General features: G+C 70.8%; 46 protein-coding genes and 1 pseudogene. 23 read left to right on the forward strand and 24 right to left on the reverse strand.

The genetic code is table 11. The features are described 5' to 3' along the window. Positions 1 to 363: 363 nt before the first annotated feature. A pseudogene (locus ACLZN2_RS45245) lies at positions 364 to 654 on the forward strand (PIN domain-containing protein); the annotation flags it as partial. An 11-nt stretch (positions 655 to 665) separates the two neighbouring features. On the opposite strand, the gene ACLZN2_RS45250 reads toward ACLZN2_RS45245, so the two are convergent. After that, a complete protein-coding gene (locus ACLZN2_RS45250) occupies positions 666 to 1,208 on the reverse strand; it encodes a DUF4232 domain-containing protein (RefSeq protein WP_416985764.1) in 543 nt (180 codons plus the stop codon). A gap of 279 nt (positions 1,209 to 1,487) precedes the next feature. Between ACLZN2_RS45250 and ACLZN2_RS45255 the strand changes: the two genes are divergently transcribed. Further along, positions 1,488 to 4,781, forward strand: a complete 3,294-nt coding sequence (locus tag ACLZN2_RS45255) for a family 78 glycoside hydrolase catalytic domain (protein WP_416985766.1) — start codon at positions 1,488 to 1,490, stop codon at positions 4,779 to 4,781. Between the two features lie 112 nt (positions 4,782 to 4,893). Here ACLZN2_RS45255 and ACLZN2_RS45260 read toward each other — a convergent pair whose 3' ends face one another. Then, on the reverse strand, positions 4,894 to 8,079 hold the full coding sequence (locus ACLZN2_RS45260; RefSeq protein WP_416985768.1) for a family 78 glycoside hydrolase catalytic domain: 3,186 nt from the start codon (positions 8,077 to 8,079) through the stop codon (positions 4,894 to 4,896). Positions 8,080 to 8,309: 230 nt separating this feature from the next. Further along, positions 8,310 to 9,566 (reverse strand): helix-turn-helix domain-containing protein, encoded by a 1,257-nt coding sequence (locus ACLZN2_RS45265; RefSeq protein ID WP_416985770.1) that lies wholly within the window; start codon positions 9,564 to 9,566, stop codon positions 8,310 to 8,312. Between the two features lie 158 nt (positions 9,567 to 9,724). Here ACLZN2_RS45265 and ACLZN2_RS45270 point away from each other — a divergent pair, with 158 nt between their 5' ends. From ACLZN2_RS45270 to ACLZN2_RS45280, 3 genes are all read left to right on the forward strand, one after another. Continuing rightward, the gene (locus ACLZN2_RS45270; protein ID WP_416985772.1) at positions 9,725 to 11,221 is read left to right on the forward strand and encodes a class I adenylate-forming enzyme family protein; all 1,497 of its coding nucleotides are present in this window, start codon (positions 9,725 to 9,727) and stop codon (positions 11,219 to 11,221) included. Positions 11,222 to 11,345: 124 nt separating this feature from the next. Beyond that, positions 11,346 to 13,109, forward strand: coding sequence for a DUF3556 domain-containing protein (locus ACLZN2_RS45275; protein ID WP_416985774.1), 1,764 nt, complete (start codon positions 11,346 to 11,348; stop codon positions 13,107 to 13,109). Further along, positions 13,106 to 14,533 carry a phytoene desaturase family protein gene (locus ACLZN2_RS45280; RefSeq protein WP_416985776.1) on the forward strand — a complete coding sequence of 476 codons (1,428 nt, stop codon included), beginning with the start codon at positions 13,106 to 13,108 and terminating at the stop codon, positions 14,531 to 14,533. Before ACLZN2_RS45275 ends, ACLZN2_RS45280 begins: the two co-directional genes overlap by 4 nt. 31 nt (positions 14,534 to 14,564) lie before the next feature. On the opposite strand, the gene ACLZN2_RS45285 is transcribed toward ACLZN2_RS45280, so the two are convergent. Beyond that, positions 14,565 to 14,924 (reverse strand): CAP domain-containing protein, encoded by a 360-nt coding sequence (locus ACLZN2_RS45285; protein WP_416985777.1) that lies wholly within the window; start codon positions 14,922 to 14,924, stop codon positions 14,565 to 14,567. A 7-nt stretch (positions 14,925 to 14,931) separates the two neighbouring features. Between ACLZN2_RS45285 and ACLZN2_RS45290 the strand changes: the two genes are divergently transcribed. Both ACLZN2_RS45290 and ACLZN2_RS45295 read left to right on the forward strand, forming a co-directional pair. After that, on the forward strand, positions 14,932 to 15,420 hold the full coding sequence (locus ACLZN2_RS45290) for a hypothetical protein (RefSeq protein ID WP_416985779.1): 489 nt from the start codon (positions 14,932 to 14,934) through the stop codon (positions 15,418 to 15,420). A 393-nt stretch (positions 15,421 to 15,813) separates the two neighbouring features. Further along, the gene (locus ACLZN2_RS45295) at positions 15,814 to 17,154 is read left to right on the forward strand and encodes a cellulose binding domain-containing protein (protein WP_416985780.1); all 1,341 of its coding nucleotides are present in this window, start codon (positions 15,814 to 15,816) and stop codon (positions 17,152 to 17,154) included. Positions 17,155 to 17,169: 15 nt separating this feature from the next. Here ACLZN2_RS45295 and ACLZN2_RS45300 read toward each other — a convergent pair whose 3' ends face one another. After that, positions 17,170 to 18,381, reverse strand: a complete 1,212-nt coding sequence (locus ACLZN2_RS45300) for a hypothetical protein (protein WP_416985782.1) — start codon at positions 18,379 to 18,381, stop codon at positions 17,170 to 17,172. Positions 18,382 to 18,932: 551 nt separating this feature from the next. On the opposite strand from ACLZN2_RS45300, the gene ACLZN2_RS45305 reads away from it, so the two are divergent. Beyond that, positions 18,933 to 20,117, forward strand: a complete 1,185-nt coding sequence (locus tag ACLZN2_RS45305; RefSeq protein WP_416985783.1) for a type III polyketide synthase — start codon at positions 18,933 to 18,935, stop codon at positions 20,115 to 20,117. Between the two features lie 333 nt (positions 20,118 to 20,450). Here the strand turns inward: ACLZN2_RS45305 and ACLZN2_RS45310 are convergent, their stop codons facing one another. Next, entirely contained in the window at positions 20,451 to 22,607 is a 2,157-nt protein-coding gene (locus tag ACLZN2_RS45310) for a SpoIIE family protein phosphatase (RefSeq protein WP_416985785.1), read from the reverse strand. 514 nt (positions 22,608 to 23,121) lie between these two features. Here ACLZN2_RS45310 and ACLZN2_RS45315 point away from each other — a divergent pair. After that, positions 23,122 to 23,514 (forward strand): XRE family transcriptional regulator, encoded by a 393-nt coding sequence (locus ACLZN2_RS45315; RefSeq protein WP_416985787.1) that lies wholly within the window; start codon positions 23,122 to 23,124, stop codon positions 23,512 to 23,514. A gap of 97 nt (positions 23,515 to 23,611) precedes the next feature. Here the strand turns inward: ACLZN2_RS45315 and ACLZN2_RS45320 are convergent, their stop codons facing one another. The 3 genes from ACLZN2_RS45320 to ACLZN2_RS45330 form a co-directional block, all read right to left on the reverse strand. Continuing rightward, positions 23,612 to 24,301 (reverse strand): DUF2637 domain-containing protein, encoded by a 690-nt coding sequence (locus tag ACLZN2_RS45320; protein ID WP_416985788.1) that lies wholly within the window; start codon positions 24,299 to 24,301, stop codon positions 23,612 to 23,614. A gap of 353 nt (positions 24,302 to 24,654) precedes the next feature. Then, a complete protein-coding gene (locus ACLZN2_RS45325; RefSeq protein ID WP_416985790.1) occupies positions 24,655 to 25,395 on the reverse strand; it encodes a polysaccharide deacetylase family protein in 741 nt (246 codons plus the stop codon). 154 nt (positions 25,396 to 25,549) lie between these two features. Then, positions 25,550 to 26,323, reverse strand: coding sequence for a DUF4232 domain-containing protein (locus tag ACLZN2_RS45330; protein WP_416985792.1), 774 nt, complete (start codon positions 26,321 to 26,323; stop codon positions 25,550 to 25,552). A 211-nt stretch (positions 26,324 to 26,534) separates the two neighbouring features. On the opposite strand from ACLZN2_RS45330, the gene ACLZN2_RS45335 reads away from it, so the two are divergent. Beyond that, on the forward strand, positions 26,535 to 27,848 hold the full coding sequence (locus tag ACLZN2_RS45335) for a helix-turn-helix domain-containing protein (protein ID WP_416985794.1): 1,314 nt from the start codon (positions 26,535 to 26,537) through the stop codon (positions 27,846 to 27,848). A 27-nt stretch (positions 27,849 to 27,875) separates the two neighbouring features. Here ACLZN2_RS45335 and ACLZN2_RS45340 read toward each other — a convergent pair whose 3' ends face one another. Then, entirely contained in the window at positions 27,876 to 28,754 is an 879-nt protein-coding gene (locus tag ACLZN2_RS45340; protein ID WP_416985796.1) for a polysaccharide deacetylase family protein, read from the reverse strand. A 172-nt stretch (positions 28,755 to 28,926) separates the two neighbouring features. On the opposite strand from ACLZN2_RS45340, the gene ACLZN2_RS45345 reads away from it, so the two are divergent. Next, entirely contained in the window at positions 28,927 to 29,769 is an 843-nt protein-coding gene (locus ACLZN2_RS45345; RefSeq protein WP_416985797.1) for a DUF2182 domain-containing protein, read from the forward strand. A gap of 117 nt (positions 29,770 to 29,886) precedes the next feature. Continuing rightward, a complete protein-coding gene (locus ACLZN2_RS45350) occupies positions 29,887 to 30,540 on the forward strand; it encodes a DUF1326 domain-containing protein (RefSeq protein ID WP_416985799.1) in 654 nt (217 codons plus the stop codon). Positions 30,541 to 30,577: 37 nt separating this feature from the next. Here the strand turns inward: ACLZN2_RS45350 and ACLZN2_RS45355 are convergent, their stop codons facing one another. After that, a complete protein-coding gene (locus tag ACLZN2_RS45355; protein WP_416985801.1) occupies positions 30,578 to 31,381 on the reverse strand; it encodes an SDR family oxidoreductase in 804 nt (267 codons plus the stop codon). 212 nt (positions 31,382 to 31,593) lie between these two features. Between ACLZN2_RS45355 and ACLZN2_RS45360 the strand changes: the two genes are divergently transcribed. Continuing rightward, positions 31,594 to 32,454, forward strand: coding sequence for a helix-turn-helix transcriptional regulator (locus ACLZN2_RS45360; RefSeq protein WP_416985802.1), 861 nt, complete (start codon positions 31,594 to 31,596; stop codon positions 32,452 to 32,454). Between the two features lie 84 nt (positions 32,455 to 32,538). After that, complete coding sequence (locus tag ACLZN2_RS45365; protein WP_416985804.1) at positions 32,539 to 32,859, forward strand: GYD domain-containing protein; 321 nt, start codon at positions 32,539 to 32,541, stop codon at positions 32,857 to 32,859. Positions 32,860 to 32,874: 15 nt separating this feature from the next. Here ACLZN2_RS45365 and ACLZN2_RS45370 read toward each other — a convergent pair whose 3' ends face one another. After that, the gene (locus tag ACLZN2_RS45370) at positions 32,875 to 33,660 is read right to left on the reverse strand and encodes an inositol monophosphatase family protein (RefSeq protein ID WP_416985806.1); all 786 of its coding nucleotides are present in this window, start codon (positions 33,658 to 33,660) and stop codon (positions 32,875 to 32,877) included. A gap of 189 nt (positions 33,661 to 33,849) precedes the next feature. Between ACLZN2_RS45370 and ACLZN2_RS45375 the strand changes: the two genes are divergently transcribed. Then, entirely contained in the window at positions 33,850 to 34,773 is a 924-nt protein-coding gene (locus ACLZN2_RS45375; protein ID WP_416985807.1) for a peptidoglycan-binding protein, read from the forward strand. A gap of 65 nt (positions 34,774 to 34,838) precedes the next feature. Here ACLZN2_RS45375 and ACLZN2_RS45380 read toward each other — a convergent pair whose 3' ends face one another. Next, entirely contained in the window at positions 34,839 to 35,639 is an 801-nt protein-coding gene (locus ACLZN2_RS45380) for an SGNH/GDSL hydrolase family protein (RefSeq protein WP_416985809.1), read from the reverse strand. Between the two features lie 459 nt (positions 35,640 to 36,098). Here ACLZN2_RS45380 and ACLZN2_RS45385 point away from each other — a divergent pair, with 459 nt between their 5' ends. After that, on the forward strand, positions 36,099 to 38,087 hold the full coding sequence (locus tag ACLZN2_RS45385; protein ID WP_416985810.1) for a BTAD domain-containing putative transcriptional regulator: 1,989 nt from the start codon (positions 36,099 to 36,101) through the stop codon (positions 38,085 to 38,087). A gap of 63 nt (positions 38,088 to 38,150) precedes the next feature. Then, positions 38,151 to 38,891 (forward strand): hypothetical protein, encoded by a 741-nt coding sequence (locus ACLZN2_RS45390; protein WP_416985812.1) that lies wholly within the window; start codon positions 38,151 to 38,153, stop codon positions 38,889 to 38,891. A gap of 13 nt (positions 38,892 to 38,904) precedes the next feature. Here the strand turns inward: ACLZN2_RS45390 and ACLZN2_RS45395 are convergent, their stop codons facing one another. Continuing rightward, positions 38,905 to 39,576, reverse strand: a complete 672-nt coding sequence (locus ACLZN2_RS45395) for a response regulator (RefSeq protein WP_416985814.1) — start codon at positions 39,574 to 39,576, stop codon at positions 38,905 to 38,907. Beyond that, positions 39,573 to 40,853, reverse strand: coding sequence for a sensor histidine kinase (locus ACLZN2_RS45400; RefSeq protein WP_416985816.1), 1,281 nt, complete (start codon positions 40,851 to 40,853; stop codon positions 39,573 to 39,575). The genes ACLZN2_RS45395 and ACLZN2_RS45400 overlap by 4 nt, the downstream gene beginning before the upstream one ends. A 296-nt stretch (positions 40,854 to 41,149) precedes the next feature. Here ACLZN2_RS45400 and ACLZN2_RS45405 point away from each other — a divergent pair, with 296 nt between their 5' ends. Together ACLZN2_RS45405 and ACLZN2_RS45410 are read left to right on the forward strand one after the other, a co-directional pair. Next, positions 41,150 to 41,785, forward strand: a complete 636-nt coding sequence (locus tag ACLZN2_RS45405; RefSeq protein ID WP_416985817.1) for a VanZ family protein — start codon at positions 41,150 to 41,152, stop codon at positions 41,783 to 41,785. Positions 41,786 to 41,822: 37 nt separating this feature from the next. Beyond that, on the forward strand, positions 41,823 to 45,170 hold the full coding sequence (locus ACLZN2_RS45410; RefSeq protein ID WP_416985819.1) for a S8 family peptidase: 3,348 nt from the start codon (positions 41,823 to 41,825) through the stop codon (positions 45,168 to 45,170). A gap of 59 nt (positions 45,171 to 45,229) precedes the next feature. Here ACLZN2_RS45410 and ACLZN2_RS45415 read toward each other — a convergent pair whose 3' ends face one another. From ACLZN2_RS45415 to ACLZN2_RS45435, 5 genes are all read right to left on the reverse strand, one after another. After that, on the reverse strand, positions 45,230 to 45,673 hold the full coding sequence (locus tag ACLZN2_RS45415; protein WP_416985821.1) for an iron chaperone: 444 nt from the start codon (positions 45,671 to 45,673) through the stop codon (positions 45,230 to 45,232). Continuing rightward, complete coding sequence (locus ACLZN2_RS45420) at positions 45,670 to 45,939, reverse strand: hypothetical protein (RefSeq protein ID WP_416985822.1); 270 nt, start codon at positions 45,937 to 45,939, stop codon at positions 45,670 to 45,672. Before ACLZN2_RS45420 ends, ACLZN2_RS45415 begins: the two co-directional genes overlap by 4 nt. A gap of 28 nt (positions 45,940 to 45,967) precedes the next feature. Beyond that, on the reverse strand, positions 45,968 to 46,378 hold the full coding sequence (locus ACLZN2_RS45425) for a VOC family protein (RefSeq protein WP_416985823.1): 411 nt from the start codon (positions 46,376 to 46,378) through the stop codon (positions 45,968 to 45,970). A gap of 172 nt (positions 46,379 to 46,550) precedes the next feature. Further along, on the reverse strand, positions 46,551 to 46,943 hold the full coding sequence (locus tag ACLZN2_RS45430) for a winged helix-turn-helix transcriptional regulator (RefSeq protein ID WP_416985825.1): 393 nt from the start codon (positions 46,941 to 46,943) through the stop codon (positions 46,551 to 46,553). A 9-nt stretch (positions 46,944 to 46,952) separates the two neighbouring features. Beyond that, positions 46,953 to 47,591: a TetR/AcrR family transcriptional regulator gene (locus tag ACLZN2_RS45435; protein WP_416985826.1), complete on the reverse strand. Its 639-nt coding sequence runs from the start codon at positions 47,589 to 47,591 to the stop codon at positions 46,953 to 46,955. 112 nt (positions 47,592 to 47,703) lie between these two features. On the opposite strand from ACLZN2_RS45435, the gene ACLZN2_RS45440 reads away from it, so the two are divergent. Beyond that, positions 47,704 to 48,837, forward strand: a complete 1,134-nt coding sequence (locus tag ACLZN2_RS45440; protein ID WP_416985828.1) for an FAD-dependent oxidoreductase — start codon at positions 47,704 to 47,706, stop codon at positions 48,835 to 48,837. Between the two features lie 19 nt (positions 48,838 to 48,856). On the opposite strand, the gene ACLZN2_RS45445 is transcribed toward ACLZN2_RS45440, so the two are convergent. Beyond that, complete coding sequence (locus ACLZN2_RS45445; protein WP_416985830.1) at positions 48,857 to 49,474, reverse strand: phosphoribosylanthranilate isomerase; 618 nt, start codon at positions 49,472 to 49,474, stop codon at positions 48,857 to 48,859. Between the two features lie 205 nt (positions 49,475 to 49,679). Here ACLZN2_RS45445 and ACLZN2_RS45450 point away from each other — a divergent pair, with 205 nt between their 5' ends. Next, complete coding sequence (locus ACLZN2_RS45450) at positions 49,680 to 50,093, forward strand: VOC family protein (protein ID WP_416985832.1); 414 nt, start codon at positions 49,680 to 49,682, stop codon at positions 50,091 to 50,093. Positions 50,094 to 50,155: 62 nt separating this feature from the next. Next, positions 50,156 to 50,704: a GNAT family N-acetyltransferase gene (locus ACLZN2_RS45455; RefSeq protein WP_416985834.1), complete on the forward strand. Its 549-nt coding sequence runs from the start codon at positions 50,156 to 50,158 to the stop codon at positions 50,702 to 50,704. Positions 50,705 to 50,751: 47 nt separating this feature from the next. On the opposite strand, the gene ACLZN2_RS45460 is transcribed toward ACLZN2_RS45455, so the two are convergent. Continuing rightward, entirely contained in the window at positions 50,752 to 51,114 is a 363-nt protein-coding gene (locus tag ACLZN2_RS45460; protein ID WP_416985836.1) for a hypothetical protein, read from the reverse strand. Between the two features lie 189 nt (positions 51,115 to 51,303). On the opposite strand from ACLZN2_RS45460, the gene ACLZN2_RS45465 reads away from it, so the two are divergent. After that, positions 51,304 to 52,437, forward strand: a complete 1,134-nt coding sequence (locus tag ACLZN2_RS45465) for a helix-turn-helix domain-containing protein (protein WP_416985838.1) — start codon at positions 51,304 to 51,306, stop codon at positions 52,435 to 52,437. A 30-nt stretch (positions 52,438 to 52,467) separates the two neighbouring features. On the opposite strand, the gene ACLZN2_RS45470 is transcribed toward ACLZN2_RS45465, so the two are convergent. Continuing rightward, positions 52,468 to 52,659 carry a hypothetical protein gene (locus tag ACLZN2_RS45470; protein ID WP_416985839.1) on the reverse strand — a complete coding sequence of 64 codons (192 nt, stop codon included), beginning with the start codon at positions 52,657 to 52,659 and terminating at the stop codon, positions 52,468 to 52,470. Between the two features lie 35 nt (positions 52,660 to 52,694). Then, a complete protein-coding gene (locus tag ACLZN2_RS45475; protein WP_416985840.1) occupies positions 52,695 to 53,717 on the reverse strand; it encodes a GNAT family N-acetyltransferase in 1,023 nt (340 codons plus the stop codon). Between the last annotated feature and the right edge of the window lie 429 nt (positions 53,718 to 54,146).

The raw sequence follows: 54,146 nt of genomic DNA on the forward strand, positions 1-54,146 counted from the left end.
AGCGGCAGTCTCCGGCTCACCCGCCCCCCTTCCCTCACCCGTGGTGCTGTCATCCGATCAACGACACACCCCCGGAAAGGTCACGCATTCGATCTGCGCACGCACACACGACACCCATCCCGGACGCGCGACATGACGCGGACGGATGACACATCACTACGGATCCCTAAGAAAACACGTGAGCCTCTATCAGGACGTCGCGACCGGGACCCTCGTCGTCGTCGCGGTCGGCATAGACAAGGTCCTGCGCAGAGGCGGCACACGCTGAGGTGTAATCGGTGGCACCGTTGCCCGCCTGCGGGCGTCGGCGGAAGAGGGCGCCTTCGACCTCGACCTCTTCGAGGACAAGGGGAACTACCGCCGGTGAACGCCGAGCAGTACGGATGGGGCCAGGCGGCAGCAGCCGGACTCATCGCCGCCTGCCCCATCACCGAGCTGGAGTTCTTCCACAGCGCGCGTTCGGCCGCCGACCGCGTGCAAGGCATCGAAGACATGCGCCTGCTCTTCGGCCGGGTGCCGGTTGACGACCGTGCCTGACGGGTCCAGGAGGTCCTCACCCAGCGCGGACGGCACCGCAGCGCCGGGGCCGTCGACCTCGTGGTGGCCGCCACGGCCGAGTCGCGGGGACTGACGTTGCTGCACCGCGACCGGGACTGTCCGGTCGGTTACAGCCCGATCGGGTTGAGGTACGTACCCGGGCGGGTGGCGCCGTCCTGCTTGAGGATCTGGCCGCCGAACGGCCACTTCAGGGTGAAGTGCTTCGTCTCGTTCGGCGGGGTGACCAGGAACTTCGCCGGAACGAACTTCTCCTTCTTCGGCGTGGACTTCGCCACCGGGAGCAGGGTGATGCTGAAGTCCACCGTGTCGCCCTGCTCCAGGACCATCTTCTCGCCCTTCTTGGAGGAGCGCGCCAGTGACCAGGTGCCGTCGGTCTTCTGAGCGCCGATCATGTCGACACCGGCGAAGCCGGACAGGGTGCAGGTGCGCTTGCTCTTGTTGGTGAACCAGATGTACGCCTGCGTCTGCTTCTTGGCCCGCCCCATCTCCGGCTTCGCGTCGTCCCCCATGGCGAAGCCGGCCTTCAGGTCGGCGGTGTGGCAGCGGGTCGGCGCGGCCTTGGCGGGGGCGGCCGAGGCCGGGATGGCGGCAGCGGCAGTACCGGCGACGACGACGGCCGCAAGGGCCACGGCGGTCAGCTTGCTGTTCATGAAGTGTCGGGTTCCCCTCGCATACGAATCGGCGCGCGAGGTCGGGTGCGCGCCTGCACCCCTGAGGATGCGCAATGCCCGGGGGAGGTTCGGTGTGCCGGAGAACCTTTTGGATCAGGATTCCACCTCGCTCCGATCCCGTCACTCACCCGAATCACCCCTGTCACAAACCTTGTTGGGGCGGATCCGCGTACGTAGCATGCTCCGGCAAGAGAGCTTTTGAATCGTTTCAAGCGCTGACGGACATCGAGACATCGAGACATCGAGCGAGGAACGCGCATGAGCCAGAGCTGGAACCGAAGACTCTTCCTCAAGAGCACGACGGCGGGTGTGGGCGCCGGGGTCGCCGCGTTCTCCGCCGGACCGGCGGCGGCGGCCGACACGCCGGCGCGGGATCCGGAGGGCGACCGCGCCGGAGGAGCACTCCGCATCGAGCGCACGACCGTCGAGTACGCCGAGCGAGTCCTCGGCACCGGTGTCGAACGCCCCCGCCTCAGCTGGGAGTTGTCCGCTCCGGGGCGGGGCGCCAGGCAGAGCGCGTACCAGGTCCAGGTGGCCCTCGCCCCCGTGAGGTTCGCGGCCGAGCCGGTCTGGGACTCGGGGAAGGTGGCGTCCGACCGCAGCGTGGGCGTCCCCTACGGGGGACCCGAACTGCACCCCCGTACCCGCTACCACTGGCGGGTCCGGGTCTGGGACGGCGCCGGGCGGCCGTCCCGTTGGAGCGCGGTCCGGTGGTGGGAGACAACGTTGTCCGACGGCGACTGGCAGGCCCGCTGGATCGGCGCCGATCCGGCTCCGCAGCCGCCCTCCCTCTCCGGCGCCTCGTGGATCTGGTCGCCGGGTGCCACCGCCTCCGACGCCCCGGTGGGGCCGTGCTGGTTCCGGGCGGAGCTGCCTCTGCCCGGCGGCACGCGAGTGCGACGGGCCACGGTGGTCGCCACCGCCGACGACGACTTCACCCTCCATCTCGACGGCCGGGAGGTGCTGAACGCGCCGGAGCAGCAGGACGGCTGGCGCACCGGCCACGCGGCCGACGTCACCACGGCAACCGAGGAAGCCCGCGCCGCCGGCCGCCCGGTGGTGCTCGCCGCCCGCGCCACCAACCGCCCCGGCGCCTCCGTCAACCCCGGCGGCCTGTTGGTCCGGCTGGTCGTCGAGACGGAGGACGGCGGCCGGCAGGAGCTGGTCACCGGCTCCGGCTGGCGTGTTGCCGTGACCGAGCCCCAAGAAGGCTGGCAGCGCCCGGAGTTCGACGACGCGGCGTGGTCCGGAGCCGCCGTACTCGCCCCGTACGGGCAGGGACCCTGGGGCAGCGGGGTGAGCGTCGCCGTACCGGAGCAGCCCGCGCCACTCCTGCGCCGCGCCTTCACCGTACGGAAGCGGATCTCCCGGGCCCGCCTCCACATCAGCGGACTCGCCTACTACGAGGCCGAGATCAACGGCCGCCGGGTCGGCCGGCAGGTCCTCGACCCCGGCTTCACGGACTACGACGAGACCGTGCTGTACGCCGTCCATGACGTGACGGAGCTGCTGCGGCGCGGTGAGAACGCGATCGGCGTCACCCTCGGCCGCGGCTTCTTCGGCATGACCACCCCCAACGTCTGGAACTGGCACCGCCCGCCGTGGCACGGCGAGCCCCGTCTGCTGGCCCAGCTGGAGATCGACCACCCGGACGGCTCCCGCACCACCGTCGCCTCGGACGGCGAGTGGCGGATCACCGAGGGGCCGACCCTGTCCAACTCCCTCTACGCGGGCGAGACGTACGACGCGCGCCGGGCCCCGCACGGCTGGTCCCGCCCCGGCTTCGACGACAGCGCCTGGCGGACCGCGGGCGAGCAGCAGGCCCCCGGCGGCACGCTCAGGGCGCAGCCGCACGACCCGATCGAGATCATCGAGACCGTACGGCCCACGGAGATCTCCGAACTCCGCCCCGGGGTCTACGTGGTGGACATGGGCCGCACCATGGCGGGCTGGACCCGCCTCACCGTCCGCGGCGCCGAGTCGGGCACGCTCGTCCGCCTCGTGCACGGCGAGAAGCTGAAGGCCGACGGGAGTGTGCAGGCCGAGACCGGCCATGTCCCGGGGCGTTTCCAGACCGACGAATACCTCTGCGCGGGCGGCGGCGCGGACGAGACATGGGAGCCGAAGTTCTCGTACAAGGGCTTCCGTTACGTGGAGGTCCACGGCCTGCCCGCGCGCCCCGCCCCGGAGCAGGTGCTGGGGCGGCTGGTGCACACCCGCGTCGAGGAGGTCAGCTCGTTCGGCTGCTCGGAGCCGTTCTACGAGTGGCTGGACGGCGCCATGCGCCGCACGGTCCTCAACAACCTGCACGGCATCCCGACCGACACCCCCATGTACGAGAAGAACGGCTGGACCGGCGACGCCCAGCTCGGCACGCCCGTGATGGCGTACGCCTTCGGGGCGCACCGCTTCCTGTCCAAGTGGCTGGGCGATCTCGCCGACAGCCAGACCGGCGCGGGGCAGCTGCCGGTGATCGTCCCCAGCGGCGGCTGGGGTTACCAGGAGCTGGGCCCCTCCCCCGAGTGGACGACCGTCTACCCGTTCGTCGTCCGCGAGATGTACCGGACGTACGGGGACGAACGCGTCGCCCGCGAGCACTTCGCGGCGCTGACCCGGTACCTGGACTGGGAGCTGGCCAGGCTGCGGGACGGGCTGGCGGTGACGGCGCTCGGCGACTGGGTGGCGCCCGGCTACGAGATACCCCCGGAGGACACCCGGCTGACCGCGACCGCGTACCTCTACCGCGCCCTGCTGCACACGGCCGAACTGGGTGAACTGCTCGGTGACGGGGAGGGCGACGGCGACGTCGTGAAGCGGTACCGGGAGGCGGGCGAGAAGCTGAAGACCGCGTTCAACGAGGCGTTCCTCGGCCCGGAGGGCCACTACCGCACGGCGAAGGACCCCGGCTACCGGCAGAGCTCCAACGCGATCCCGCTGGCCTTCGGCATGGTGCCGCCCGGCGCCCGCGCCTCCGTCGTCGACAGCCTGGTCGCGGACATCGAGGCGCGCGGCAACCATCTCAACACCGGCTGCCTGGGCACGAGTGTGCTGCTGAAGGTGCTGTGCGCCCACGGCCACCCGGACGTCGCCCACGCCGTCGCGACCCAGCGCACCTATCCGAGCTGGGGATACTGGCAGGACAACGGCGCCGACACCATGTGGGAGATGTGGCCGCTGGACTCCCGCTCCCGCGACCACTACTTCCTGGGCACGGTCGCGCAGTGGCTGTACGAGAACGTGGCCGGCCTGCGCCCCGGGGACGCCGGCTACCGCACCTTCTCGGTCCGCCCCGACGCCCGTACGGGGGTCAGCTGGGCCCGTACGTCGATCCGTACGGTGCGGGGCGAGGCCGCCGTGTCCTGGTCGCGTCTCGACCGGGAACTGCGGCTGTCGGTGCGGGTGCCGGTGGGCTCCACGGCCGAGGTGCACGTGCCGGCGCGGACGCGTGCGCAGGTGGCCGCGCCGAAGGGTGCGGAGTTCCTGCGCGGCGATTCCGAGTTCGTCGTCTTCCGCGTCGGGCACGGCACGTGGGCCTTCACCGGCCCGGCGTGACCGAACCAGCGTGACCGGCCCGACGGTGTCGTTCGACTGCTGCACCGTCGTGGCTGGTCGCGCCCACGCGGCGGAGCCGCATATCGATACGGCCCCGCGCCCCTTCAGGGCGCTACAGCGTGACCGTCGTCGTACCCGAGCCGATCGGGCCGATGCGCAGCACTGTGCCGGTCAGGTCGGTGAACGAGGTCGGCTTGGCGGTGCCGCCGTCTTCCGGGGTGGCGGCGGTCACCCGGTAGGCCGTCGGGTCGGCGTCGCCGATCTCCAGTTCCAGGACGGCGCGGGTGTTGGGCGGCAGGGTCACCTTCAGAGAGTGGGCGTCGGCGGAGCGGCGGACGGAGACCGCGACCGGGCCGCGCAGGGACGGGACCGTGCCGTCGACCTCGGTGAGGGCGCCGGTCCTGGGCCGGATCCGGAACGTGGCCGCGCCCGCCTGCGTGACCTGCACGCCCAGCACATGCCTGGCCACGGCGTTGGCGGGGGCGGAGGCCCACGCGTGGGAGAGAGTCATGTTGGACTTCAGCGACGGATCCCAGGCCTCGGTGACGATGGTGGCCTTGAGGTCGTCCAGCATGTGCAGCCAGGAGTTGGTGGCCTTCGAGGTGAGCAGGGCGAGGGCGGCGTCGGACCGGCCGAGCCGGAAGAGCGCGTCGAGGAGGAACTGCGCCCCGTACACGCTCACCTTCACTCCGCCCGCGGCGAGCGTGTCACCGAGCCTGGCCAGTACGGCGTCGTCCAGGGCGTCGGCGACGCCGAGCGCCACCGGGAAGGCGGTGGCGTGCTGGGCGCTGTGGGTGGTGCCGGCGCCGTCGCGGAACGCGCCCGCCGAGCTGTCGAGCAGGGTGTCGCGCATGGCGGCGGAGAGGGTGTCGGCCCGGTCGCGCAGAGACGTGGCGTCGTCGGTCTTCCCCAGCGCGGTGGCGCACTTGGCGAGGGCGTCGAAGGCCGCGTACTGGAAGGCGTTCACCACGGTGTTGACGGCGGTGAAGACGTAGCCGTCACGGCTGGCGGCCGGCCAGTCCACCAGGTCGCCGAGGTTCTGGCTGGTGGAGCCGGGCGACTTGTGGACGAGGCCGTCGGAGCCGAGGTAGGAGGTGAGGTTCTTGGCGACGAGCAGGTCGTAGTCCTTGGCGAGCTGCCGGTCGTCTCCGGTGGCGAGGTAGTCCTCCCAGGCGGATATCGCGCACATCAGCCGGTACTCGGTGGGCCAGGTGCCCTGGCGTACCAGGTAGTCGTTGGACCAGCGGGCGAGCGCGTAGGAGCGCTGGACGCCGTACTCGGAGAGCTGGTTGATCAGGGCGTCGCCCTCGTAGGGGCCGCGCTCGCGGGTCGGGGTGTCGGTGTAGAGGTCGCCGCGGGTGGCTTCGATGGAGTAGCGGCACAGTTCCCAGACCCGGTCCAGGTCGGGGTCGGAGCTGCGGAAGGAGGTCTGGGAGTCGTCCCAGTCCAGCTTCCAGGCGCGGCCGGTGACGGTCGCCTCGGACAGGTCCAGGGAGGTGCGCAGCTCCGCCCAGCGGAAGCCGCGGTAGCCCCAGTGTTCGAAGCGCTGGGCGCCGTCGCGCAGGGTCCACACCTCGCGGTAGGTGTTGGTGGCGCGCAGCTGGTACTTGACGGTGCCGTCGGCGTTCAGTTCCTCGCCGAGGCGCACCTCGACGGTGTCGCCCGCGCTTCCGGTGACCTCCAGCGCCAGCCCGCCGACGATCTCCCGGCCCAGGTCCACCAGCCAGCGGCCGTCGGCCACCTTGGTGACCTTGGCCGGGGTGATGTCGTGCAGCCGTACCGGCTCGATCGGGGCGGGGACGAGGCCGTCGATGGCGGCGCGGGCGGCGGGTGCGGACCAGTCGCTGTCGTCGAAGCCGGGCCCGGTCCAGCCGACGGGCTCCTGGCGCAGATCCCAGTACTCCTGGGGAACGACGTAGTAGCTGCTGCCCGCGCTGCCCTTGGCCGGCAGCAGACCGGCCTGGCGGCGGGCCTTCCAGTCGCTGCCGGAGCCGATGGTGGCCCGGCTGCCGTCGGCGTACGTGACCTCCAGTTGCGCCAGGAACTTCTGTTGCGAGGTGGTGTGGCAGAGCGCGGCCAGCGCGTTGGCCCTGCCCGGGCGGAGCGTGTCGGTGATGTCGAAGGCCTGGTACGCCACTCCGCTGCCGGAGCGCACCGAGGCGTGGCCGACCTGGCTGCCGTTGCTCCACACCTTGGCCACGTACTGCCGGGCGGGCGTGGCGGAGGTGGCCGCGACGTAGAGCACGGCGGCGGCGATGTCCTTGCCGGCCAGGTCGTACTCGTGGCGGAGCAGGGCCCAGGTGTCGTCGGCGCCGTAGGAGGAGAGCGAGGAGGCGCCGGTCGGGAAGGTGAGCACGCCGTTCGCCACGGTGCCGGTGGAGAAGGTGCCCTTGTCGGAGGCGAAGTCGTCCTGCAGCAGGACCGTGCCGTCGGCGACGGTGAAGCGGACGCTGTCGTACGTCTGTGATTCGGTGGAGCCGTTGCGCAGGCCGACGTTGCCCGAGGTGTAGCGGGTGTGGGTGGTCGTGTCGACGGCGGTGCCGTTGACGGTGGTGGTGAAGGTGGAGCCGGACATGGTGACCGCGAAGTCCACCCACTCACCGGTGTTGACCGGGAAGGGCAGCGTGACCTCGCCGAGGACGGTGTAGGTCCCGTTCACGCACACGTGCTTGCGCAGCACCGCGGCGGTGCTGCCGGCGCGCAGCTGCCACATGTAGTTGTTGGCGGTGTTGGTGGCACGGAACCACAGTCCGGCGGCCACGGTGGTGATCTTCAGCCGGGTGGCGAAGGTGCCGTCGGTCATGACCGGCCCTGCCTGGACCCAGATGGGCTCGGCCTCCCACTCGTCCTCCACCGAGGTGGCCAGCAGCACCGGCTCCGACCAGGACGACCGCCCGCCCTTGTCCGGCCAGCTGCTGACCCGCCACCAGTAGGCGGTACGGGGCTTCAGCGCCGGTCCGTCGTAGGTCACGGCGGTGGACGCGGCGGAGTCCACCTTGCCGCTGTCCCAGAGCAACTGGTCGTCGTCGAACCCGTCGGGGGTGGCGGCGAGCTGCAGCTTGTACGCGCGCTGGACGGTGCCCGCGCCGAAGTCGGGGACCTGCCAGCTGAACCGCGGCTGCTTCCCGGCGGTGGTGCACAGCCCCTTAGGCAGCAGGTCGGTCCGCATCCCGGTCGGCGCGGGAGGCGCGCCCTCGCCCTGCACGGCGGCGACCGCGCGAGGACCGGTGAGGACGACGGAGGCGGCCACGGCGCCCCCCAGCTGAAGGAGTCTACGGCGCGACAGCGGTCTGGGCATGGGGCACCCTCGGGAGTGAAAGGTTTCAGTCAGAGTGCCCGGAGGCTAGAGGCAGGCGAAGAAAGCGGTCAACAGATGGGACGGAATTGACCAGAGTAATCTTGAAACGATTTAATCGCCCCCTTCGCACCTTGATGGGACCATGAACCCCAAGCCCTTCCCGAACATGGGGAGTTGATCCCGCCGACCACCCCCACCCGGGCCCTTGGGGCTTCCTCGCGCCGGTCTCATCACCTGACCCGGCGAGGTGGTGCGTCCGTTTCTCCGAGCCCGAGTTGTGCGCAGGCCAGCAGGGCCACCTCGGTGTCCAGGCGGTTGACGGTGAGGGGGTGGCCGAGGATCTCCTCGGCCTTGCGCACGCGGTAGTGCACGGTGTTCTTGTGGACGTGCATGCGGGCGGCGGCGTCGGTGAAACTGCCCTGTGCGTCGAGGAACACCTGCACGGTCCTGCGCAGGCGGGCCGTGGCGTCGTCGTCGCGCATGAGGTCCCCCAGGACGCGTCCGGCCCAGGCTCTGACATCGGCGAGGTGATCGACGAGGAGGCCGGCGAGCGCCACCTGTGAGTGGAGGACGAGGGCACGGTCGGGGTCGGCTCCGGTGTCGGCGACCGTGCGGGCCCGCTGCGCGTCCCGGAAGCTCTGCCGGAAGCCATCGAGTCCGGGCGACGGGTCGCCGACAGCGATCCGCAGGGCCGGGTGTCTGCGGAGTTCGCCGTCGATACGGGGGATGTCGAGGGTCGGTCCGGCGGTGGCCGAGATCCAGGCCCAGCACGTCCTCTCGTCCGCCGAGACCGTCAGGGGAACCTTGCCGGTGGCCGCGGACAGCATGGCCGTACCGGCGCGCAGGGACGCGTCCGGGTCGGGGGTTCCGGGCCGCGTCCAGATGATCGCGGCGAGGTGCCATCCGCGCAGGGACGTCGACAGCATCTTCTCGGCCGACGCGAGGTCGAGCCCGTCGGTGTCCAGCACGGCGCGGACCCGGGCGGCGCGGGCCGCGTCGGAACGGGCGTCCCACCGTCTGCGCTCGTCCTCGTAGATGTCGATGATGCCCTCGATGACCTGGTCGATGTACCGGTTCATCAGGAGCGCGATCCGGCTTGTCGCCGTCAGGGCCTCCTCGGTGGGCAGGTCGAGACCGCGCAGGGCGGTCACGGCCCGCTGCACGAACATGTGCTCGCCGAGTCGGTAGGCGCGCAGCAGTGCCTCCAGCGACAGGCCGTGCTGGGCGAAGCGGCGGGCGTATTCGGCCGCGGCCGGCGGGACGGTGATGTCGTCGGGGGAGATGTTCAGCGCCAGCATGTCGAGCATCGCGGCCAGGTTCGACGCGGTGCTGGCCACCATCAGCCGTCGTACGGCGTCGTCGTGGCGGAACTCGGGGATGACGTCGACGAACATCGAGGTCATCTCGGTCGTGAGGTTTTCGAGATCGGCCCGGGTCCTCTTGGCGACGTCCCGCACGATCACGTCGACGTTGACGTTGACGCTCATGGCCGGACCGTACCCGAGAGCCCGGCGTCCCGCCTTTGTGACGGCGGCACAAAACGGCCGGTGCGGGCTGGGACGCAGGCCCATGGTCGGCCGCGTGCCCCCTTGCCTACCTTTTCAGCCATCGCTTCGTCACAGCGCGACTCAATGGTGAGGAAATCGTGCAGCACATCGCCGAATTGCCGGACGTCCGGGCCGGTCGGAATCCCACCGGACCCTGTATCGCGGATGAACGGGAACAGCTGGACAATGACGCTTTTCTCAAGCGTGTCCGGTTCTCGGCGGACGTGCTCCGCGCTCACGGAACAGGCGCAGGCGACGTGGTCGCGGTCATTTTGCCGAACCGCCTGGAACTTGTCGTCATCCTTTTCGCGGCATGGCGGCTGGGTGCCGCGGTCACGCCGGTGAATCCGGGGCTCACCGAAACCGAGGCCCGCCATCAGATCGAGGATTCCGGGGCGAAGGTGGTGATCACCGACGGTGTCCACAGCGCCCTGGGCACGCTCGACGTGGCCACCGTGCTGAACCCGGCCGGTGTCCGTGACGCCGGCGTCACGGACACCGTCTCCCCCGTTTCCGTCTCTCTCGCTTCCGACGCCCTCGCCTCCGACGCCCTCGCGCTGATCATCTACACGAGCGGCACCACCGGGCGCCCGAAGGGCGTCATGCTCGACCACGCCAACATCGCCGCGATGTGCCGGATGATCATCGACGGTCTCGGGATGGACGAGAGCGATCACAGTCTGCTGGTCCTCCCCCTCTTCCACGTCAACGGGATCGTGGTGAGCGTGCTGTCGCCGCTGCTGGCGGGCGGGCGGACGACGATCGCCGGCCGGTTCGGCGCGTCGACGTTCTTCGCCTCGGTCGAGCGGGCCCGGCCGACCTACTTCTCGGCGGTACCGGCGATCTACGCCCTGCTGGTGTCACTGCCCGAGGAGGTGCGTCCGGACACCTCGTCGCTGCGCCGGGCGATCTGCGGTGCCGCGCCGATGCCCACCGAGCTGATCGCCCGGTTCGAGGACCGGTACGGCATACCGGTCGTCGAGGGCTACGGACTGTCCGAGGGCACCTGCGCCTCGACGCTGAACCCGCCCGCCGGCCCGCGCAGGCCCGGAACGGTCGGGCTCCCGCTGCCGGGTCAGACCGTCGCCGTGATGGACGCCGAGGGCAATCTCCTCGACGACGGTTCGGCGGGCGAGGTGGTCGTCCGCGGCCCGAACGTCATGCGCGGCTACCTCGGACTGCCGGACGAGACGGCCCGGACGGTCGTCGACGGCTGGCTGCACACCGGCGACGTCGGGCGCTTCGACGCGGACGGTTATCTCGTCCTGGTCGACCGGATCAAGGACATGATCATCCGGGGTGGGGAGAACCTCTACCCCAAGGAGATCGAGAACGTCCTCCACACCCACCCGGCGGTGCTGGAGGCGGCCGTGGTCGGCGCGCCCGACCCGGTGCTCGGTGAGGTGCCCGTCGCGTACGTCACGCTGCTGCCCGGCGCGGTGGCCACGGCCGAAGAGCTCGTCGAGCACTGCCGCGGCTCGCTGGCCCGCGTCAAGGTACCGGTGTCGGTCCTCGTCACCGAATCACTGCCGAGGAATCCGGTGGGGAAGATCGACAAACCGCGTCTGCGATCGTTCGGCGTGACGCCGACGTGACGCCGTAAGGCCATCCGGAAATTCCCTCGATCCCCACACGCCACCCGGCTGATTTCACATGAGTTCCGGGTGCGGATCAGTACGCCCAAAACCGGCCGGAACCGGTGCACGAAAGGCGAGAACCATGGGATTCAAAACAGGTGACTTCCCACCGGTCGACCAGGAGACGTTCCTGGAGAAGCCGCTCATGGAACGCGTGAGAACGCTGGCCCTGCACTGGGTGGAGTACGGATTCGGCACGCCGAAGATGATTCCGGCGACGTATGTCGTCAAGGTGCTCTTCCTGTACGTCCTCGCCGGGACGGCCCTGGCGACCTGGACCTCGCAGGCCGGCCCGTTCTGGGACGTCGCGGGCTGGTGGGACCAGCCGGCCGTCTATCAGAAGCTCGTGCTGTGGACGGTCCTCCTGGAGGCACTGGGCGTGGCCGGGTCCTGGGGTCCCATCGCGGGCAAGTTCAAGCCGATGACCGGCGGCGTCCTGTTCTGGGCCCGTCCCGGCACCATCCGGCTGCGACCCTGGAAGCGGGTGCCGTTCACCGGCGGCGACCGCCGTACGGCCCTGGACGTGGCGCTCTACCTGGCCTTCCTGGCGTCCTTGCTCACGGCGGTCGTGGTGCCCACGACAGGGCTGGTGAGCCCGGCGCTGCTGGTCGCGCCGATCGTTCTGTACGTCGTGTGCGGTCTGCGGGACAAGACGCTCTTCCTGGCCGCCCGGGGCGAGCAGTACCTGCCCGCGCTGGTGTTCTTCGCCGTCCTGCCGCTCACCGACATGATCATCGCGGCGAAGCTGCTGATCGTGGTGGTGTGGGTCGGCGCCGGAGTGTCCAAGTTCGGGCCGCACTTCACGAACGTGGTCGCGCCGATGCTCTCCAACAGCCCCTGCGTCCCGTCGAGGCGGATCAAGCGGCTGCACTACCGGGACTTCCCCCGGGACATCCGCCCGTCGAAGGCCGCGAGCCTCATGGCGCACGTCGGCGGCACGGCCGTGGAGATCGTCACCCCGCTGGTGCTGCTGTTCTCGACGAACCACTGGCTCACCCTCACCGCGGTGGCGCTGATGGTCGTCTTCCACTTCTTCATCGTCTCGACGTTCCCGCTGGCGGTGCCGCTGGAGTGGAACATCCTGTTCGCGTACCTGTCCGTCTTCCTGTTCCTCGGCCACCCCGCCCAGGACGGCTACGGCGTCGGCGACATGTCCTCGCCATGGCTGGCCGCGGGAATCACCGCCGCGCTGGTGTTCTTCCCCGTCCTCGGCAACCTGCGCCCCGACCTGGTGTCGTTCCTGCCCTCGATGCGGCAGTACGCGGGCAACTGGGCCTCCGCCCTGTGGGCCTTCGCACCGGGCGCGGAGGAGAAACTCAACTCCCTGCCGCACCGCCCGACGAGGAACCAGGTCGACCAGCTCCAGGCGATGGGCTACCCGCCGGCGGTCGCCGAGATCACCATGCAGCAGACGATCGCGTGGCGGTCGATGCACAGCCAGGGCCGCGGCCTGTTCTCGGTGCTGCTGAAGAACCTGCCCGATCTGGACCGGCGCACCGTGCGGGAGGCGGAGTTCGGCTGCAACTCACTGATCGGGTTCAACTTCGGCGACGGCCACCTGCACGACCTCGACCTCATCAACGCCGTACAGTCCCGGATCGGGTTCGCCCCCGGCGAGTGGATCACCGTCTGGGTGGAGTCGCAGCCCATCCACTGCGGAGTCCAGCACTACCAGGTCATCGACGCCGCGCTCGGTGTGATCGAGCGCGGCACCTGGAAGGTCGCCGACGCGGTCGCGGAGCAGCCGTGGCTGCCGAACGGCCCGATCCCGCTCGACGTCACCTGGACCCGCGCGCAGTCGTCCCCGGCACCGGCTCCGGCCGCCGTGGAAGACTTGACGGCGTGAGCACCGCGATCGTGGTCGGCGCAGGCCCCAACGGCCTGGCCGCCGCCATCGCCCTCGCCAGGGAGGGCGTGGCGGTCACGGTCCTCGAGGCGGCCGACGAGATCGGCGGCGGGACCCGGTCCGGCGAGGCGATCCTGCCCGGACTGCTGCACGACCACTGCTCGGCCGTGCACCCCATGGCCGTCGGCTCGTCGTTTCTGCGCGGGCTCGGTCTGGACCGGTACGGGCTGACCTGGCGGCTGCCCGAGATCGACTGCGTCCACCCGCTCGACGGCGGCACGGCCGGGGTGCTGCACCGCTCGGTCACCCGGACCGCCGCGGGCCTGGGCGCCGACGGCCGACGCTGGCGCCTGCTGTTCGACGGCCCGTCATCGTCGTACGACACCTTCGGCGACGACATCCTCGGCCCGCTGCTGCGCGTCCCCCGGCATCCCGTGCGCCTCGCCCGGTTCGGCATCCCCGCGCTGGCCCCCGCGTCGCTCCTGGCGCGGACGTTCGCGACCGAGGAGGCGCGAGCACTGTTCGGCGGGGCGGCGGCACACGCCTTCCAGCCCCTGCACCGGCCGCTCAGCGCCAGCATCGGGCTCGGCATCCTGACCGCCGGGCACCGGTACGGCTGGGCCGTCGCCGAGGGCGGGTCCCGGCGTATCACCGACGCGATGGCGGCGCTGCTGCTCGACCTCGGCGGGAAGATCGAGACCGGGGTCCGGGTGCGGTCGGCCGCGGACCTACCGCCCGCGGACGTGACGCTCTGGGACGTGGCGCCCACCGCGCTGGCCGACATCCTGGGCGACAGGCTGCCGCCCCGGGTCGCGCGGGCCTACCGGCGGTTCCGGCACGGCCCGGGGGCGTTCAAGGTCGACTTCGCCGTCGAGGGGGGCGTCCCCTGGACCGCCGAAGCGGCACGGCGGGCGGGGACGGTGCACGTCGGCGGCACCTTCGCCGAGGTCGCCGCGACCGAGCGCGAGATCCACGCCGGACGCATGCCCGAGCGGCCGTTCGTGCTGGTCGGACAGCAGTATCTGGCCGACCCGCAGCGGTCCGTCGGCACCGTGCACCCGGTGTGGACGTACGCCCATGTCCCGCATGGCTACCCCGGCGACGCCACGGAGGCGATCACCGCCCAGATCGAGCGGTTCGCCCCGGGCTTCCGGGACCGGATCGTCGGCACCGTCGTGCGCACGACGCCCGGATTCGCCGCGTACAACCCGAACTACGTCGGCGGCGACATCATGACCGGCGCCAAGGACATCCCCCAGTTGATCGCCGGACCACGACTCACCACGCAGCCCTACGACACCGGGCTGCCCGGTCACTATCTGTGCTCCGCGGCCACCCCGCCCGGCCCCGGCGCACACGGGATGTGCGGCGCCCACGCCGCCGCGCGAGCCCTGCGTCACCTCCGCGGGCCGACAGGCGCGTGAGCCGGAAATCGTCGCCTCCGCAAACGTACGGCTACGCGGCCGAGCCGAAGTCCTGGGTCCAGTAGTAGCCCGGCTGTGCCAGACCGATGCCGATCTCCTTGAAGCCGCAGTTGAGGATGTTGGCCTTGTGGCCGGAGCTGTTCATCCAGCCGTCCATGACGCTTTCGGGGCTGTTGTACCCGGCGGCGACGTTCTCGCCCGCCGACCTGAACTCGTACCCGACGCGGGAGAGACGGTCGGTCATGGACGAACCGTCGGAACCGGTGTGGGACATGTTCTTGTGGTCGGCCATGTCCTGGCTGTGGTCCTGAGCGGCCTTGGCGAGCTTGGCGTTCTCGGTCAGCGGGGAGCAACCGGCCTTCGCGCGTTCGGCGTTGACGAGAGCCAGCACACGGTCCGTGGGACCCGAGTCCGCGGTGCCGGCGGAGGCGCTGGGAGTACTGCCGCCACTCGTGGCCTTCGGGGAACTCGACGGCGAGGTGGTCGGGTCGGCGGCAGGCGTGGCGGTCGGGGTGCCGGCCGCCGAAGGCGACGCGCTCGGGGCGGCGCTGGACGGGGCCGCGCTCGGAGTGCCGGACGGAGCGGCGGTGGCGGAGGAGCCCGAAGCGGAAGCGGTCGCGGACGCGAAGGGGGATCGCGACGGCGTCGGGGCGGCCGTCGAACCCGACTTCCCCCATCCCCACCAGGGGAACGAGACGGTACGCCACCCTCCCGACCCACTACCGCTCGCCTGGGCCATCGAAGGAACGACCACGGCGCCCGCAGCCACCACGACGGCTGCGGCGCCGGCTATTTTCCGGCGCTTCGACTTCTGGCGATGCTTGGACATGCGTGGCCTCATTCAGGTAGTCCGGTATTCGGCAGCAAATTCGACTGCAAAGCGGTGACGCCTACCGCAACCCGTCGACGAGCCCGGTCAGTATGGGGATCTCCCGGCACGCCGGGCAATGAACTCCCTTGCTGTCACTGGGTACACGCTCCGTGACGCGACGTTCCTCGGATCCGGAACTCTTCACGTCCGCCCGGGCGCCCACACCCGCGCGTGACCAGGCCGAGAACGCTCTTTCGCAACCGCGATCGCCGGCCCGGAAGCCCGGCCGAATTACCCCTTTCGCGGCGACAGACTCCCCGTTGAGGCCTAAAAGAGCACAGTTATTACCTTCGGTAATGGGGTCAATCGACGCCATCGAGCCCAATTCCGGCGTGACGCACATCACTACAACCTGGAAGGCGTGGGCGGCGACTAGAGGGCAGTTCTTCACACGTTCCGGGAGCCACGCATGAGTTCGCGATCCTCCGTCGACCACCGTCGGCACCGACGTTTCCTGAGACCTCTTCCGGTCGCCCTCGCCGGCGTCCTGGTGGCGGGGGGTGTGGCGGCGGTGCCGCTGCTGGCGAACGGCGCGTCCGCCGCCGCGTGCAGCGTGTCGTACCAGGTCACCACTCAGTGGGGCGACGGCTTCGAGGGCGCCGTCGCCGTCACCGACAACAGGGGCAAGGCGCTCGACAGTTGGAAGCTGTCGTTCTCGTTCGGGGCCGGCCAGAAGGTCTCACGGGGCTGGAACGGCAAGTGGAAGCAGTCCGGGAAGAAGGTGACCGTCACCAACACCGCCACGAACGGCACACTGGCGGCGGGCGGTTCGGTGAGCGTCGGCTTCCTGGCGTCCTGGAAGGGGACCAACCCGGCGCCCACGTCGTTCAAGCTGAACGGGAAGAAGTGCGCCGTCACCGGTCCGGCGACCCCGACCCCCAGCGCCTCCGTCGGCGTGACGCCGACGTTCAGCGAGTCCGCGAGCCCCACGCCGACCGCCACAGCCACCTCGAAGGCGTCGGCGAGCGCGACCCCCACGCCCGAGGCGGTTGCCGACGAGTGGAACCCACCGTCCAACCTGGTGAAACCGCTGGACGAGGTCTGGAACCACGTCGAGTCGACCTACTCCGACCTGTACGGCTTCAAGAACTACGGCTGGGACCAGCTCATCGCCACCAAGGGCACGCTCAACTACTGCGTGCGCTGGGACTCCGACACCCCGGTGACCGCCACCACCCGTGACCGGATCCACACCACGCTCCAGACGCAGTTCAACAAGTGGATCCACGCCATGGTGGACGACGGCAAGGGCTTCAGCGCCTTCCCGTACACGGACGTCAAGGTCAACGTCGTCGGCTGGGCGGTCAAGGACCGCTCCACCCTCCAGTGGTCCGACGACTCCGTGAAGGTCTACGCCGGCGTGCTCGACGATTCGGGCGCGCCCCAGTGCGCCCCCGACTGCGGACGTTTCTTCCACCAGGACGGCGACTACTCCCAGTGCCCCGGCAAGGAGGCGGAGCACTACGACGAGTCGCTGTGGCTCACCAAGGGCTTCGAGGGCGGTGCCGGCGGAGACTGGGGTCAGCGTGTCGGCCAGGAGTACTTCGTGGGCGCCCTCGACCAGGAGGACATCCACATCTACCTGCACGAAGTGGGCCACACCTTCGGTCTGGACGACTTCTACGACTGGACCCCGACCGGCGTCTCCAACTTCATCATGAACGCCGGCAGCGCCACCGAGATCACGACGTTCGACCAGTGGATGCTGCGGGACTTCTGGCGCCACCTGAAGAACCGCTACGGCTACTAAGACTTGATCCGCAATTCACCAAAGGGTGAGCTGCGGACTGCACGCGGCGCGGGGACCGGGCGTTCCGGCGTGGTCGCGCACAAGGCGCGGCTCATCCGGGGTTGCTCGGTTCCGCTGTCCGGCGGTTCGGGGAGCAGAGGCACCACGTTGCCGTGGTACTGCCACGCGTCCCGCACCCCGAGGGGTGTTCGGGCTCGGTGTGGTTGACTCCCGCAGCGCTTCTTCCAGCGCTTGGGCATGGGTGATCTGGGCGTTCCTGGACGCGGTGGTGTCCAGGAACGCGGTCTTCGGGTCGTCCACGTTGTGGAAGCGGACGAACGCAGCGAGGGCGGCGCTCACGAGGTCGCGCTTGCCGACGAGGCCGCACGCGACGCACTTGTGCTCACGGTCCCGCAGCGTCTTGTGTACGTGCTCACCGCACATGCAGTGCTGCGACAGGGCCGTGGACCAGGTGGAGGCCCGCACCAACCGGCCCCCGGCGGCTTCGCACTCCACCTTGAGGGCGGAGATCAGCATTCCCGGCGTGGTCTGCGAGAGGCGCTTACCCCACAGCCGGTACCAGGTGCGGATGTCGCAGTCCTCGATCACGAGCACGGGGCCATGGGCGGCGATGACCTCCCGTGCCACCAGGCGGGCGCGGTGGCGGCGGTGCTCGGCGAGCGACGCGGCGGCTTCGGCCTGGCAGGCGCGCTGGTCGCGGTAGTTGGCGGACAGCCGGTCACGGCGGAACGCCTGCTTCGGCACCCCATCCGACCGGGCCGCACGGGCACCACCGGGCACGGTCACGGTCTTGGGCTCCAGGCCCTTGGCAGCGCGACGCTCGGCGCGGGCGGTCTGCTGCACGCCGTTCCATACCTCGTCAGTCATGTGCATGGTCAGGGCCTTGGAAGCGTGGTGCTTCAAGTGCCCGGCGTCTTCAAGGTGCTTGTACGCGCACCGCTCCAGGGCCTCACGTGAGAGGCCGAGGCGCTGCCGTACAGCCTTCGCGCCCTGCTCGTTCCGCTCGTGGAAGGCGGACCAGTAGGCATCGACCTTGGCGCGTGCGTCGCGCTGCACGGCCCGCTTGAGCGACCACATCGCCCCGAACAAGCCGTCGAGGCGGTGAAGGTCGGCGGGGTCGGTGACGGCGAGCGGCAGCACGATCACGGAAACCTGCCCGTCGTTGGGCTTCTTCCACTTCGGGGCCTTGTTCTTGCCCCGGAACTTCCGCGTCTGGGCAGCCTGCATCGCTCGTCACCTCCCGTCACTGAATTAGCTCACCTACGACACAGTAAGTGAGTAGTTCAGCTATGAAGCGCGGAGATCAACTGACCTCTTCTCAAACGGGAAGTAAGTGACCTAATGGCGGGGGTGGNNCCCCCCCCCCCCCCCCCACCCCCAGGGTGCTACTCGGCTGAGGAGGCGTCGGCGTCCGGCGTGGCCTCGGGCGGTGAACGCCGAGGCTTCCTCGCAAGAAACAGGTGGATACGCGCCAGGCGGGACGGCCTCCGGCGCTTCCCGGGGATGACCGGGGGACCCGCCACCAAGTCCTCCCCGTCGCACAGGAGTTGGCACCACGCCAGACCTCTTGCGCAGCGGTGTGCGCCGTGTCACGTACGAAATAGCCACCCAAGTTGCCCAGGTCACAGCGTAAATGTCCATTTGGCGTCCATGCTCGAAAAGGACACGGAAGCCTGAAGTGGAACACATCGTTACCGACTTGGATGTCTCATGCCCAAGTGATCCATGACACAGCTTCCGTGATGTTCTGCCTCTTTCCCCTCAGAAAGGTGCCCATCATGGCCGCTTACCTGTGCCCGCCCGCCGTGATACACGGCGAGCACACCGTGAAGACCAGCGAGATCGTGGCGGAAGTGCACGGCCGGCACCCGCACGCGGCGTGGGCGCCGCGGATCGACGGCATCGCGGCCAGTACCGGCATCGAGACCCGCGGCTGGATGCTGCCGCTGGAGGCCGCCGTCGCGCCCGGCAGCGGAAACGGCCTGCCGGCCGCCGGCCTCGGGCCGACCCGAAAGGCGCTGGCCGGCGACGGGTTCACCGAACAGGACGTGGACCGCGTGATCGCCGCCCTCGAGGCGATACCCGCGCCGCAGACCGTCCAGGAACGCACCGCGCCGGCCTGGGCGGCCGTACGGTCCTACGGGGAGCGTGCGGCGCGCGGCGCCCTGCAGATCGCCGGGCTGGACACCGCGGACGTCGACTGCCTGATCACCAGTCACTCCACCACCCCGGCGCTGCCGGGGCTGGACGTCGCCCTGGCCGACAAGCTCCCGCTCCGGAGCGACGTGATGCTGCTGCCGGCCACGCAGTGGGCCTGCATCGCCGGGACCCGCTCCCTGGCGCTGGCGGCGGATCTCGTGGCCGCGGACCCCGACCGGGTGGTCCTGGTCGTGATCGCGGAGGCGCTGAGCACGACCTACCAGCCCGCGGACGACACGCTGGAGTCCTTGATCGTCCGGTTGCTGTTCGCGGACACCGCGGTCGCCGCGGTGGTCACGGGCCGCCCGAGGCCCGAGTCGGTGCTGCGGCTGGACGCCGCCTGGCACCACACTCTGCCCGGCACCCAGGACCTGCACCGCCTGGAGACACGGGACGACGGCACCCACTTCGTGATGGACCGGCGCGGGCCGCGCGCCGTACAGGAGACGGTCACCGCGATGTGGGAGTGGCTGCGCGTCCGTTACCAGGACGCCCCCGATGCCTGGCACCCCGACGTTCTGCTCGCCCACCCCGGCGGTACGCGAGTGCTGGAGTACATGGAGCAGACGATGCCCGACGGATGGCCGTCGGGACTCCTGGACCACAGCCGGGACAGCTACACCGGCGGCAACCGCGGAGGCGCCGCCGTGTTCGACATCCTGCGCAGGGCACACGACGCCGGGCAGGAACGGGGCAGCCGCGCCGTCCTGTACGCGGCGGCCCCGGGCCTCACGGCCACCGCACTGCAAGGGGAGTGGTTGTAGGGCGGGGTGGCTGTGGGGCGGAGTGGCTGTAGGGCGAACTCGCGCCACCCGTACCGGCGGTGGCACCGCCCGAACCGCCGTCGCCGCCGGTGGTGGTGGCGCCGCCTGCCGGGAGGTGCCGCTGCGCCCGCCCTCCCCCACTCTCGGCTTCGCTCGAGCGGGAGGGACCCCATGAGCGGGGGACCCCCATAGCCCCAGCGGCACGATTGCCCGCAGCTGCGGCGGGCAGCTACGCGGCCCGCCCCACCCGCCGCAACCGCGTCACCACATCACCGCGTCACCGTGCCCACGCATCACCGCGTCACCGCGTCACCGTGCCCACGCATCACCGCGTCACCGCGCGAAGGACGCCCAGACCACCTTGCCGGTGTCCGTCCACCGGACACCCCACCGGGTGGTGAGTCCGTGTACGACGTGCAGACCGCGACCGCCGTCGTCGAGGAGTCCGCCCCGGCCCAGTCGCGGCCTGCCGTTGCCGGTGTCGCCCACCTCGCACAGCAGTCCGTCACCGGCCCTGATCAGCCGTACCGTGATGGGGCCTTCGGCGAAACGGACCGCGTTGGCGACCAGTTCGCTGACCACCAGCAGCACGTTGTCCCGGGTGTCGTCCCTGGTGTGCCATTGCTCCAGCAGCGCGGAGACGAGCGTGCGGGCCCGGGCGGCCGCGTCGCCGCGGGCGGGCAGACGCCAGGTCGCGGTGTCCCCCTTGCGGTAGCCGATCATGCGCGCGAGCAGCAGGGTCACGTCGTCGCGCCGGCGCACGGGCGCCAGCGAGGAGACCACGCGCCGCGCGGCCTGCTGCAGGCCGTCCCAGGGATGCACCGCGGCCACGGCGTCCGCCAGCCTGCCGATGCCCTCGTCGATCGACAGGGTGGGATCCTCCACCAGGCCGTCGGTGTAGAGGGCGATCAGCGAGCCCGGGGGTGCGGCGAACACGTACACGTCGAACGGCTCCCGCAGCGCGAACTCGGCGCCCAGCCCGGGGTGGGGGCGCACCGCGACCGGACCGGCGGGCCCGTCCGGGGGCACCAGGACCGGGGGGAGGTGGCCTGCGCTGGACAGCGCCACGTGGTGGCTGACCGGATCGTAGACGGCGATGCAGCAGGTCGACCCGAGGGCGCTGTAACCGGCCGCCAGCCCGGACTCCGCGTCGTCCAGCAGCGCCACGGTCTCGTCCAGGTGCTCCAGCACCTCGTCGGGCGCCAGCCCCGCGGACAGCAGCGCGCGGGCCTCCATGCTCAGCTGTCCCATGGTCGCCGCGGCTCCGAGGCCGTGCCCGACGACGTCACCGACCACCAGCGCGGTACGGCCGTCCGGCAGCGGAAAACTGTTCACCCAGTCACCGCCGACGCCCGCGCTGTCGGGGGTGGCGGGCTGGTAGACGCCGGCCGTCTCGATGGTGTCGCCGCCGGACCGTGGCAGCAGTCTGCGCTGCAACGCCAGCACCTGTGTGTGCTCACGCTGGTGCTGACGGGCCAGGTCGACGTGGTGGGAGGTCCTGGCCACCAGTTCCTGCAGATCGAGCAGCTCGCTGTCGTCGAAGGGGCGGTCCGCCCGCCGCCAGACCTCCGCCACGCCCAGAACGACGGGCGGCTCGCCGTCCAGGACCAGCGGTACGCACGCCACACCCGCCGCGCGGTCGCCGGGCACCAGGGCACGTACCAGCCGCGGACTGCCGAGCACCCGCTCGATCGCCTCCCGGTCGGGTATGACGATGGCCTGCGCGGCATCGTCACGCCGTATAGCCTGCGACAGCAGACGACTCGCGTCGCCGGGAAGATCGTCGCCCGGAGTCACGTAGCCGTCGGGCCACGCCCGGTCCGGCACCAGGGCCGCCCGCCGCAGATGGATGCGCCCCTGCGGCTGCTCGGTGAGCATCTCGCCCGACCACACGGCGAAGTCCAGGTCGATCGCGGCCACGTCTCCCCAGGCCAGCAGGGACTCCGCCAGCGACTGCGCGGTCTCGCCGATGTCCAACGAGGTGCCGATCGCCGTCTCGGCGGCGTACAGGTGCAGCCTCTTGGCCATGGCGATCAGGGTGACGGTCAGACCCTCCTGGGGCCCCGCGGCGGCCAGGATGCTCATCGAGACCACCAACTCCGACCCGTCGCTGCGCCGCAGGCGCTGGACGCGGGCGACGTGTGGCTCACCGGTCTCGAGGACCTGCCGCAACCGCCGGGTGACCGTCGGTACGTCCCAGTGAGGCAGAAGACCGATGAAAGAACTCCCGGTCACGGCCTCCACCCCCGCGAAAACGGGGGCGTCCAGATTGCTGCGGGTGATTCTCAGATCCCGGTCCAGGTTGACCGCGCCAAGGATCTGCTCCTGACGGCCGGGCGCCGGATCGGCGGGTACGTGCGGGCGTGCGGTGCCGTCGCCCCCGGGGTCGGCGGAACCGGCGGCGGCTTCCGCTCCGCCGCCGCGGGGGATGTACTGCCCCAAGGCGCTGCTGACCATGTCGAACGGCGACGGGGAGGGGGTGGAGTCCATGCGGCTCTCTCAGCTCGCTCGCCAACCCCGGCACAGCGCCGGGACCGTACCAGAACCCGGGCGACAGGGTCCCGAGATTCCTGACCGCACACCTCATTCAATAACACCCGGGCCCGCTTCGCCTACACCAGCGGATCGCACAGCGAACACGGCAGCGAGCACGGACAGTGACGTAAAGTGACGGAATGCGACGTCCGGTGACATGGCTGGGGCCGTCAGGTGTTGCCGACTCGCAGTTCGCGGAGACCGAGGCACCGGCCGGAACGCTGGACGGTCGGGGCCGGACCTGGAGCCCCGAGCCGCAGCGGCCAGTGGCACCGGACGGGTGCTCGAAAGGGCAGATCATGAGGGGCCGACAGCGCAGAGCTTCTCCAAGTCCCCGTTTTTTCATGCGAGTTGGGCCCTAGTCTCGTGAGGCCAACACCTCACGGAAGCCCGAGGCATGGATCGACCGTTGTTCTGCGCAGCCAACTCCCTGTCGGCACGCACGCGCTTAGGTATGTCGCCGCATGACGTGGCACTTCAGATGAAGGTGCTCAACGCTCCCGTCGACCCCGAATCGGTCATCGCCTGGGAGAGCGGTGCGCACGGCCCCACCGAGAGTCAACTGTTCGCCCTCGCCGACGTGTTGTGGTGCCGGACCACCGAACTGATGGGCATCGACGAACCCCGCACGCTCGCCGAGCACCGACTCGCGCGACAGTTCAGCGTGCCGAGGCTGACTCGGACCATCAACATGGAGGCCGCCGAGTACCTGAAGGCCGAGGCGGAGAACCGGTGGCCGGGGAGTCTCCGCCAGACACTGTCCCTTCTGCACGCGCTGGACATCTCCCTGCGTCAGCTGGAGGCCGCCACCGGTCCCTGCGACATGACGTACACCACCTTCTTCTTCCCGGCGGACGACTGAAGTGCTCTCAGCGCCGTACGGTCGGCTGGGTTCGGCGGCGGGGGCAGCCCAGCAGACGGAGAGCGGCAGCCCAGCAGACCGCCAAGCCGCGTAGGCCTCAGAGGACGGCGCACGTTCCTTGTGAGTCGGAGTTGCGCCTGCCGTGGGCGGCGTGCCGTGGTTTGGTCTCCTTGGACGAGACCTGACCGACGATCTCCCAGAAACACACCAGCGCGGTGACCGGCGGAATGCCGAAGATGACCAGCGAGAGCAGGGAATGCGAGGCGTGGCTGATGCACAGGCTGACCGCCATCGCCGAGGCGCCCAGCAGAACACACCAGGACCCCCGCGCGCTGCGCCCCTGGACCGTGGCCCGCAGTACGGACAGCGCCGCCACCAGCCACGGGCCGTACACCGTCAGCGGCCACCACTGCGCCAGCCTTTGGGGCAGCACGGAGGACGCGGTGTCCCGGAGCTGGACATAGGAATAGGAGAACGACCAGCCCAGCATGCAGACCGCGCACACGGAGATCATCGCGATCAGGATCGTGACATGCGCGTTGCGCGGGTTCTCCTGCGCCTGGCCGGTCTCCGCGTGGAACTGCCTTCGCATTTTCCGGTGCCCGGTCCGGCCGCCCGACCGGTGCGGCGGTGTCGGGTCGGAACTCGCTGCGGCGGCTACGGATGCCCCGGACAACATCTGGGCCAGCTCTTCGGCCGGATCCCACTGCATCTCGATCGTGGCGAACGCGGGGTCGTACGCAGGGTCGTAATCGTAGGAGATGTCCGCGTTGTAAAATCCATCCATCACACAGGTCCTACAGCCTGGCCATCGCGCGGCGGTACTCGCTTTCGAGTTGACTCATACTTCTCTGAAAATCAGCGAGAATATCCGAACAGCCGTCGATGAAGACTTCCCCTTTATCGGATTTCACGTGAAACGTCATGATCGGGCGACGGTTCCCGGCGATAAGCGTGTCAGTGTGGATCACGGCCGTCTAACGAGCCCCATCGAGCGATGAGGTGTCGGTCGTTCGGGTATCCGCGTGCACCGAAAGTGGTACGCGCGATCCCGCGGTAAGGATTGGCGCACATATCGACAGTCGGAAAGTTTGTTAATTCCCCGAACACTCTATACAGCCAAACACTCTATACGCGCGCTCACGGGCGGTAGGCGGCGCGGTTGTGGTACGTGACCTTGCCGGCGGGCAGCCTGGCCGGGGCGAACAGCTGGTCGACGGTCACGAAGTGGAAGCCGCGTGCCTTGAGGGCCCTGATGATGCCGGGCACCGCGTCGACGGTCGTCTTGTGGATGTCGTGCAGGAGGACGATGTCCCCGGGCCTGGTGTCCGCGTTGACGGTCCTGATGATCCTGGCGGTGTCGCGGTACTTCCAGTCGAGGGTGTCGACGCTCCAGTGGACCAGGGGCCGGGCGGCGGCCGCGCGGACCGTCGCGTTGTGGGCGCCGTAGGGGGCACGGACGGTGGTGGGCTTCTTGCCGGTCGCCTGCTTGATCGCCGCGTCCGTGCGGGAGAACTGCGACTTGACCGCCGCGCTGCTGAGCCTGGTCAGGTCGGCGTGGTCCCAGCTGTGGTTGCCTATCTGGTGGCCGGCCCGCGCCGCGGTGCGCACCGTCGACGGGTACCTCTGGACGTTCTTGCCGACCAGATAGAAGGTCACACTGACACCGCGCTCCTTCAGGATGCGCAGCAGCCGCTGGGTGTCGGCGACCGGCCCGTCGTCGAAGGTGAGGGCGACGCACTTCACCCTGCGGCAGTCGACGGTCGCCGCGGCGGTGGTCGCTGCGGAGGCGGACGCGGCGGAGGCGGACGTGGCGGTGCCGGCCAGTGTGGTGCCGCACAGGGCGGCGGTGACGGCCGAGATGACGAGGCGTCGGTGCATCGGGATCCTCCAGGGCGGTGAACTTCCCTCGCAGGCAGTGGACTTGCCCTGAAAGACGAACCCGATGTGCCCTTGGATGCAGGCATATTCGGCCACTTGTCCGACGTCCGGAGCCAGGAAGGCCCGGGTCGTCGGACCCGGGCCTTCCGCCGTGTCACCAGTCCAGGGCGTCGGCCATCTCGCGCTGCCAGTACGTGACGTGGATCGTGTCGTCGATGTACACGCCCTTCGCGGGGAGGGACGGGCGGGCGGGGGTGTCGCTGTCCGCGTTGAAGTAGACGTCGAGGGACTTGGCCGTGCGGCCGTTGGAGCCGCTGCCGTCCGCGGCCGAGAGAAGGACGCTCGCGTAGCCCGACTCACCGGGGGCCAGCGTGACCACGGCCTGCGGCTGGGAGTCCTCGAAGACCGGCGGCACGGACTGGGCGCCGCTGAACGCGACCGCCGGGTAGTAGGCGAGGTCGCAGTTCTTCGAACCGGTGTTGGTGACGGTGAGGAGCAGGTGGTTCAGGGGGCGGGAGACCTCCGTGGCGGTCGTGCGGGTGGAGGCCGGGGTGCAGGGGGTGCGGTCGGCGTCCGAGTCCTCGGAGCCCGAGGAGCTCTGGGAACCGGTGGAGCCCGACGAACCCTTGGAGCCGGAGGAACCCGAGGAGCCCTGGGAGCCCGTCGAACCGCTCGAACCGCTCGAACCGCTCGAACCGGCCGCGCCGCCCGTCGAACCGCCGGAGGCCGAGTCCGTGGAGCCGGACTGTCCCGCCCCGGTGGTTCCCCCGCTCGTCTGGGACGAGTCCGTGGCCACGGAACCGGCCGGCGCCCCCTCGTCGAGGACGCCCTCTCCATTCTTGCACGCCGTCAGCGTGAGCGCGGCGGCGGCGAGCGTGGCGGCGATGAAGATACGGGTGCGGCGGGTGCGGCGAGTACGAGTGGACATGTGATCCCCCTTGTTCGGTACGGGTGTTGGCGTGGGCCGCTCGTCCGGTTGCCGGGAGCGGCGTGCTTGGATGGCCAGAGCTTGTGCGGTGATCCGTCCCAGCCGCCACAACGGCCGGGGCATCCGAGACGCTGGAACACCTGAGACAGTTCTGACCTGGGGGAATGGCCTCTCCCTGGAATGGGGTTCCGGGACGTGGAGAGAGAGCGGAATGGTGGCGGGAGACGAATTCTCGGAGCTGTTGGGCCGGTTGAAGGAGCGGTCCGGACTCAGTTACGGGGTGCTCGGGAAGCGGCTGCACATGAGTGCGTCCACGCTTCACCGGTACGTCAACGGGGACGTCGTACCGACGGACTACGCGCCTGTGGAGCGGCTCGCGCGGGTGTGCAAGGCGACGCCCGAGGAACTGGTGGAACTGCACCGGCGGTGGGTGCTCGCGGACGCCCGGCGGGGGCTGAAGGCGGAAACGGCGCAGGCCGAAGTGGCGGCGGGAGCCGGGACGGAGACCGCGGGGCCGGCGGGGTCCGCGATCCCCGCGACCGGCACGGCGGGGTCCGAGGCGCCCGAGGCGCCCGAGGCGCCGGAGACGGCGGCCGGTTTCGGCACCGGGGACGACCGGTTGTCCCCGGCGGAGGCTCCCGCGGTGCGGCGGCGTACCGTCGTCCTCGCCGGGTCCGCCGTGGCGGCCGCCCTCGTGTCAGCGGCGCTCGTGGTGAATCTCGTGCCCGGCAACAGCGATGACGACGGGGGCGGGAAGCAGTCCGTGGGGGCGGCCGCCTCCCGGTCCGTCGACGACGGTCCCGAAGCCTCCGGGGCGGCCGACGCGAAGGGCGGCTCGGCCACGTCGTCCACCTCCGGCGGCGGAAATCCCTCGGCGTCCGTCTCCGCCTCACAGGACAGTGAGGCCGGGGCCACCGCGCCCACCGTCGCCGTCAATCCGTACAAGTGGGACGGCCCGTGCAGCCAGCACTACCTGGTCGACCGGCAGCCCGAACAGGTGCCTCCGCCGCCGAGCGAGCAGGACGCCCGCGGATGGGTCACCGCGCTGGGCGGGGTCGCCGCCGGGGAGCAGATGCTCGAACTGACCGTACAGGGCACGGGAAAGGCGACCGTCGTCCTGAACGAGATCCATGTGCGGGTGGTGGACAAGAGCGCGCCGCTCGCCTGGAACGACTTCGCGATGGGCGTCGGGTGCGGTGGCGGCGTGGAGACCACGGCGTTCAAGGCGGACCTCGACGCCGGGCGGCCCTCGCTCTCCCCCAAGGCCGGTCAGCGCGACTTCCCGTACAAGGTGAACGAGTCCGATCCCGAGGTCTTCTACGTCTTCGCGGACGCCCGGGCGCACAACGTCAGCTGGTACCTGGAGCTGGACTGGTCCAGCGGTGACCGCAAGGGCACGGTACGCATCGACGACGACGGCATGCCCTTCCGCACGAGCGGGAACGTGGCACGGCCCGCGTACAACTACCCGATCGGCAGCTCGGAGTGGGGGCGGAACGAGTACGAGCCCAACATTCCCGGCTGAGTCGGTGCCCCGCGGCCTTCGGGTGGCCTACAGGTAGTCCTCCAGGGCGGCGACCGTGAAGCCCTGTTCCTGGATGTGGCGGAGCAGGTTGGCCGTCATCTCGGTGATCGTCGTGCCCTTGAGCTCGGAGGGGCCGCGGAAGTGGGCGAGGATGATGTCGCCGGGCCGGAGCTTCTTCGTGGGCGACTGGTACTGCATGTTCTTGATCTGCATGGACTCGCGCCACAGGACGATCGCCTCGATGCCGCAGGAGGCCGCGGCGGCGCGGGTGTCCTCGTTCCAGTTGCCGTAGGGCGGACGGAACAGCCGGGGTGTCGTGCCGTACTCGTCCTTCAGCCTGCTCTGCTGGCCGCAGATCTCCTGCCGCTGGGCGGACGCGTCGAGGGTGCGCAGGTCCGGGTGGGTCAGCGTGTGGTTGTGGACGCCGCCCCCGAGGGCCTGGAGCTTCTTGAAGTAGCCGTAGTCGGCGCGGATGGCGGCGTCCGTCAGGAACATCGTGAAGGGGATCCTCAGCTCCCGCATCATCGTCACGAACTCCGGGTCCTTCTCCGCCCCGTCGTCGAAGGTGAGGAAGACGATCTTCTCCTTGGTGGGTATCTCGCTGACCACCGGCACCTTGCCGTCGCCGGCCCGGAGCTCCACGGGCTTGGCGGCGGGCGGGGCGGGCGGCGCGGCCGGCGGTGTGAGGCCCCACTTGCGGTAGGCGGCCTCGACCTCCGCCCGCGGGTCCTGGTCCTCACCTCGGGACGGCTGCGGCTGCGGCTGCGTGTGCGGCGCGGAGGAAGAGGGCCCGGCCGGGCGGGCATCCGCGTTCGCGTCCGCCCGGGACTCGGCCCCGCAGCCCGTCGTGGCACCCAGCGCGAGAAGGGCGCAGGCCAGCGCCACCCCCCTGATCCACCTGTTCACCGAATCGCCCCTGTGGTCATCCGCGGTCGTCCGCGGTCATCCGCGCGCCATGCCCCGTCCACCTGCTTGATGTCGAACAGGGGCCCGAGGTTCCGATGCCTGGGCGAGCGAGCGGAGTCGCGGTGCGGCCGGGGGCGTGCTGTCCTGGGGAGGTACGCAGGGGAGTTCACCGATGTGGCACCGGCACCTTGGGACTTACGTCCCCGTCGTCGCCCGGTCGCCCGCGCCGACCGGAGCGGGCGGGGGGCTGCTGCCGGCGCGGGACCTCGCGGTCGCGTGGTCGGTGGTCGTCCTGATCGCCGTACCCGCCTGGGTGCTCACCGTCGGGCAGGCCCGGGACATGGGGGTGGAGCCCGGCACGATGGGGATGGCGCTGCCGCTGTTCCTGGTGCTCTGGGTGACGATGATGGCGGCCATGATGCTGCCGTCCATGGCCCCGGTGGCCCTCACCTGGGCACGGGGGATCGGGCGGCGCTCGTCCGGGTGGAGCCGGGCAGCACGCACCCTGGAGTTCGTGTGCGGGTATCTCCTGGTGTGGACGGCCTTCGGGCTGCTCGCCTACGCGGCTCTGGCCCTCACCGGCGACCTCGTGGACGATCATCCGGCCGCGGGGCGCTGGATCGGCGCGGTGGCCTTCCTGCTCGCGGGCCTCTACCAGCTCGGGCCCCTCAAGAACGTCTGTCTGCGGCACTGCCGCGACCCCATGAGCCAGCTGGTGCGCTACGCCGGGTTCCGCCGGCCGGCCCGCGATCTGCGGGTGGGCGTCCACCACGGCGGCTACTGCGTCGGCTGCTGCGCGGGGCTGATGGTCGTCCTCGTACCGCTCGGCGTGATGAACGTGGCGGCGATGGCCGGGCTGGCGGTGGTGATCTTCGTGGAGAAGCTGTGGTCACGAGGGCCGCTGCTCGCCCGGGTGGTGGGTGTCGTCTTCCTCGTCCTCGCCGTGCTGGCGCCGTTCCAGGACTGGCTGCTGCCGGGGCTGCAGGCGTCGTCGCCCTCGATGGACGGCATGTGAGCACCTGCGGCAAGCTGGAGGGGAGACCGCCTCGCGATCCGCGTGCGGGTCTCGGGACACGCGGTCTCGCCACTCCGAGTGAGCCCCCTGGCCGGGGCTCGACGGGAGGGAAGCGAGATGACGGAACAGGTCACCACCACCCGCTGGCATCTGACCGGCGACTGGTTCGACGTCTGCAAGTGCGCCATACCGTGCCCCTGCACGTTCGCGCAGCCCCCGACCTACGGCGACTGCGAGGGCGTACTGGTCTGGCACATCCGTGAGGGCAACTACGGCGATGTGCGGCTCGACGATCTCAACGTCCTGATGCTCGGCTCCTTCGTGGGCGACGTCTGGGCCGGCGCGCACACCGACGCGTACGCCGCGGTCTTCCTCGACGAACGCGCCGACGACCGGCAGCGCGCCGCGCTCGGGACCGTCTTCGGCGGTGAGGCGGGCGGCTGGCCCGCCCGGTTCGGGGAGATGTTCCGGCCCGAGATGCGCGGCATGGACATCGCGCCGATCCGTGTGGAGATCGACGAGGACCTCGCCACCTGGCGGGCCGAGATCCCCGGCCGGGTCACGGCCACCGCCGAGGCGCTCACCGGCCCGACGACCCCGGCGGGCGCCCGCGTCCAGGTCCACAACGCCCCGGGCGCCGAGGTCGGCCCGGGCCAGGTCGCCACCTGGGGCCGGGCCACCGCCGACCGCGCCGACGCCTTCGGCTTCTCCTGGGAACGCTCGGGAAAGTCGAGCAAGTACTTCCCGTTCGACTGGACGGGACCCGACTGAACGCGGGCAGAAGCGTCCCACGCCGCCGGCCCACGCGTCAGGAAGGCTGGCCCGTCGGCATGATCGTGACCTGCTGGAGGTTCACCCGCGGGGGCAGCGTGGCCAGGAAGGCGAGGGTTTCGGCGATGTCCTGGGGGTGGAGCCACTCCAGGGTCTGCCGGGAGCCGGCCAGCCAGGCCAGGGCGTTCTCGTCGGTGATGTGGTCGGCCAGTTCGGTGTCGACGATGCCGGGTTCGAGGGCCGAGACGCGGACGTTCTTCGGGCCCAGTTCCACGCGCAGCTGGCGGGAGAGGTGGGTGACGTACGCCTTGGTGGCCGTGTAGACGGCGAAGTTCGGATAGATGTTCTGGGCCGCGATCGACGACGTGTTGACCAGGTCGGCCACGCCGCGCTTCCCGCCGGCCTCGACCAGCTGCGGGACGAAGGCGCCGACGACGTTCATCAGGCCGGTGATGTTGAGGTCGATCTGGCGCTGCCACTGGTCGGTGGCGAGTTCCTCGACCGGGGCCGGCAACATGACGCCCGCGTTGTTGAAGACGAGGTCGGCGCCGCCGAGTTCGGCCGCGACCCGGTCGGCGGCCGCCTGTACGGCCGCCCGGTCGGTGACATCCGTGGCGATCGCCGTGGCACGGCCGCCGTCCTTCTCGATCCGCGCGACCAGCTCGTGGAGCCGCTCGGCCCGCCGGGCCAGTACGACGACGTGCGCGCCGAGAGAGGCCAGCTTCCCGGCCGCCGCCTCGCCGATACCGCTGGAGGCACCGGTGACGACCGCGACGCGGCCCTGAAGCGGGGAGGTGGCTGCGGACGTGGATGCGGAGGGGGAGGGGGACGGGGAGGGCATGGGTGGGCCTTTCTCTCAAAGGATTTCGCGGGGTTCCCGGGGTTCGGGGGGCCTGCCCGGCTGTCCGGCGGCGGCCCATGTCCAGCACACCAGCGCCGCGAGGCCGTACGGCGGCCATAACTGGCCCTGCTCGAACTGGCCCTGCTCAGACAGGTACCGGCAGGGCCACCTTCGGGCCGTACGGGGCCGGCCGGTGCCGCCACACTGGAGGCATGGACCGCAGCAAGGAGATCTCCGGCTTCCTCCGCTCCCGGCGTGCCGCGCTCACCCCCGAGCGGGCGGGGCTCGCGCCGGACGGGCGGGTGCGGCGCGTGCCCGGGCTGCGCAGGGACGAGGTGGCCCGGCTCGCCGGTGTGAGCACCGAGTACTACACGCGCCTGGAGCAGGGGCGGGTCGGCCATCCGTCGGCCGAGGTCGTGGCGGCCCTGTGCCGTGCCCTACGGCTGGACACCTCGGAGCGCGAGCACCTCACCGACCTGCTGCGGCCCTACCCCCACGCCGCCCGCCGCGCGCCCGTACGGCCCCAGCGGGTACGGCCCGGTCTCCACCTCGTGCTGGAGACCCTGAACCATGTGCCCGCGATGGTCATCGGGCGTCGCGGTGACGTCCTGGCCTCCAACCATCTCGCCAGGGCCGTCCTCACCGACTTCGACGCCCTGCCCGCGAACCGGCGCAACCTCGCCCGCTACTACCTGCTGGACCCGGAGGCCCGGGAGCGGGTGGGCGACTGGGAGAAGATCGCCGCGGAGACGGTCGCCATGCTCCGCCTGGAGGCGGGCCGCAACCCGGGCGACCGCCGGCTGGCCGAACTCGTCGGCGAGCTCACCCTGCTGTCGCCCGAGTTCTCCGGCTGGTGGAACGACCACCGGGTGCTGCGCCGCACGCACGGCGACAAGCACTACTTCCACCCCGTCGTCGGCGAGCTGCACTTCTCGTACGAGTCCTTCCCCGTCCCCGGCGACGCCGACCAGACCCTGTGCGTGTACAGCGTCGAACCCGGCTCGGCCACCGCCAGGAACCTGCAACTGCTGAGCAGTTGGACGGCGCCGGAGAGCGTGGCGTCTACCGGGTGAATCCGGGCCCGCGAGGAGCGCGGCCCGCGTGACAGCGGGAAGGCACTCCGCGTACCGGACAAGCGAGGGTCAGGGAGCGTCCCGATGCCGAAGTTCCTCATCCAGGCGACGTACACGCAGGAGGGCGCCAAGGGGCTGCTCAGGGAGGGGGCGAGTGGGCGGCGGGCCGCCGTCGAGCAGGTCGTGGGCGGTCTCGGCGGCTCGGTCGAGGCCATCTACTACGCCTTCGGGGAGGTGGACGCCATCCTCATCGTCGACTTCCCCGACCGGGTCGACATGGCCGCGGTCGCCCTCGCCGTCAAGGCAAGCGGCGGCCTGCAGACCCGCGCCACCCCCCTCCTCACCACGGAGGAGATCGACGAGGCCACCCGCAGACCGGTCACCTTCCGGGCACCGGGGGCGTAGGGCCTGTCCGGCGGATCACGCCACCCCCGCCGCCCGCCAGAGCGCCGCTGCCTCCTGTGCCGTGCCGGGGGCGGCGAGGAGAAGTGGCTCGTCGTAGGACGGGAGTGCGGGCAGGGCGGTCGCGCCCGCCTCGCGGGCGATGAGCAGGGCCGGGAGGCCGTCGACGTGGTGGAACTCGCCGATCGCCGCCGCCGTCGCGCGGCCCGCCGCCACCTGGACCAGGGACAGGGCCGTGGAGCCCATCACCCGGACGGTGCAGTGGCGGGCGGAGAGTTCGGTGAGCAGGGCGTCCATGCCGGGCCAGTGGGCGTGGGCCGCCCACTCGGTGAGGAAGAGATGGCCGGTGAGGGTGGTGTGGTCGGCCGCCCGGACCGGGACGCCGTTGAGGTGGGCGCCGCCGCCGCGGATCGCGGTGAAGGTCTCACCGCGCCAGGGGTCCGCGACCACGCCGAGCAGCGGGATGCCGTCGGGGGCGGCCAGGCCCAGGGAGAAGGAGCACCAGCCGATGCCGTGCGCGAAGTTGGACGTACCGTCGACCGGGTCGACCACCCAGGTCGGGGCGGAACCGGAGCCTTCCGTGGTGCCGTACTCCTCGCCGACGATGCCGTACGCGGGGAACGCCTCGCCGAGCACCGCGCGGACGTGCCGCTCCACGGCCTCGTCGGTGTCGGTGACGATGTCCGCGGGGCTCGCCTTCTCCCGTACGGCGGTGATGCGGGCGCTCCGGATGGTCTCCGAGGCCCAGGCCGCCAGCTCGTTCGCGACGTCCAGGGCGCGGTCCAGGTCCACTTCCGTGTCCACGTGAGATCCATCCTCGTAGCCGGTGATCGCGTTCTCCGCGCAGGACGGTAGCCGTCCGTCAGGTCGGCGCCCCCTCTGCTCCCCGTCCAGCACGACAACATCTGTGCAACGGCTCGTTGGTTGACTGCTAGACCCGACTCGACCCGCCCCCCGGCGCCGAGCGAGGACGCACTCACCCAGGAGTCTGTGATGAGCACCAAGACGGGCCCTCAGCGATACCCCGGCGCCAGCCGGGCGAACTGGTACCAGGACGACTTCGGCGGCGACGCCATGCAGGTCAACGTGGTCGTCCTGCACACCACGGAGGGCTACTCCCTGCCCGGCTACGGCGGGGGCTCCAGCGCGCCGAACCTGACGGCGGTCCCGGACCTCGCCGCCAAGAAGCTGAAGTGGTACCAGCACTTCGACATCGAGACCTCCTCCCGGGCCCTGGTGAACCTGCGCGGCGGCGTCGAGACGAACACCATGAACGTCTGCCAGGTCGAGCTGACCGGCACCTGCGACCCGAAGACCCACGCCAAGTGGAAGGCCGCGGGCCACGCCCACGTCTACTGGCCGGACGCGCCGGACTGGGCGCTGCAGGGCGTCGCCCGCTTCCTGGCCTGGATGCACGAGGAGCACGGCGTCGCGCTGTCCGGCCCGAAGACCTGGCCCGCGTACCCGACGTCGTACGGCAACGGCGGCGGCCAGCGGATGACCGGCGCCCAGTGGTCGGACTTCAAGGGCGTGTGCGGGCACATGCACGTGCCGGAGAACGTCCACGGCGACCCCGGCGCGATCGACTTCGCGAGGATCCTGAAGTACGCGAAGGCCGAGCTGGACGTGGGCGACGACGACACCGTGCAGACGTCCACCCCCTCCAAGCCGAAGGTCCCCGCGTTCCCGGGGCGCAAGTACTTCGTCGCCGGCGCCACGAACGCGCACGTGCTGACGCTCGGCAAGCAGTTGGTGAAGCGCGGCTTCGGCGACCACTACCGGGTCGGTCCGAGCAGGACCTGGGGCGAGGCGGACCGGCTGAACGTCCGGGACTTCCAGAAGTCCCGCAAGGAGCTGCGCGGCGACGCCGACGGCACCCCCGGCCCGCTGACCTGGCGTCTGCTGTTCTCGGCGTGACTCCACGACAACGAACCCCCGGGTCCGTGGCCCGGGGGTTCGTTCGTTCGCGGGGCGGCGGTGGGTCAGTCGCCCGTGACCTCGCTGAGCCGGGTGTCGTAGCCCGCCAGGTAGCCCATCAGGGTGGGGTGGAAGACCGCGGTCCCGGCGTTCAGGTCGTTGATCCACGGGTCGGAGCCGCACGCCCCGTGGCCCTTGAACGTGTCGCGCATGTCGATGAACTCGACCGGCTCCTTGGCCGCCGCCGCCTTGGTGCCCTCGGCCAGCGCGTCGGCCAGCCCGTTCATGGCGGTGCGCTTGGCGGAGCTGAGGTCGATCACGGGGCAGGTCCCGGTCGGGGAGACCGTCTGCGGATAGCCGAGGACGATGACCCGGGCGTTCGGCGCCTTGGCCTTGATGTCCTTGTACAGCCCGGCCAGGGACGTCACCAGTTGGCCCTTGGCGTAGTACGACATCCACAGCGTGGCCGTGTCGCAGTAGCTGTCGCTCTGCGTGAGGCACCCCTGGACCACGGAGGAGAACTGGGCGTCGTTGCCGCCCACCGTGAGCGTGACGAGATCGGTGTCGGCGCTCAGCGCGGAGAGCTGCTTGTCCCGCACGTCCGCGATCTTCGCACCGCTGCAGGAGACGTCCTTCAGCGTGTAGTCCGAGTGTGCGGCAGCCCACAGGGCCGGGTAGTCGGCCGGGCTGCGCTTGCAGTCGCCGCTGGCGCTGTCGTAGTAGCCCGCGCCGACCCCGGAGGCGTACGAATCACCCAGGGCCACGTATTCCAGCCCTGTCGCCGCCTGGGCCGGCGTGCTCATCATCCCGGCCATTCCGGCGAAAGCCATCACCGCGCTGGCAACGGCCGACGTCAATTTACGCATGAGTTCCTTCTGGATCGGGGAGATCGGATCGGGAAGTCCGAATCCATGTGAGGAATGAGGATCGTACAGGCGTCGGCAAATCCGCCAACTCCAGCTTGTTGCACAGGAATTGTCCGACGACTGTCGGGAATTGACTTCCTTTCAAGAAGGTGCCTCCGGCCGGGAGACCTACGACCCGGGTCGTAGCCCCGCCCTCTAACCCCGGTTGCAGACCGACGCCGGAGAGATCCGATTCCCAGCCGATGCTCCGGGGTGCCCGACCCCCGAGAATTTCAACCGTGCAGCAAAACAACAGGGTCATTCCCTAGCAGGACACAGCAGCCCGGCGCCACCCGGGACAACACACGGACAACAGGCGAGCAACGAGCCATTGATTGACTCCATCGCGTACCCTGCAGCCCCGATGCCGTGTTCGGCGAGGCCCCTTCACAACCAGCGCCGCCCAGGAGGGCCCACCCGGTGAACTCACGACAGGAGCTGCGCTTCGGCGTACTCGGACCCGTCGAGGTACTCAGAGGCAACGTTTCCCTCGATCTGGGCCCCCGGCAGCGCCGACTGCTGCTCGTCCGCCTGCTGCTGGAGGACGGCCGCCCCGTCTCCCAGGACACCCTCTGCCGCGATCTGTGGCCGACGGACCGTCCGACGGGCGCCGCGTCCTCCGTCCGCGCGCACATCAGCCGGCTGCGCGCGGTCCTCGACCCCGTCCGGCAGGGCCGCTCCACCCTGCTGGCCAGCGGTCCGGCCGGGTACACCCTGAAGGTGCCCGGCGAGGCACGGGACACCACCCTCTTCGAGGAGTCCGTGAGCCGGGCCCGCGAGGCCCTCAGGAACCGCCAGCTGGGCGTCGCCCGGCAGGAGATCGACACGGCGCTCGGACTGTGGCGGGGCGAGCCCCTGGCCGAGGCCACCGAGCACGCCTTCGCGATACGTGAGCGGACCCGGCTCGACGGCGCCCTCCAGGACGCCAGGGAACTGCAGGCCGCGATCCTCGTCCAGCAGGGCGAGACGGAACCGGCGATCGGCGTCGCGGAGGGCCTCGTCCTCAAGGCCCCGCTGCGTGAGACGTCCTGGGCGCTGCTGATGCGCGCGCTGTACGCGGCCGGCCGGCCGGTGGAGGCGCTGCGCCAGTACGAGCGGTTCCGCGACATGCTCGCCACGGAGCTCGGCCTGGACCCCAGCCCCCAGCTCAGGGACCTGCACACCGCGGTCCTGCGGCACGACGTCGTCGTCCTCGGCACCCCGCACCCCGCCGACCCCGTCACCGCCGTCTCCGCCGTGTCCGTCGCGCCCCTCGCCCCGGGCGCCGAGTTCGCCACCACGTGCGGGCGCCCGGCCCCCGGCAGCGCCGACGCCGCCCCCTTCGTGGGCCGGCAGGAGGAGATGAAGCAGCTCGCCTCCCTGCTGTCGGCCGCGACCGCGGGCCGCCCCCGCTGGGCCGTGGTCACCGGGGAGCAGGGCTCCGGCAAGACCCGGATGACGGACGAGCTGTCCGCCTGGGCCGCGTCGGCCGGGTTCACCGTCGCCCGCACCCGGGCCGGCCAGGCCCTCAGCGGCAACCGCGGGATCTCCCAGACCTGCCCCACCGTCCAGCTCCTGGACGCGCTGCGGCAGGACGGCAAGGACTCCGCGGAGGACGAGGAGGCGCAGAAGGACCCGCTCGCCACGGTCGTCGACGAGCTCACCCAGGGCCCCACGCTGGTCGTCGTCGACGACCTCGACCAGGCGCCGCAGGGCTTCCACCGGCTGCTGCGGCGGCTCGCCAAGGTGCTGCGCGAGGCACCGGTCGTGTTCGTGTGCACCCTGCGCAACCCCGACGCCCCCGTGTCCAGCATCCTCCTCGCCGACCTGGCCCTGATCGACACGACCTGGCTGACCCTGGACCCGCTGACCGTCGACGACGTCGCCGACCTGCTCGCGGCACGCGGCGAGGACGCCGGACCGGACGACGCGGCGGCACTGCACCGCCGCTGCGAGGGGCACCCGTTCGCCCTGGCCGAGCTGGTGGAACTGCCGCCCGACCGGCGCACCGGCCCGGACGCGCAGGTACCGGCCGCCGTACGCAACGTCCTCCACGCCCGCCTGGTCGAGCTGCCCGACCCGGCGCGGACCATGCTCACCTACGCCGCGGCCGACGGCGAATGGCTGGACCTCGGTCTCCTCGCCGCCGTACAGGGCCTGGCCCCCGACCAGTTGCTGCCGCTGATCGACGCGGCCGTCACCGCCCGGATCCTCGTCTGGGACGGGGAGCCCGGCGCGGGCGGCACCGGCCGCTACCGGCTGCCCGAGCTGCCCCGCGACGTCGTCCTGGGTGCCCAGACCCCGTCCTCCCGGCAGATCCGGCACGCCGCGTTCGCTCGCGAACTGGCGGGCCGCGCCGACGCCGACCCGGCGCGCCTGGCCCGGCACCTACGGGCGGCGGGACCGATGGCACCGGCCGCACAGTGCTGAACTCCCTTTGAAACAGGTGTTGTTGCTCTTATCATCGGCAACCCCGCTCCCTACCATCGGTAGATGACACAACCGACGCAACCCGGCCCTCACGTGCCCCCGCCCGTCCCCTACGGCAGACCACCCGGCCCGCCCGCGGACCCGGGGGCGGCCTCCGACCGGGTCTGTGGCGGGCTGCTGCTCGTCGGCGCGGTCCTCGCCCTCACCGGTTCGTTCATCACGCTGGACACCTCGCGCCAGACCCTCACCCCCACCAGCAACGCCACGTACTTCCGGACCGTCGCGAAGGCATGGTCGTACACCACCTCCTACCCGGGGGAGGACGCCGAGTCGGTCACACGGTCCGACGGGGTCCCGCTGGTCCTCGGCGTTCTCCTCGCCCTCGTCGCGGCCGTCCTGCTGTTCACCGGCTCCGGCAGCCGGCAGCCCCTGGCCCGGGTGCTCGGCGTCAGCGGCGCGGTGCTGCTGTTCGGTACGACACTCTCGGTGGCGCTCGGCGCGGTCAGTGACACCCAGTGGGACACGGACAGCCGGTCCACGACCTTCGGCCCCGGCTTCTACCTGCTGACCGTCGCCTGTCTGCTGGGGCTCGCCGCGACCGTGCTCGGCATGCTCAACACCCGGCGCCCCGCCGTCGCCCTCGCCGGTCCCGCCCAGCCCGCGCAGCCCTGGCCGACCGGCCCCGTCCCGCAGGCGTACCCGCAGGCCCAGTGGCCCCCGCCGGCCCAGCAGCCGTACCCCTACCCGCAGCCGCCGACCCAGCCGCCCCCGTCCTCGCACGAGCCGCCCCCGCCCGCAAGCTGAGGACGCGGGCTCGTCACTCCTGCACGACCCCCGACCGCCACGCCCACGCCGCGATCTCCACCCGGTTGCGGGCGGACAGCTTGCTCTGGACGTTGCCCAGATGGGTCTTCACCGTGCCGACGGAGATGGTCAGTTCGGCGGCGATCTCCGCGTTGGTGAGGCCGGTGGCCACGAGCCGTACGACGTCCGTCTCCCGTGCGGACAGCCCGGGGTCCGGGGCCCGGCGGGCGCGGGCGGCGGCGGCCGTGCCCGGTGCGCCGCGCAGCAGACGCAGGGTGATGGAGGGACTGACCAGGGCCTCCCCGGAAGCCGCGGCCCGGATCGCCTCGACCAGCAGGGCGGGACCGGAGTCCTTGAGGAGGAAGCCGCAGGCGCCGTCGCCCAGGGCGCGGTGGACGTACTCGTCGTCGTCGAAGGTCGTGGCCACCACGACCTTCGGCGGATCGACCAGTCCGGGACGGGTGAGCCGGCGCAGGGCCTCCAGGCCGTCCATCCGGGGCATGCGGATGTCCATCAGCACCACGTCGGGCCGGTACCGTTCTGCGAGTTCCACCGCCTGCAGACCGTCCGCCGCCTGCCCGACCACCTCGATGTCGTCCTCGGCGGCCAGGATCATCTCGAAGCCGGTACGGACCATGGCCTGGTCGTCGGCGATCAGCACACGGATCGTCCCGGGGCCCGTCACGCGGCGCTCCCCACGACCGCGCCCGCCGCCCCCGCACCCGCCGCCCCCGCGCCCACCGGCAGCGTCGCCTCGATCCGCCAGCCCCCGCCCGCCGCGGGACCGGCCTCGACCCGGCCACCGACCATACCCACGCGCTCGGCCAGCCCCTTCAGCCCGAAGCCGCCGCCCAGCGCCTGAAGGGCCTGGAGCGCCTGATGCCCGGCGCGCGGCCGGCCGTCGTCACGCACCGCCACGGTGACCCGCGGCCCCGACCGGATCAGCTGGACCTCCACTTCGGTGAAGTCCCGGGCGTGCTTGCGGATGTTGGTCAGCGCCTCCATCACCACCCGGTGCAGCGTGGTGACCACCTCCACCGGCAGCTCCTCGAACTCCCCCTCCGTGCGCAGCACCGCCCGGCCACCGCCGACCGGCGCGAACTCCTCGACCAGGGACCGCACTTCGGCCATACCGGCCAGCGGCGCCAGGGCCACCTCCCGCTCCTGCGGCTTCTCCGGATCCGCCTCGCGCAGCATCCCCACCATCGCCCGCATCGACTTCAGCGCCTCCGCGCCCGCGTGCTCGATCCGTTCAAGCGCGGGCGGCACCAGGTCGGGCCGTCGTACGGCGACGGAGCGGGCGCCCTGCGCCTGGATGACGATGCCGGTCACATGGTGGGCGACGAAGTCGTGCAGGTCGCGGGCGAACTCCGCGCGCTGCTCCAGTCGTACGGCGGTCTCCCGGCGCCGCCGGTCCGCGACGACCAGCCGTACGGTCAGGCCGATCGCGAGGGCCGCGGTCGCGGCGAGGGTGAAGAAGAACGCCAGGACCACGCTGCCCAGGTCGATCTCGGCGGCCAGCGGGCGCAGGACGATCGCCGCCACGCACGCCGGTGCAGCGAGCGCGGCCCCCTTCGGCGTGCCACGCCATACGGTCAGCGTCAACAGCCCGGCCAGCGCGGCCGGTTCGGCGAATCCGGTCACCGACTCCACGGGCGTGTAGGAATCCAGCCGGTGTTGCAGCCCCGCGATGACCTGCACGGCGGCCGTCGTGGCGAGCGACAGCGCCGCCGCGGCACCGGTCACGAGCGGCAACCCGCGTGCGCCGAGACGGGGCCAGGACAGCAGGGCGGCGCACGACAGCAGTTCGGAGATCAGCACCAGCGGCCCGACCGTGCTGGCGTCGGCCTCCTCGAACGCGTTGCCGACCAGACCGAACGTGCCCATCAGGTAGTCGAAGGCACCGAGGCCGAGCAGCAGCACCACGACCGCGGGCCACACCGCCGCCCGCAGCCACGACACCAGCCGGGACCATCCCCCGGGCCGCTGCCAGGGCAGTTGCCGGGGCCCTCCCCCGGGCCGTCCCCCGGGCTGCCGCCGGGTCGGTTGCCGGGTCGGTTGCCAGGTCGGTTGCCGGGACCATCGCCAGGACCTCATGCCGGGAGCGTAGCCGGGGGGTCGGCCAAAAGTCGTAGCGCTCCGCCGAAGATCTGCCTTTCGCAAGATCCGTGGCCCGGGTGCGCCGGGCGAGAGTGGGCATCGCCGCCGGACGTCGTCGGCGACCACCGCAACCACCCGCCCCCGCCGAGGAGTTCACCATGGGCAACGTCAACTTCGAGATCGGTGCCACGACCGTGCTGGGGCCGCTGCTGGCCGCGTTCGGCGTGCTGGTGGCCGTCCGTGCACGGCAGGGCCGGGCCGGCTGGACCGGGCGGCACGCGGTGACCCGGCTGCTGGCCGCCGCCTACGCCGCCGGTGTCCTCGCCCTCACGCTCTTCCCGATCGTCGTGACGTACGGCGAGTACGCCAACCTCATGCCCTGGACCAACCAGATCAACTGGATCCCGGCGCCCGGCCCCGACCCCAGCATCGTCGCCAACGTGATCCTGATGATGCCGCTCGGCGTGCTGCTTCCGCTGATGACGGCCCGGGTCGGCTCCAAGGGCCGGGTCACCGCGGTCACGGCGGCGGTGAGCCTCGCGATCGAGCTGACCCAGCTCCTCATGTACGTCGTCGTCAACAACGCCCGGCTGACGGACGCCACCGACCTCCTCGTCAACACGCTGGGCGGATACCTCGGTTGCGTGGTCCTGTACCGCGCGGCCCGCGTCCCGGCCGTTGCCCGTCTGCTCACCACCCATGCCCTTCCGGGCTCTGCGTTCGCGACGAACGGGCAGACCTCCGCCCGTCCCGTGATTCGTGCCGTGGAAGAGCCCACCGCCGCCCGCTCCTGACCGTCCTCCCTGCCGACTCTCCTCCGAAAGGCACGCCGTGAAGCACACGAGACGAGCGACGGTCGCCGCGGTCGCCCCGCTCACCGCCCTCGCCCTGGCCACCACCCTCCTCAGCGGCACGACCCAGGCCGCGACGGCCGACAGCACGGCCGGGAGCACGGCCGCCGCCGGGACCAGCGGGGCCGCCGGACGCACCGTCACCCTCGTCACCGGCGACAAGGTCACCCTCGACGCCTCCGGCAAGGTCACCGGCGTCCAGGCCGCCGAGGGCCGGGAGGACGTCAGGTTCCGTATCCGGCGGACGATCGGTGGCAGCACGTACGTCATCCCGGGCGACGCGGCGCGGCTGATCGCGGACGGCATCGCCGACCGCCGTCTGTTCGACGTGACGGAGCTGGTGAAGCTCGGCTACGACGACGCCTCCCGCGCCGATCTGCCGCTGATCGTGACGTACGCCAAGGGCCGTTCCGTGGCGGCGAGTTCACTGTCCGCCACCGGCGCGAAGGTCGAGCGCGACCTGCCGAGCGTCAACGGTGACGCGGTGACCGCCCGCAAGTCGGAGGGCGCCGAGCTGTGGCAGACCCTCACCGGCAGCGGCGCGGCCCGCAGTTCGCCGGCCGCGTCCGTCGCGCCGAAGGTCGAGAAGATCTGGCTCGACGGCAAGGTGGAGGCGAGCCTGGACAGGAGCACCGCGCAGATCGGCGCCCCCGCGGCCTGGCAGGCCGGTTACGACGGCAAGGGCGTCAAGGTCGCCGTCCTCGACACCGGCGTGGACGCCACCCACCCCGACCTCGAGGACCGGGTGGAGACCGCGAAGAACTTCTCCGACTCCGCCGACACCGTGGACCGCGTCGGCCACGGCACGCACGTCGCCTCGACGGTCGCGGGCTCGGGCGCCAAGTCCGGCGGGAAGTACAAGGGTGTCGCGCCCGGCGCCAGGCTGATCAGCGGCAAGGTGCTCAACGACGAGGGCGAGGGCTACGACTCCGACATCATCGCCGGCATGCAGTGGGCGGTCGCCCAGGGCGCCAAGGTGGTCAACCTCAGCCTGGGCGGCACCGACAGCCCCGATGTCGACCCCCTCGAACAGGCCGTGAACGAGCTGTCGGCGTCCTCCGGCGCGCTGTTCGTGATCGCGGCGGGCAACGAGGGCCCCCAGGCGGGCACGATCGGCACCCCGGGCAGCGCCGCGAGCGCGCTCACCGTGGGCGCGGTGGACCGCACGGACGCCATCGCCGACTTCTCCAGCCGCGGCCCCACGGCCGACGGCTCCCTCAAGCCCGACCTCACCGCTCCCGGCGTGGACATCGTCGCCGCCAAGGCCGCCGAGGGCACGGAGGGCGACCCGGCCGCCGACGGCTATGTGTCGATGAGCGGTACGTCGATGGCGACCCCGCATGTCGCGGGCGCCGCCGCGATCCTCGCCCAGGAGCACCCGGACTGGACCGGCGAGCGCATCAAGGCCGCGCTCACCTCCACGGCCGAACCCACCGCGGGCCTCGACGCGTTCGCACAGGGCACCGGCCGTACCGACCTGGAGCGGGCCGTCTCCCAGAAGGTCGCCTCGGACTCCGGACCGCTGAGCTTCGGCACCCAGCAGTGGCCGCACACCGACGACAAGCCCGTCACCAAGGAGATCACCTACCGCAACGACGGCGACCAGCCGGTCACCCTCGACCTGTCCGCCGAGGCGTTCGGCGCGGACGGCAGGCCCGCCGCCGAGGGCATGTTCCAGGTCTCGGCGAAGCAGCTCACCGTCCCGGCGGGCGGCACCGCCTCCGTCACCGTCACCGCCGACACCACCAAGGGCAGCGCCGACGGGGTGTTCAGCGGCGCGGTGACGGCGACCGCCGGGGACACCCGGTTGCGGACCGCGCTCGGCGTGAACCGCGAGGTCGAGTCGTACGACCTCACCCTGAAGTACCTGGACCTCAAGGGCGAGGCGACCACCGACGCCTGGGCCGACATATCCAACCTGGACACCGAGTCGGGGCAGAGCCTCGGCGCCGGCCAGGACGGCACGTACACGGTCCGGCTGCCCAAGGGGCGCTACGTGCTGGACGGCGCGATCTCCACCGCGCCCGGCGTGGACGACGACAAGCAGGCCCTGCTGTTCTACCCGAAGTTCACGCTGAACACGAACACCACCCTGGTCCTGGACGCCCGCAGGACCGACCCGGTCAAGATCACCGTGCCGGACGGCAGGGCGAAGAACACCAACGCCCAGGTGGTCTTCGGCGGCGAGAACGACGGCCGGACCTTCGGCATCGAGTACCCGTACGACAGCTTCGACGACGTGCGGGTCGGACAGCTGGGCGCCCGGCCGCCGGCCGGTGAGGCGTACGTCCAGTACTCCGGGGCCTGGGCCCACGGCTCGGTGCGCTACCGGCCGGTCTGGGTCCGCCGCGGCGACCTCACCGGCTTCACCGCGAAGCTGAGGACCAGCCAGTTCGCCAGGCTGAACCTGTCCTTCGGCGAGCCCGCCAAGGGCAAGAGCATGTCCTACACCGCCGCGGCCGTCCTGCCCGACGGCAACTGGAGCGGCTTCAACTCGGAGGCCTCGCTGCCGCACACCGCGACCGACTACGTCATGCCGGGCGTGCGCTGGCAGTACCTCGCCGAGCAGTTCGGCGCCCCCGGCACGGACGGCGACGCGCCGCTGGACACCAGGCTCACCGCCGACCCCATGACCTTCAAGGCGGGCAGGACCTACACGCACCGCTTCAACTACGGCGTCTTCGGGCCCCATGTGGTCGTCAAGGGCGACGGCGAGATGGGCGCCCTGCGGCGCGGTGACGACTTCCTCGCGAACATCTCGCTGTTCTCCGACGGCGCCGCCAACTGGGGCGACTCGAGCTGGAGCAAGGGCCGGACCAAGCTGTACCAAGGCAGCACGAAGCTGCTCGACGTGACCGCGGCCCCGGCCGGCGTGACCACCACCCTCCCCTCCGCGGTGCGCTCCTACCGGCTCGTCACCGACGTCTCCCGCCCCGCGTCCCTGTCCAACGTCAGCACCCGGGTGACCGCCGAGTGGACCTTCCGCTCCGGCCATGTCGCCGAGGACCGGTGGAGCTGGCTGCCGCTGTCCGCGGTGCGCTTCACGCCCAAGCTGTCGTCCACCAACACGGCCAAGGCGGGCAAGGCCTTCACCGTCCCGTTCACCGTCGAGGGCGCGGCCACCAACCGCACCGCCCGCAAGGTGACCGTCCAGGTGTCGTACGACGACGGGAAGCACTGGAAGAAGGCCGAGGTCGTCGCCGGGAAGAACGTCCGGCTGACCCACCCCTCCCGCGCCGGTTACGTCTCCCTGCGGGCCACCCTCACCGACCCCAAGGGCGGCACGACGAAGCAGACCGTCTACCGCGCCTACCGCACCGTCAGGTAACGCGCCCCACCAGCCCCGGTGCCCGCGGACGATCCCCCCGTCCGCGGGCACCGGCCATTTCAGCCGACCGCGCGCCTGATCAGCGCGGCGATCAGCTTCTCGTCGTCGGCGGTCGGCTCCGTCAGGGCGAACGCGGTGGGCCACATGCCGCCCTCGTCGAGGCGTGCCGCGTCGTTGAAGCCGAGCGTGGCGTACCGCGACTTGAACTTCTGCGCGCTCTGGAAGAAGCACACGACCTTGCCGTCCCTGGCGTACGCCGGCATCCCGTACCAGAGCTTCGGCACGAGACCCGGAGCCTCGGCCTTGACGAGGGCGTGGATCCGCTCGGCGAGGACCCGGTCCGCCTCCGGCATCTCGGCGATCTTCGCGAGGACCTCCGCCTCCGTGTCCGCCTTGGCCCCGCGCGAACCACGCCGCGCGGACGCCTTCACCTCTCTGGCGCGCTCCTTCATCGCGGCGCGTTCCTCTTCGGTGAACCCGTCGTACTTCTGGGTCTCCTTCATGACTGCTCTCCCCTTCGGACGAGTTCGATGACGGCCACGCGCTCGGCGCGGCGTTTCTGCAGATAGGCGTACGGTGACGCGCCGTAGGCGAGCGCGAACTCACGGCTGAGCTGCCGGGCCGGGACGCCCGCGGCGACGGCGAGCGCCAGCACGTCCAGCGGCCGGGCGTACTCCCGGTCGATCCGGTCACGGACCCGGCGCAGCCGCGCGAGGTCGGTCAGACGCCGCGCCGCGACGAGCGCGCGCCGCCATCCCGGGTGACACATGGCGGAACCCCCCTCCGGCCGGTACGGCTCAGCGCAGTTCCTGGATGCGGATCAGGTTGCCCGCGGGATCGCGGAAGGCGCAGTCGCGGATGCCGTACGGCTGCTCGGTCGGCTCCTGGACGACCTCGGCGTCGCCGGCGGTGACCTTCTCGAAGGTGCCGTCGAGGTCCGGGGTGGCCAGCAGGATCCAGCCGTAGGTGCCCTTGGCCATCATCTCGGCGATGGTGCGGCGCTCGTCCTCGGTGACGCCGGGGTCGGTGGCCGGCGGGGCCAGCAGGATGGACGTACCGGGCTGCCCGGCCGGGCCGACCGTGATCCAGCGCATCCTGCCCTGTCCCACGTCGCTGCGGACCTCGAAGCCGAGGACGTCGCGGTAGAAGGCCAGGGACGCCTCCGGGTCGTCGTGCGGGAGGAAGGTCGTGTGAATGGTGATGTCCATGGCCTTCACGCTAGCCGCGGCCCGGCGCGGGGCGCTTCTCCAAACGTGACCGGTTGCCCCGGGGGAGGCCGCCGCAGCTGCGGGCAGTCGTGCCGCTGGGGCGGCACGGGTGGGCGCAGCGGCACCTTGACAGACGCGGTCAGGCCTTTTGGGACTCAGGCTGCCTTTGGACTCAGGCCTTCGCGGCGTCGTACTCCTCGCGCGCCTTCTCGATGGCCGCCATCCGCAGATCCGTCCAGAGCGCGAGGCCGCGGACCTGTTCGGCGGCCTCGCGGCCGAGGTCGGTGAGGGAGTAGTCCACGCGGGGCGGGATCACCGGCTTGGCGTCGCGGTGGACCATGCCGTCGCGTTCCAGGGTCTGCAGGGTCTGGGTCAGCATCTTCTCGCTGACCCTGCCGATCTCCCGGCGCAGTTCGCTGAAGCGGTACGGGCGGTCGAGCAGCGCGATGAGGACGAGGGTGCCCCAGCGGCTGGTGAGGTGCTCCAGGGCCCCGCGCTGCGGGCACATCGCGTCCCCGCCGGCGAGCCACAGCCGTTCCCCGAGTGCCGTCTCCATTGCTGCCATGCCCCCACCTTACGGCCGGGTCGGCCCTTCCCTCCGGGCGAGTGCGCTCCAGCCGTGTTCCAGGAGATCGAAGGCCCGGGTGACGGCCTGACGGGGGTTGTCGTGGGCGTGGGCCGCGCGAGGGGCTTCGAGGGCGAAGTGGGCCAGTGCGGTGCAGGCGGGGTCGCCTGCGGCGAGGCCGCTCTCCTCGGCGATGACCTGGGCGAGTGCGGCGGTGTGGCGCAGCCACATGTTCTGGCCGTAGTCGCGCAGCGCGGGGGTGCCGGCCACCAGGTTGGTGAAAGCGGTGAAGCGGGCGTCGCTGTCGGCGGAGGCCAGCCGGGTGGTCAGGGCGTGTTCGCGCAGTGCGGCGGGGATGGACTGGCCCTTGGGCCGCTCGCGGACGGCGGCGAGCAGGCGGGTCTCGTGCTCGGCGTCCTCGTCGAAGACGAGGGCTTCCTTGACCGGGAAGTGCTTGAACAGCGTGGTGGTGGACACGTCGGCGGCGTCCGCGATCTCGCGAATGCCGACCTCGTCGTAGCCGCGCTCCAGGAACAGGCGCAGTGCGGCGTCGGCGATGGCCTGGCGGGTGGCGGCCTTCTTGCGTTCGCGGCGCCCCATCGGCGCGGGAGAGGAACCCGCCGCGGTGTCGGTCGTCGTGCTGGGCATACCGACACCATACCCCCTTCGGTTGACCGGATTCAAAAGTTGAGTTGTTGCACTTATTGAGTTGGTGTGTTTTTCTGCCCGGCACAAACGAAACGAACGAACGGAGCACCCCATGAACACCACTCCCGCACCCCGCATCGCCATCATCGGCGCCGGCCCCGGCGGCCTGACCTGCGCCCGCATCCTCCAGCAGCACGGCATCACCGCCACCGTTTACGACCGCGACTCCGGCGCCGACGCCCGTGACCAGGGCGGCACCCTGGACCTGCACGCCGACAACGGCCAGATCGCCCTGCGCGAAGCCGGTCTCCTGGAGGAGTTCTTCCAACTGGCCCGCCCCGAGGGGCAGGAGATGCGTCAGCTGGACCCGGCCGGCACGCTCCTCTTCCACCACGTCCCCGAGCCGGACGAGCGGTTCAAGCCGGAAATCGACCGCGGCCGGCTGCGCGACCTGCTGCTCAACTCGCTTCAGCCCGGCACCGTGCGCTGGGACCACACCCTGCAGACGATCAGCGGCCCTGCCGAAGGCCCCCGACAGCTGCACTTCACCGACGGCACCACCATCGAGGCCGACCTCGTCGTCGGCGCCGACGGCGCCTGGTCCAAGGTCCGCCGCGCCGTCTCCCGGGCCACCCCCCAGTACACCGGGGTGAGCTTCCTGGAAGCCTGGTTCCACAACGCCGCGACCCGGCACCCCGACATCGCCGAGCTCGTCGGCCAGGGCGGCGCCGCGGCGGCCGACGGCGACCGCGGCCTGTTCGCCCAGCGCAACAGCGGCGACCACATCCGCGTCTACGTCATCCAGCGCGTCCCGGCCGACTGGATCACCGCCGGCGGCCTCACCATCCAGGACACCGACGGCATCCGCGCCCACCTCCTGGAGCGCTACCGCGACTGGTCACCCCGCCTGCGCCGGCTGATCACCGACAACGACGGCCTCTACGTCGACCGCCCGATCTTCGCCCTGCCCGTCCCGCACACCTGGGAGCACAACCCCACGGTGACCCTGCTCGGCGACGCCGCCCACCTCATGCCCCCGCTCGGCGTCGGCGTCAACCTCGCCATGCTGGACGCCTGCGAACTCGCCCTCGCCCTGGCCCACCACGACACCGTCGACGAAGCCGTCCACGCCTACGAGAAGACCATGCTTCCCCGCTCCACGGAGACGGCCCACCTCCTCGACGGCGCCGCAACCGAACTGCTGTCAACCGAGCTGCCCGACTTCGCCACCGCCGACAACCACTGACCATCCCCCGCACCTGCAATCAGGCGCCGCGGGCCGCCTTCACGAACGCGGTGATCAGGGCGGGATCCTTGACGCCCCGGCTGCTCTCGACCCCGCTGGAGACGTCGACGCCCCACGGACGGGTGGCGGCGACGGCGTCCCGGACGTTGTCCGGGGTGAGCCCGCCGGCGAGCAGCCACTTCTCCCCCGTGCCGACCGGGGTCTTCCGGGACCAGTCCCAGGCGACGCCGGACCCCGGCACCGGGGCGTCGAGGAGCAGCATGTCCTCGCCGAACTCCCCGCAGCGCGGCACGGAGTCGCCGAAGGCGGCGGCGCGGATCAGCGTCCAGCCGCCCGCGGCCAGTTCGCCGTAGTAGCCCCGGTCCTCCGGGCCGTGCAGCTGGACGGCCCGGATCCCGGACTCGGCGGCCAGGGCCCGTACGTCGTCCAGCGGTTCCGCCCGGAACACACCGACCGTCAGCACATGCGCGGGCACCCGCCGGGCAAGCCGCGCGGCCGTGGCGGCATCGATACGGCGCGGGCTGGCCGAGAACACGAACCCGATGGCGTCGGCCCCCGCCGCCACGGCCGTGTCGACGTCCTGCTCGGTCTTCAGACCGCAGATCTTGACGAAAAGGGAGTCACTGGAGTTGCTCACGCCCCCTAGCGTGCCGCATCAGCGGCGCCACCCGCACACTTGGATGTGACACAGGTCACACCAGAGCCACCGATGACTTCGCCCACGGCCCCCGGTCCACCCGTACGACAGGAGCGCCAGGCTCCACATGGCAACCATTTGCCCCAGCTGACCACATATGGTCACCTAAAGTCCCCTATGACCCCACTCACCCCAGGAGGTTGCGATGGCCTCGCGACTCAACCCCTACCTCAGCTTCAACGGTGACGCCCGGGCGGCGCTGGAGCACTACAAGGACGTCTTCGGCGGCACGCTGGCACTGAGCACCATGGGCGAGTTCGGCCAGGCGGACAGCCCACAGGCGGACAAGATCATGCACGGCCTGCTGGAGGCCCCGAACGGCTTCACCCTGATGGGCGCCGACACCCCGCCGGGGATGGACTACAGCCCCACCGGCAACGTCTCCGTGAGCGTGAGCGGCGACGACGACACCGAACTGCGCGGCTACTGGGAGAAGCTGTCCGCCGGCGCCCAGGTGTCCGTCCCGCTGGACAAGCAGATGTGGGGCGACGTCTTCGGCATGTGCACGGACCGCTACGGCATCACCTGGATGGTCAACATCACCCAGCCCAGGTCCTGACGGACGTCAGCCCTTGCGCCGGCCTCCGCTTCTTGTCATGGGCCTGCGATACGTTGCCCGCCATGACTGAGTTAGGGCCCGTCGCCTGGCCACCTGCCCCGATCAGGACCGAACGGCTCGTGCTCCGCGAGTCCGAGGCCTGGGACCGCGCGGAGTTCATCGAGCTGTTCGCATCACCAGAGGTGAGAACCTACCTCGGTGGCCCTCGACCGCGTGACGAGCTTGAGCGCACGGCGCCTGACGTGCCCGGGCGGCGGCCTGGCCTTTTCGTGATCGAGCTCGACGGAGCGATGATCGGCATGATCACGCTCGACCGGCGCGACGCGGAGCGTCCGGGGCACGTCCGTCCGGATGCCGGGGAGGCCGAGCTCGGTTACCTGTTTCTGCCGGAGGCGTGGGGATACGGGTACGCCGCCGAGGCGTGCGCAGCGGCACTCGACTGGTTCGCCGACGCGCTTCCCGGCGAACCGGTGGTGCTCTGCACCCAGATCGCCAACGACCGCTCGATGCGCCTCGCGGCGAAGCTGGGGTTCACCGAGGTGGAGCGGTTCGAGGAGTTCGGCGCCGAGCAGTGGTTCGGCGTGCGGTCCTCGGTCACGCAGTCCGGTTGACCCGGACCGTTGGCCGAGGAACCGCGCGAGCCGTGCGCGCTCTTCGGTCAGTCGGTGTCCTGCTCACCGAGGAGGAGTTCGTCCCCAGTGGGGAAGCAGGCGGTGCCGCCCTCCTCCCAGGTGACCACGACGGCCAGCCCGCCCATCGGTCCCCGGTCGGCCCTCACCGTCTTCACCCTGCGCCACTGCCCCTCGTAACCGACCAAAGGGGTGTCCCACTCGATGTCACCCCCTCGCGGGCGGATGTACGCGGTCTGGCAGATGACCCGGCCGGTGTCCTTCAGACGTTCCTCGATCACGTCCTGGAGCTCGCCTGTGCGTCCCGAGACTCCGTCCTCGACGAGCGTGCCCCGCGGGTACGGCAGGGTGCCGTGATCGAGCATCGTCGCCGGCTTCTCCATCTGTGTCATGCGTCCTCGTCCCACCTGGGCATACGTGTGTCACCCAAGAGAACTCCCACTGCGCGGAGCCAACTTGCACAGCTCTTGCACAACGGCCGGGTGGGGGAGGGGCGGAGTGAGACGATGGGACACAACGGACGTCGAGCGGGGAAGACGTACAGGATGAGCGCGATCAGGATTCCCGGACCCGGTACGAACGTGGCCGTCTGCCGCAAGGCACGCGGCCTCAGCCAAGTAGCCCTTGCCCGGCGGGCAGGCGTGTCGGTTTCATTGCTCAGCAAGATCGAGATCGGCGACCGAGCCCTCACGCAAGGCATCGCCGCTTCCCTCGCGCAGGCCATGGGGCTCACGCTCGATGAGCTGTTGGGCACGGAACCCGTCGCCAAGACGGACGAGGCGAGCCTCGCCGCCCTCAACTACGTCATCCGTCGCTTCGATATCCCGGACGCCCCGCCACCGCATCCCGAAGACCTCCCGAGCGAACTCGCCGGGTTGAACGAGCACCGCTACCGCACCGAGCTGGGGGCGGTCCTTCAGAAGCTGCCCGGGGTGCTGGCGAAGTCGACCAACTACGCGCACGCCACGCAGTCGCCGGACGCATGGACCCGGGTGGCCGACGTGTACTCGGTTGTGTACTGGCTGGCCGCCCGGTTCCGGTGGATGCACCTTGCCGAGCTGGCCGTCATGAAGCAGCGGCTGGCCGCTGAGCGTGCCCACCCGATCGCCGCCACGGTGGCAGCCCGCGACGAGGCCGGGGCGTTTCTGAACTCCGGTGACTTCGCAGGCGGGTTGGCCATCGTGGACCGAGCCGTCGTCGAGGCCGAGTCAACTCTTGAGGGGCGTGACCGGGCGTACGGCTTGGGCATCCTGCACCTGCGCGGGCTGACGCTCGCGGGTCGGATCAAGGACAAGCACACGGCACAGCAGCACATCGACGCCGCGTGGCGGGTGGCCGACGAGTTCCCCGAGGACATCGAGGATCACGGCATTCACTTCGGGCCGGAGAACACGGCGGTACACGTCATTTCCACGACATCCGACCTGGAAGACCATCGGGGGGCGTTGGACACCGCCGACGACCTGATCCGCAGTGGCCTGACGCTCCCCGCGACCAGGGTCGGGCCACTGCACATGAACGTCGGCCGGTCGCGGCTCGCCCTGGGCGACCGGGACGGCGCCCTCGAAGCCCTCGAAGAAGCCTGGAACGTCGCACCCGAGATGGCTCGGGTCCACCCGACGAGCCAGGAGCTGATGCGCGTGCTGACCTCACTGCACCGCCGCAGCAACCCGAGGCTGACGCGGCTGGCCAAGCGCGCGGGCGTGCCTTTCTGACTGTCAGCCAAGGTGTGGGCCCAGCCAGGCTCATAAGATCACTGTTCCTCCAACCACTACCGAGGGGCCATGGCCGTCACGTACTTGATGCTCGCGCGGCTGCCTGAAGGGGGCTTGGACGCCTTCGACGCTTATGAAAGCGCCGTCCTGCCGCTCCTTGCCGAGCATGGAGGGTGTCTTCAGCGCCGGCTGCGAACGCTGGACGATCAGGTCGAGGCCCACCTTGTGACCTTTCCCGATAATGAGGCCTTCGCTGCCTACCGAGCGGATCCCAGGCGTTCTGCCGCTGCACCACTGCTGGAGTCGTCTGGGGCAGCGATCGAACTACTCGCGGTGCGCGACGTGGAGTGACTGCACGAACGACGTTGACGAACGTGACGTCCGATGTCCCCCATCTTGGCCTCTGGTGCGCTGTAGGAGAACTCATACCCGGTGAAGTCGGCGACGTGGACGTATCCGATGCGCTGGTAGAGGGCGTTGCTGGTGGGGTTGGCCGGGTCCGCGAACAGGACGACTTCCGTCGCGCCTGCGGCCAGCGCGGCACGGCTCACCTCGGCCGTCACGGCGCCCGCGTAGCCGCAACCTCGGAAGTGGGCTGGGGTGTAGACGGGGTCCACCCGGATCATGCCGCCGACGATCGAGGTCGCGGCTGCCATGGAGACAGGCGTGCCGTCCGGGGTCTCCCAGAATGTGAAGTGTCTGTCGCCGAAGCGCGAGTCGGCCCAGGAGCCGGCGTCGATCAAGTCGATGGAGGGCTGCTCCCCGACATCGACGCAGAACTCACGGCACCAGCAGACGACTTGTTCGCGGTCCCCTTCAACCGTGACGCGACCCCGGCCCTCTGCGTGCGGTTGCGGTGGGGTGAGCGCGCCGAGACGGTAAAGATGAGCTCGCCAGAAAGGTGCTGGCACTGCGTCCGTGTGTCGCTGCCATGTGTCCGCGAAAGCGGCGGCGGTGTCGTCGTCCGCGAGGACACCGGAGGGGAAGTGGCCGAGGTCGGCCAGGTGAGCGGCGAGGGTGCCGACCTGCTCGGCGGAGAGGGGTGTGACCCACAAGTATCCGCGCGGAGTGCGATGAAAGACGGCGCGGACCTCGCCTCGTGACTCCAGGCTTCCGAAGACGGCGGGTTCGGCATTGTGTACAACCGCCCCGCGTGTTCGCAGTCTTTCGATGGCTGTCAACGACATGTTGTGGAGAACGGGCCGGGAGCGCAGGAAGTCTCCTGCTTGAGCTAGGAAGTCGTCGACATCGTCGGTGAGTTGCCAGTCGTCCGTGAGCATGTTTCATGATCCTTGATGCACTCGACTCGGGGCAGCACTTTGCTCGTTGGGGTCGGACGGGTGGGGTCCTGCTACTTGGGGGGTCTTTTGTGAGTCTGAGGCCGCGCGAGGTGTTTCTCCGGCTTGTTCATGGGGTCGCCGACGGGAACTTGAGCGAGTTGCCTGACCTGTATGGCGAGGTCACCGATGTCCGGCATCCGATGGCGATGCCGGGGTCCGAGCCGTTGACGAGTCGGCGTGCACTCCGGGAGCACTTCACGGTCCCGCCGGAAGTTCGGGAGTCCTTGCCGAAGAGGAGTGCCGTCGATGTCGTCGTCCACGAGACCGCCGATCCCGAAGTGATCGTCGCCGAGTTCGCCTACGAGTTCACGTTGCCGGACGACTCCATGGCCAAGGTGCCCTGTGTCTTCGTCATGCGTGTGCGGGACG

The organism is Streptomyces sp. T028, from assembly GCF_048159505.1.
Classification (GTDB): domain Bacteria; phylum Actinomycetota; class Actinomycetes; order Streptomycetales; family Streptomycetaceae; genus Streptomyces.

Bases quoted from the DNA above. Each gene is read 5' to 3' on its own strand.
- ACLZN2_RS45250 (WP_416985764.1), bottom strand. From the start codon at position 1,208: ATGAACAGCAAGCTGACCGCCGTGGCCCTTGCGGCCGTCGTCGTCGCC.
- ACLZN2_RS45255 (WP_416985766.1), top strand. From the start codon at position 1,488: ATGAGCCAGAGCTGGAACCGAAGACTCTTCCTCAAGAGCACGACGGCG.
- ACLZN2_RS45260 (WP_416985768.1), bottom strand. From the start codon at position 8,079: ATGCCCAGACCGCTGTCGCGCCGTAGACTCCTTCAGCTGGGGGGCGCC.
- ACLZN2_RS45265 (WP_416985770.1), bottom strand. From the start codon at position 9,566: ATGAGCGTCAACGTCAACGTCGACGTGATCGTGCGGGACGTCGCCAAG.
- ACLZN2_RS45275 (WP_416985774.1), top strand. From the start codon at position 11,346: ATGGGATTCAAAACAGGTGACTTCCCACCGGTCGACCAGGAGACGTTC.
- ACLZN2_RS45295 (WP_416985780.1), top strand. From the start codon at position 15,814: ATGAGTTCGCGATCCTCCGTCGACCACCGTCGGCACCGACGTTTCCTG.
- ACLZN2_RS45300 (WP_416985782.1), bottom strand. From the start codon at position 18,381: ATGCAGGCTGCCCAGACGCGGAAGTTCCGGGGCAAGAACAAGGCCCCG.
- ACLZN2_RS45305 (WP_416985783.1), top strand. From the start codon at position 18,933: ATGGCCGCTTACCTGTGCCCGCCCGCCGTGATACACGGCGAGCACACC.
- ACLZN2_RS45310 (WP_416985785.1), bottom strand. From the start codon at position 22,607: ATGGACTCCACCCCCTCCCCGTCGCCGTTCGACATGGTCAGCAGCGCC.
- ACLZN2_RS45320 (WP_416985788.1), bottom strand. From the start codon at position 24,301: ATGGATGGATTTTACAACGCGGACATCTCCTACGATTACGACCCTGCG.
- ACLZN2_RS45325 (WP_416985790.1), bottom strand. From the start codon at position 25,395: ATGCACCGACGCCTCGTCATCTCGGCCGTCACCGCCGCCCTGTGCGGC.
- ACLZN2_RS45330 (WP_416985792.1), bottom strand. From the start codon at position 26,323: ATGTCCACTCGTACTCGCCGCACCCGCCGCACCCGTATCTTCATCGCC.
- ACLZN2_RS45335 (WP_416985794.1), top strand. From the start codon at position 26,535: ATGGTGGCGGGAGACGAATTCTCGGAGCTGTTGGGCCGGTTGAAGGAG.
- ACLZN2_RS45345 (WP_416985797.1), top strand. From the start codon at position 28,927: ATGTGGCACCGGCACCTTGGGACTTACGTCCCCGTCGTCGCCCGGTCG.
- ACLZN2_RS45350 (WP_416985799.1), top strand. From the start codon at position 29,887: ATGACGGAACAGGTCACCACCACCCGCTGGCATCTGACCGGCGACTGG.
- ACLZN2_RS45355 (WP_416985801.1), bottom strand. From the start codon at position 31,381: ATGCCCTCCCCGTCCCCCTCCCCCTCCGCATCCACGTCCGCAGCCACC.
- ACLZN2_RS45360 (WP_416985802.1), top strand. From the start codon at position 31,594: ATGGACCGCAGCAAGGAGATCTCCGGCTTCCTCCGCTCCCGGCGTGCC.
- ACLZN2_RS45365 (WP_416985804.1), top strand. From the start codon at position 32,539: ATGCCGAAGTTCCTCATCCAGGCGACGTACACGCAGGAGGGCGCCAAG.
- ACLZN2_RS45375 (WP_416985807.1), top strand. From the start codon at position 33,850: ATGAGCACCAAGACGGGCCCTCAGCGATACCCCGGCGCCAGCCGGGCG.
- ACLZN2_RS45380 (WP_416985809.1), bottom strand. From the start codon at position 35,639: ATGCGTAAATTGACGTCGGCCGTTGCCAGCGCGGTGATGGCTTTCGCC.
- ACLZN2_RS45390 (WP_416985812.1), top strand. From the start codon at position 38,151: ATGACACAACCGACGCAACCCGGCCCTCACGTGCCCCCGCCCGTCCCC.
- ACLZN2_RS45405 (WP_416985817.1), top strand. From the start codon at position 41,150: ATGGGCAACGTCAACTTCGAGATCGGTGCCACGACCGTGCTGGGGCCG.
- ACLZN2_RS45415 (WP_416985821.1), bottom strand. From the start codon at position 45,673: ATGAAGGAGACCCAGAAGTACGACGGGTTCACCGAAGAGGAACGCGCC.
- ACLZN2_RS45420 (WP_416985822.1), bottom strand. From the start codon at position 45,939: ATGTGTCACCCGGGATGGCGGCGCGCGCTCGTCGCGGCGCGGCGTCTG.
- ACLZN2_RS45425 (WP_416985823.1), bottom strand. From the start codon at position 46,378: ATGGACATCACCATTCACACGACCTTCCTCCCGCACGACGACCCGGAG.
- ACLZN2_RS45430 (WP_416985825.1), bottom strand. From the start codon at position 46,943: ATGGCAGCAATGGAGACGGCACTCGGGGAACGGCTGTGGCTCGCCGGC.
- ACLZN2_RS45435 (WP_416985826.1), bottom strand. From the start codon at position 47,591: ATGCCCAGCACGACGACCGACACCGCGGCGGGTTCCTCTCCCGCGCCG.
- ACLZN2_RS45440 (WP_416985828.1), top strand. From the start codon at position 47,704: ATGAACACCACTCCCGCACCCCGCATCGCCATCATCGGCGCCGGCCCC.
- ACLZN2_RS45450 (WP_416985832.1), top strand. From the start codon at position 49,680: ATGGCCTCGCGACTCAACCCCTACCTCAGCTTCAACGGTGACGCCCGG.
- ACLZN2_RS45455 (WP_416985834.1), top strand. From the start codon at position 50,156: ATGACTGAGTTAGGGCCCGTCGCCTGGCCACCTGCCCCGATCAGGACC.
- ACLZN2_RS45460 (WP_416985836.1), bottom strand. From the start codon at position 51,114: ATGACACAGATGGAGAAGCCGGCGACGATGCTCGATCACGGCACCCTG.
- ACLZN2_RS45475 (WP_416985840.1), bottom strand. From the start codon at position 53,717: ATGCTCACGGACGACTGGCAACTCACCGACGATGTCGACGACTTCCTA.